Source organism: Arenimonas oryziterrae DSM 21050 = YC6267 (genome assembly GCF_000420545.1).
GTDB classification, from domain to species: domain Bacteria; phylum Pseudomonadota; class Gammaproteobacteria; order Xanthomonadales; family Xanthomonadaceae; genus Arenimonas; species Arenimonas oryziterrae.
This window is the reverse complement of the sequence record NZ_ATVD01000004.1, coordinates 115344-170481: the sequence shown is the minus strand read 5'-3', so window position 1 is coordinate 170481 and position 55138 is coordinate 115344. Positions and strand designations below refer to the sequence as shown.

Below are 55138 nucleotides of genomic sequence, written 5' to 3'. Positions count from 1 at the left end.
AGGAAGTCAGTCCGTATCCCTACATCCTCGTGCTCGGTCAGGACGACAACGAACGCCTCATGGGCGAGTCGCTGAACGCCGCCGGCGTGTCCGTGCAGTGGAATACCGAATTGCTCGCCATCGAGCAGCGCAGTGACCACGCGATGGTGACGCTGAAACAGGCCGACGGCTCGGTGCGCGGGCTCAAGGTCGCCTGGGTCGCCGGTTGCGATGGATCGCGCAGCGCCGTGCGCGAACTGAGCGGCATTGAATTTCCGGGGGCGCCGTACGAGCAGGTGTTCTTCGTTGCCGATGTCGAGATGACCGGCACGATGGTGCCCGACGAGGTCAATGTCTATCTGTGGCAGGCCGGTTTCCATCTGTTTTTCCCGATGCGCGGCCAGGACCACTGGCGCATCGTCGGCATCGTGCCGCCAGCCTTGCGCGATTCGCCGACGCTGGATTTCGCGGCGCTCACGCCGTCCCTGCTCGGCGAGGCGGGCGTGAACCTGTCGTTGAAAAACTGCACCTGGTTTTCTACCTATCGCATCCATCACCGGCATGCGGCGAATTTCCGCAGCGGCCGTTGTTTCGTGCTCGGCGATGCCGCGCACGTGCACAGCCCGGTCGGCGCGCAGGGCATGAATACCGGATTGCAGGACGCGTACAACCTGGGCTGGAAGCTGGCGCTCGTGGTGCAGGGCCGGGCCGATCCGGCCTTGCTCGACTCTTACGAAGAAGAACGGTTGCCGGTCGCGGAACAGCTGCTCAACACCACCGACCGGGGCTTTCGCCTCATCGTGTCGGCGCATCCGCTGGCTGGCCTGTTGCGCACGCAGATCATCGCGCGCGTCGCCGCGTTTGCGATGCGCCGCAAGTTCATCCAGAAGATCGCATTCCGTGCGGTCTCGCAGACCGGCATTCACTATCGCAAGGGCTCGCTGTCGTCGGCGCTCGCGCGATTCCCGGGTAAGGCCCCGCAGGCGGGCGATCGCTTTCCGTGGTTGAAACTCAAGCTGTCCGCCGGCGGGCCGGTGCAGGACCTTTTCGAAAAACTCGACGACCGGCGCTTCCAGCTGCTGGTCTTTGGTCAGCCCCTGCCGGCCGAGGCCTTGCCCGATCTGGGCGAACTCATGCAGGTGCACGTGATTCCGGCCGACGCCACCAATGCGGCGGAACTTGATCGTGCGAAGGTCCCACAGACGGCGTTCTACCTGCTGCGTCCCGACGGGCATGTGGGCCTGTGCGGCGCCATCCTGGACTCCGCGGCGGTCACCGACTATTTCCGACAGCGGGTGCGTTTGGGTCCGGCCGAGCTCCGGGCCTGAGGCCCCGTACTTCTGGCCCATGTGATTAGGTGTTATAGGTAACTATAGTACCGGCACAGGGGTCGACATTCCGTCGGCGCCCAGCAGACCCGGGAACGCGCATGTCGGCATGTGAATTGTCTTTGAAATCCGTCGGATACAAGTATCCCGGCGGCCACCAGGCCGTGTCGGACCTGAGCCTCAAGCTGGGCCCGGGCATCCTGGGACTGCTCGGACCCAATGGCGCGGGCAAGTCCACCTTGATGCGCATCCTCGCGACCCTGGCCCGGCCGACCGCCGGCCAGGTCACCTGGAACGGGGTCGATATCGCCGAACAGCCCAACGCCCTGCGTGTCGCGCTCGGCTACCTTCCGCAGGATTTCGGCGTGTATTCGGCGCTCAGCGCGCGCGAGTTCCTGGCCTTTCTCGCGGCCGTCAAAGGCTTGTCCGGCGTCGAGGCCAAAACGCGCGTGGAGACCTGCCTCGCGCAGGTCGGCCTGAGCGATGCCGCCGATCGACGCCTCGGCGATTTCTCCGGCGGCATGCGTCAACGCGTCGGCATCGCGCAGGCTCTACTCAACGATCCGACCCTGTTGATCGTCGACGAACCCACGGTCGGCCTGGATCCGGAAGAACGCATGCGTTTCCGGCACTTGCTGACCGATCTGGCTGGGCAGCGCCTGGTCATCCTGTCGACGCATATCGTGTCCGACGTGGAAGCCAGTGCCACGCAGCTCGCCGTCATGGCCGAGGGGAGGCTGCGTTTCCACGGCACGCCCGAACAACTGCTGGGAATGGCCGAGGGCCATGTCTGGGAATGGACCTTGGCTGCCGATCAACTTGCCGAAGTCCGCGCCAACTACACGCTCTGCGCCTCGTTGCGCCGTCCCGACGGCGTGCGCGTGCGTGTCATCAGTGCCGGTCGACCGCACGCCGACGCGCAGGCGGTGACGCCGGGTCTCGAGGACGCGTACACCTGGTTGCTCGGCGCCAGCGCGGCGGCGCACTGACATGCAGGCCGTCCATCGGTTTCTCGCCATTCTTCTCGCCGATCTGCGCGAACGTACGCGCAGCCTGCGTTTCTGGATCGTGCTGGCCGGCGTCATGGTCGGCAGCTGGGCGTGTTTTCCGCCGCCGAGCGCGCACTACCTGACCGTGTCGCTGGTCGATGGCCAGCGCGGCGCTTATTCCAGTGCCTGGATCGGCATGGTGCTGGGCATGGAGTTCTGCACGCTGCTGAGCCTGATCGGTTTTTATCTGGTGCGCGGCACGCTCGCGCGCGACATCGACACGCGCGTCTGGCAGCTGCTGGTTGCCACGCCGATGACGCGCGGCGCCTACCTGCTGGCGAAGTGGGCCAGCCACATGGTGATCTTCGGCATCATCATTTCCGTGGGCCTGAGCGTGGGTCTGGTCGCGCAGTGGGTGCGCGCGGAAGACACGGCGTTCAATCTGTTCGAACTGGTCAAGCCGGTGCTGGTGCTGAGTTTGCCGGGCCTGGCGATCACCTCGATGTTCGCGGTCTGGTTCGACCTCGTGCCCTGGCTGCGGCGCACGATCGGCAATGTGCTGTTCTTCATCGTCTGGGTGACCTTGACCTCGACCTCGCTGGCGCAACTCGATGCCCCGCATGCGAACGAGGTCTGGACCAGCGATCCGAACGGCATGACCGTGGTGGCGCGCGATTTCCAGCGCATCCGCGAGCAGCAGACCGGCAAGCCGCAGGAGAAGGGCTTCAGCGTCGGCAATCAGGTCATCGACCATCCGCCGATCCTGTTCGAATGGAAGGCCTGGCACGTGCGGCCCATGGATGCGTTGGGTCGCCTGCTGTGGCTGCTCGGTGCGATGGCGGGTGTGCTGCTGGCGGCACCGTTTCTCGATTGGGCGGCGGCGCGCGGCACGGCGGCGGCGGCGAAAAACGTTGCGGGAGCGGGGCTGCGTCTGGCCTGGCTCGACAAGGCGATGGCACCGTTCGCGCGTGGCCTGTTCGGCACCCTGGTGATTGCGGAACTACGTCTGGTGCTGCGTCAGCGTCGTTACGGCTGGTGGCTGCTCGCTCTGGTGGCCTGGGGCGTGCAGGCTTTCAGTGCGGAGAAGGGCATGGTCATGGCGATGATGCTGGCCTGGTTGCTGCCGCTGGACGTGTTTGCGCGTGGCGTGCTCCGCGAGCGCGATACCGGTACCGGCGGGCTGATGTTCACCGCCGCCGGCATCACCTGGCGCCTGCTGGCGACGCGGTTCGCAGTGGCGGCGATCCTGGCGGTCGGTCTGGCCTTGCCCGGCATGCTGCGTCTGCTGGCCAGTCACCCGGAAGGCGCCTTGGCGGCGGTCGCGATCGCAGCGTCGATCTCGGTCTGGGGCCTGGCGGTGGGCGCGATCTGCCGCAACCCGCGTCCGTTTGAGCTGTTGCTGCTCGGGACGGTGTACGTCGGCATCCAGGGGGCGGACATCTTCGACATGAGCCGCGATCCGGCGACCACGGCGCTATGGCACAGCCTGTTCCTGCTGCCGGCGGCGGCGCTGCTGTTCTGGGCGTGGCCGCGGCTGGCGCGGCGCTAGACAGGGGAATCTGCGGGAGCGGCCTCTGCCGCGTCTGCACTGGTGGCTGGGGCCCGGGGCCCTTCCCACAGATTCCCGACGGCGGATCAGCGGCGGTTGCCGGCCCGCTGCACGTCAGAGTGTGACTTCCTGCGGCAGATTTCGTCGTTCAGGCTCTGGAATTCGGGGCTCTGGCGGCGGCCAGAGAGCAGCAGTTCCATCTGGCGCAGGGCGATCTCGAGATCGGCGCGTTGTTTGCTCGGAAAGGCGATGACGTTGCTCATGGCAGCTGCTTCCTTTTTCGACCAAAAGGACGATGCATATTCCGTGCCATGGTGACTTGCCCGGGCCCCTGTGCCAGCATCCGCGCCCTATGCGATTGAACAAGCACATCAGCGAGTCCGGTTATTGCTCGCGACGCGAGGCCGACCGTCTCATCGCCGAAGGCCGGGTGCTGCTTAACGGCAAGCGACCGGGGATCGGCGCGCAGGTCGAGGAGGGCGACAAGGTCGTCATCGACGGGCAGGAACTGCGCAAGCGGGCGGCAGGCGCGGGGGCGCGCAAGCACGTCTACATCGCCCTCAACAAACCGGTCGGCGTGACCTGCACGACCGAGGCCGACGTCAAGGGCAACATCGTCGACTTCGTCGGCCATCAGCAGCGCATCTTCCCGATCGGCCGCCTCGACAAGGATTCCGAGGGCCTGATCCTGCTGACCAGCAACGGCGACATCGTCAACGAGATCCTGCGCTCGGAAAACAACCACGAGAAGGAATACCTCGTCGGCGTGAACAAGACGGTGACCGACGAGTTCCTGCGCGCCATGGCCGGCGGCGTGCGCATCCACGGCCAGCTGACCAAGCCCTGCAAGACCCGGCGCATCGCCAAGTTCGGTTTTTCGATCGTGCTCACCCAGGGCCTGAACCGACAGATCCGCCTGATGGCCGAGGCACTGGGCTACAAGGTCGTGCAACTGCGCCGCGTGCGCATCATCAACGTCAAGCTTGGCCACCTGAAGGTCGGCCAGTGGCGCAATCTGACCGAGCCGGAATTGCGCGGTCTGCTGCCGCAACGCAGCGAGTGGTAAGGCGCGTTCGCGGCAACTGAATAAAACCTCTAGCGGTGCCGGCGTAGGTTCGAGGCAAGCGAAGCGGGACGAGGTTCCGCCGCGAGTCCGACCGCCGGGGTTGCCATGGCCAGTCACGCGCTCGTGCTGATGTGTCCGCCGGTGCATTTCGCGGTCGACTACGTCATCAATCCGTGGATGCAAGGACAGTTGGGGCAGGCCGACCGCAGGCGCGCCGTCGCGCAATGGCAGGCCTTGCGTGTGGTGCTGGCGATGCACGCGGACATCGTCGAGATCGCGCCGGAACCGGGATTGCCCGACATGCCGTTCACTGCGAACGCCGGTCTGGTCCTGGGCCGCACCTTCGTGCCCAGCCGGTTCCGTCATGCCGAGCGGCGCGGCGAGGAGGCGGCCTTCTCGCGCTGGTTCGAGCACGAGGGCTTCGATGTGCGCGCCTTGCCCGGCGACAGCCTGTTCGAGGGCGCAGGCGATGCGCTGTTTGATCGTGCCGAGCCGCGCCTGTGGGTGGGCTACGGCCATCGCACGGATTTGGCGGCAGTGAGTGCGCTGGCGCGCGTGCTGCACGTCGAGACGATTCCGCTTGCGCTCGCCGATGCGCGTTTCTACCACCTCGATACCTGTTTCTGTCCGCTGTCGCGCGGACACCTGCTGTATTTTCCGGCGGCCTTCGATGCCGCGGCGCGCGCGGCGATCGAAGCGCGCGTGCCGGCATCGCGCCGGATCGTTGTTGAAGAAGCCGATGCTCTGGCCTTCGCCTGCAATGCGGTGAACCTGGGCAACGTAGTCGTGCTCAATCGCGCCGGTGCGACCTTGCGCATCGCGCTCGAGAATGCCGGCTATCGCGTCGTGGAGACGCCGCTGGACGAATTCCTCAAGGCGGGCGGTTCGGCCAAATGTCTGACCTTGCGGCTGGACGAAGTCTTGCCGGTGTCGGCTGGCCGGCTGGCGCTCGTGGTGTCCTAGGCGCGATCGTGGGTGGCGGACCGCGCACTCAGGTAGTCCGCGGCACCGGCGCCAGCGATCTTTCCGCTCGCGAAACACGCGGTCAGCAGGTAGCCGCCCGTGGGCGCTTCCCAGTCGATCATTTCGCCCGCGCAGAACACGCCGGGAACGTGACGCAACATCAGGGCCGGATCGAGCGCGGAAAAACGCACGCCGCCGGCGCTGCTGATCGTTTCGGCGATCGGGCGCGGGCGCTGCAGTGTCAGGGGCAGCGACTTGATCGTTGCCGCCAGCGTGGCGGGATCGGAGAACGCGGCCTTGCTCATCGTTTCGTAGAGCAGGCCGGTTTTCACGCCCTCGATGCCGGCGACGCGGCGCAGATGGTCGGTCATCGAGCGGCCGCCACGCGGGCGCGCGAGATCGTTCGTGAGTCGGTCGAGATCGCGGCCAGGCGCGAGATCCAGATGGATGACGGCCGACCCCTCGGCATTGATCTGTTCGCGCAGGCGCGCCGAACGTGCATAGATCAAGCTGCCCTCGATGCCGGTTTCGGAAATCACGCATTCGCCCTGGAGCCAGCGGCCGTCGCCCGGAATTTCCGGGCAGAGAATTTTCACCGGTTTCAGAGGATGCCCGGCGAACCGCTGGGCGAAGATCTCACTCCAGGCGATCTCGAAACCGCAGTTCGCCGCCTGCAGCGGCGCGATGTCGGCGCCGCGTTGTGCCAGCCAGGGCAACCACGCGCCGTCCGACCCCAATTGCGGCCAGCTGCCGCCGCCCAAGGCGAGCACAACGGCCTGCGCACGAATGATTTGCGGCCCGCTCGGGGTGTCGAAGCACAAGGCCCCGTCCGCATCCCAGCCGGTGCAACGGTGATGCACATGGAATCGCACGCCGCTTTCGCGCAGCCGGCGTACCCAGGCGCGCAGCAGGGGCGCGGCTTTCATGTCTGTCGGGAAAACACGGCCGGAACTGCCGACAAAGGTGTCCACACCTAGTCCGCGGGCCCAGTCGCGCAGGGCGTCGGCGTCGAACACCGAAAGCCAGCGCGCGACGTCCTCACGACGATCGCCGTAGCGATCGACGAAAGGCGAGCGCGCTTCCGAATGCGTCAGATTGAGCCCGCCCTTGCCGGCGATCAGGAATTTTCGCCCGACCGAGCCCTTGCCTTCGAACACATCGACGTCGATGCCGGCGGCACGGGCCGACTCGGCCGCCATGAGGCCGGCCGGACCGCCGCCAACAATGGCCAGGCGCAGGGAGGGAGCGAGGGACATGCGGAGTCTGAGGGGCCGACGAACGCGGTCGACGATCAGGGCAGGCGCGACTTGAGCGCGTCGAGCTCGGCGCGCAGTGCTGCCACGGCCGCTTCGAGCGCGTCGATGCGCGACGGCGTCTCGCCGCCGCTGCGTTCGGCACTGCCCGTGGATTTCACCGAGGCCAGCAGCTGCTCGGCGTCCACCGCACCGGACAGCAGGTGCATGTAGCGATCTTCGCGCTGGCCCGCGCCGCGGCCGAGGTTGAGCGCCAAGGCGGGCGTGCGTTGTGCGAGGCGTTCGAGCGTGAGCCGGACTTCGTCGAGATCGGCGAACGCGGCGATGCGTTCGCAGCGTGTATGCAATTCGGCGAGGGTCTGCGGACCGCGCAGCATCAGCACGCACAGCAGGGCCTGCTGGCGCGTGGTCACCGACCAGGCTTGCGCGAAACGGTGTTCGTAGCGCTGCGCGCGGGCGCCGTGCACCGAGCGGATCGCGCCGAGACCTTCGAGCTCGCGCAGGGCATGGCCGACTTCGCCCGGCTCAAGCTCCATCAGGGGCTCGCGACTGGTTTTCTGGTTGCAGGCCAGGACCACGGCGTTCGCGGTCAGCGGATACGCTTCCGGCGTCGTCGCTTCCTTCTCGATCAGGCAGCCGAGGATGCGCGCCTGGATCGTCGTGAGCGGCGCCGGACCCGCATCGGCAGTCGCATCGGCAGCGGGATTTTCGGAAGTCATGGCGGGATCGGCGAACAGCGGAGGCGGGACGCCATGATGCCTCATGCCTGCGGTCGCCGGTTCGACGGCGTGGCGCGATCCGGCGACCGGGCAAAAAGAGGGCGGCTTAGCCGCCCTTCTTCGCGGCCTTGTCGGCGCGCTTTTCTTTCAGGGTTTTCGCGGGTTTTTTCTTGGTTTCTTTCTTCTGCTGCAGGCCCTTGGCCATGACCGTCTCCTGGGTTGGGGTTTGCCGCTGTGGCCCCCGGAGGATATCGTGATCCGGGCGCGTCGTCCCGTGTCCATCGGCGCGATGGTTTCGCCGGACCTTCTTCGCAGGCGCCGATGTCCATGAATACGATCCCGCATGCGCCGATGCCCTTGCCGCCCGGCTTGGTGTCGTTGTTGCTGGCGGCCTACGCGACGCCGATCCGGGCGTATCACAACTTCGATCATGTGCACGAGGTGCTCGGGCACTACGCGGAATCGGCGCAGCGATCGGCCTGGCGGCAGCCGCGGGAAGTATTCCTGGCCGTGCTTTTCCATGACGCGATCTATCAGGCGGGCCGGCGGGACAACGAAGAGCGCAGCGCCGTGCTGGCCCTCGAAGCAATCGCGGAACATCTGCCAGAAGCGGGCATCGACGGGGCCCGCGTGGCCGAACTCATCCGCTTGACGGCGCGGCATGGGCGGGTCGGTCCGGACGACGTGGACGAGGACGCGCGGCGGTTCCTGGATGGCGACATGGCGATTCTCGGCGCAGCTCCAGCGGCGTTTGATGCCTACCATCGGGGCATCGCCAGCGAGTACCGGGGCAAGTTGCCGGGCTGGCTGTTTGAGTTCAACCGGCGGCGCTTCCTGAAAGGCCTGCTGGCCAAGGAGCGCATCTTTCTGAGCGATGCCTTCCACGGGCGCTTCGATGCGCCAGCCCGCGTGAACCTGCAGCGTGTGCTGCAGGCGCCGCGCTCGGTCACGCGCGCCGGTGCCGGTCGCTAGCGGTCTTCCGCGAGAACGTCTCCTCGTACCGAAGCACCCGCGCTCGTTTCCGCAGGTCGGGGAAGCGCCTTCAGCCCGAAGCACGGCCGCAGCAGCGGGACGCGCTTGGCGATTTCGCTGATCGCGAAACAGCCCAGCACCGTGCCCGACAACACGGCGATCGGCTCGAGCACCGGGCCGAGGTGGAAGGGAATCAGCCAGAAGGCGAGGCCGACGATCAGGCTCTGGTGCAGCATGTACCAGGGATAGACCGACTCGTTGGCCCAAGGCAGCCAGCGAAACGGTTTGTTCAACAAGGCATGTGACCAGCCGAGTATCGCCAGCAGCATCGTCCAGATGTAGAGATTGCGCAGCGTCCACAGGCCCGCCTGCTGCCAGAACGGCACGTCCTCGGGAAGGGTCGCGACCAACGTGAGGTAGGGGACGAACAACAGCAGTGCCGCGATCAGGCTGACGCGGCGCAGACGCAGGGCTTCGGTCCAGAAGCCGCTGTCGCGGGCGATCAGGTAACCATAGACGAACACCGTGAAATACACCGCATTGCGGTACCAGTCGTGGATGAAATCGCCGTCGTCGGGAAAGCGCTGCTGCAAGGTGAGCGTATAGAACAGCAGGGGTAGGGCCGGCAGGACCATCAGCTTCCAGCCGCGCAGGCCAGTGAACATCGCACTCATGCGGCGACCGAATGAAGACGCCAGCGGCTTGGCGAGCAGGGCCAGAACGAGGGTGTAGACCCACAGGTAGGCCAGGTACCACAGGTGGTTCCAGGTGTAGCCGTGTTCCCAGCCGTCGAAGGCTTCTTCGGGCCAGCGCTTGCCGCGGTAATACTCGCTGAGGAAATGCCAGAAGCCCGGTTCGACCAGTCCGTTCGACACGCCCTGCGCATACGGCTGGATCGGCACGATGACGAGCATGCCGAACACCAGTGGCAGGAACAGGCGCCAGGTCCGGCTGCGGACGAAGCGCCAGACCTGGTCGGGTTTGAGCAGAAAGGCGGCGGCCATGCCCGAAATGAGGAAGATCAGGTCCATGCGCCAGCGATTGACGAACAGCATCGGCCATTGCAGCCATTCGCCCTGATAGGGGCTTTTGACGTGCCAGCCCCAGTCGAAGACGTAGAGCATGGCCAGGTGATAGAGGATCAGCAGACTGAAGGCGATGGCGCGCAGGGCGTCGATGTCGTGGCGGCGGGTCATGGGGTTCTCCTGAGTGAGCCCAGACTGCCTACGGCGCGGCCGCCAGCCCAGGACCAGGGGGCAGGGCGCGGGGAACAGTGACGAACGGTGGTCTCGCGGGACGAGTTGCGGGACGCGATTCGTCCCCGGCCCTTAGAATGCAGCGATGACTATCGACTCACGCTCCCTGCTGGAGCGCTACCAGCCGTATCGCCGTTTCTTCGAGACCGGCTTCTGGATCTTCAACTACCTCCTGCAGGCCACGACCAATTCGGTCATCGTGCTGCTGGATGTCGAGCGCGTGCACCTGGACTTCGCCCCATGGGAGCCGATCGTCTGGGAGTGGTCGAGCAACCTGGTCCTGCTGGCCCTGGTGCCGGCGGTGATCGCCTTCGAACGGCGCTTCCCGCTCTACCTGAACCAGTTGCGCCGGCATCTGCCCTGGCATGTGCTCGGTTCGGTCGTCTTCAGTCTGGTGCACGTGCTGGCGATGGTCGGTCTGCGCCATCTGGCGTATGCCTGGTACGGCGAGAGCTACGACTTCGGCTCCTGGCCGCGCGAGCTGGCCTACGAATACCTCAAGGACTGGCAGACCTACGGCACCATCCTGCTGATCGTCGCCGTGTACCACCTCGTGCTGTTGCGGATGCAGGGCGAAGCACGTCTGCTCGATGCGCCCGACGAGGGGCCGGCGGTGGAGCCGGTCGAGCGGCCGGAGCGGTTCCTGGTGCGCAAGCTGGGCAAGGAATTCCTGGTTGCCGCCAACGATATCGAGCTCCTGCAAGCCTCGGGAAACTACGTGAACCTGCGCGTGCGTGGCCGCGAGTATCCGCTACGCGCGACCATGGCCGGCATCGAACCGCGCCTGGATCCGGCGCGGTTCGTGCGTGTGCACCGCAGCTACATGGTCAATCTCGATTGCGTGGCCGAGATCGAGCCGCTGGAGACGGGCGATGCCCGTCTGGTCATGCGCGATGGCACCAAGGTGCCGTGCAGTCGGCGCTACCGGTCCGCGCTCAAGCGGTGAACCGCGGTGGCTAGGCTTGATCGTGGAAGTAGGCGACGACCTCGCCGCTGAGCTTGATCGTCATCGCATTGCCGCGGCGATCGAGCGCCTTGCCGGCGGCGACGCGGATCCAGCCTTCGCTGATGCAGTACTCCTCGACATTCGTCCGCTCCTCGCCCTTGAAGCGCACGCCGACGCCGCGATCGAGAATGGCGGCGTTGTGGAAGGGGCTGCGCGGATTCATCGCAAGGCGGTCGGGCGGGGTGTCGGTCATGGTCAAGTCTCGGAAGGAATCGGAAAGAGGGTCGGCGCCCGCACCAAGCTGGGGCGGGCAGGCCGGCATTTTCGCCTGATTTCGCGCGCGGCGGATATGCTGTCGGCCCCGCCGTCCACGATTCGGTCCCCATGCCTTATTGCCCCATCGTCGCCACGCTCGGCTACGTGCTGTCGCCCGATCGCGAACGCGTCCTGCTGATCCATCGCAATGCGCGCCCGGACGATCACCATCTCGACAAGTACAACGGACTGGGCGGCAAGGTCGAACGCGACGAGGACGTCATGGCTGGGATGCGTCGGGAAATCCGCGAGGAATCCGGCCTGATCTGCGAGGACATGGTGCTGCGCGGAACGATCAGCTGGCCGGGCTTCGGCAAGAACGGCGAAGACTGGCTGGGCTTCATTTTCCGCATCGACCGCTTCGTCGGCGACGCGTTCCGGCGCAACGAAGAGGGCACGCTGGAGTGGATCGAGATCGCGCGGGTGCCCGAGCTCAATCTGTGGGAAGGCGACCGGCAGTTCCTGCCGCTGGTGTTCGACGATGATCCGCGCCCGTTCCATGGCGTGATGCCGTACGAGAACGGTCGCATGCGCAGCTGGCAGTTTTCGCGCTGAGTCCAAGCGACGATTGTGCATCATGTTGAGTATCAACAATATAATGTAATCAATTGATTAATAATATATTTATTGCGCGCTCTTTCGTGCGGTCCGCGCGCGCGTGCCTCGATTTTCGCTTTCCGTACGGTACCTCCCGACCCTAGAATCCTGCTGCGTCGTCGTTCATTGGCCCGACTGCGCTTCGGGCCGAGCGATGAACTGCTCATCTCACTCAAAGGGGCACAGGCATGGCCGCAGCAACGCTTCCGACTTCCATCCGACTTCGTCCGCAGACTCTGGCCCTGGCCATCGCCCTGGCGATGCCGGCGACCTGTGCTTTCGCCCAGGAAACGACCGAGGCCGCCAAGGAAAAAGACCCCACGACCCTGGGCACGATCGAAGTGAGCGCCGAGCGCCGCATCGAGAATATCCAGAAGGTGCCCGTGTCGATCACCGTGGTCAGCGGCGAGAAGCTGGACGTGATCAAGTCCGGTGGCGAAGACGTGCGTTTCCTGTCCGGCCGCCTGCCCAGCCTGAACATCGAATCCTCGTTCGGTCGCGCGTTCCCGCGCTTCTACATCCGCGGCCTGGGCAATACCGATTTCGATCTCAATGCCTCGCAGCCGGTGTCGCTGGTGTACGACGACGTCGTGCAGGAGAACCCGATCCTCAAGGGCTTCCCGGTGTTCGACGTCGATCAGGTCGAACTGTTGCGTGGTCCGCAGGGCACCTTGTTCGGCCGCAACTCGCCGGCCGGCGTAGTGAAGTTCGAGTCGGTGCGCCCCAGTCAGGAATTCGGTGGCTACGGCCGCATTTCCTACGGCAGCTACGGCACGACCAATATTGAGGGCGCCGTCGGTGGCGCGTTCTCGCCAACGGTGTCGGCGCGGTTCTCGGGTCTGTACCAGCGGCGGGGCAACTGGGTCGACAACACCTTCACCGGCGAGAACGACGCGCTGGAGGGCTACAAGGAATACGCCGCGCGCTTCCAGCTGCTGATCGCACCGAGCGACGGTTTCGAAGCCCTGCTCAATGTGCACAAGCGCCATCTCAACGGCACCGCCCGGCTGTTCCGCGCCAACATCATCCGGCCTGGCACCAATGATCTGGTCGCGGGTTTCGAGCGTGACCAGGTCTCCATCGATGGCCAGAATTTCCAGAACCTCGACCAGATCGGCGGCAATGCGCGCCTGACCTGGAATTTCGGCAAGGTCAGCCTGTTCTCGATCACCGGCTATGAAAGCGTGGACACGCTGAGTCGCGGCGACATCGATGGCGGCTATCGCGCGGTGTTCGCGCCCCCGTCGGGACCGGGCTTCATTCCGTTCACGGCCGAATCCGCCGACGGTCTGCCGTCGCACCGCCAGTTCACCCAGGAATTCCGCCTGCAGTCGAACGACTGGGGACGGTTCGACTGGCAGGGCGGCCTGTACTACTTCGATGAAGACTTCACTGTCGACAGTCTCAACTACGACACGCTGGCCGGCGGCAGCCTCAACGGCTTCGCGCAGCAGCGCCAGTCGACCAAGGCCTGGGCGATCTACCTGTCCGGCGACTACGACGTCAACGATGCGCTCAAGCTGCGCGGCGGCATCCGTTACACCAAGGACGAGAAGGACTTCACCGCCGACCGCCTGATCGCGCCGCCATTCTCGCCGGTGTTCATCGGTCGCCTGGCCACGCAGACCAGCGACTCGGATGTGAGCTGGGACATCAGCGCGACCTGGGCGGTCAACGACCGCACCAATTTCTATGCGCGCCTGGCCAACGGTTTCCGCGCACCGAGCATCCAGGGTCGCCTGCTGTTCGGCGACACGATCTCGACGGCCGATTCGGAGACCGTGCTGTCCCGCGAACTCGGCATCAAGACCGACTTCTGGGACAACCGTGCGCGCGTCTCGCTGGGCGTGTTCGACTACACCGTCAACAACCAGCAGCTCACCGCGGTCGGTGGCGGCGCCAACTTCAATCGCCTCATCAACGCCCGTCGCGTCGAAGGTCATGGCTACGAGCTCGATTTCGAGGCCTACCTGACGCCCGACCTGCTCGTGACCTTCGGTGCCAGCCTCAACGACACCAAGATCAAGGACCCGACGCTCGCCGTGCAGGGCTGTGGCGGCGGTTGCACCGTGGTCGATCCGGCCGGTGCCGTGCCGGGCACGTACTCGATCGACGGCAATCGTCTGCCGCAGGCGCCCAAGCACATCTACAACCTGACCGCGCGTTACGGCATTCCGATGGGCGACGGCGAGCTGTATTTCTATACCGACTGGGCGTATCGCGGCGAAGTCGAGTTTTTCCTGTACGACTCGATCGAGTTCACCGGCAAGCCGCTAGTCGAAGGCGGTCTGCGCATCGGCTACAACTGGGCGGATGGTCGCCAGGAAGTCGCGATTTACGGCCGCAACATTAACAACCGTGAAACTGTGGTCGGCGGCATCGACTTCAACAACCTGACGGGCTTTGTGAACGAGCCGCGCATCGTCGGTCTGGAGTACAAGACCTCGTTCTGAGTTTCGCGGGGCCGTCCGGCTGTCTGCCTTGGGGCAGGGCCGGCCGGTCTGGCGTCCAGACCGGCACCGTACGGGGTGGAAGGGCTGTTCAGGTAGCCGCTGAACCCCCATTTAGCTTTGGCTCGCTTTCCCCGTGGAATGCGTGTATGGTGCGCCCACTGTGTTTGCCAGGGTCACAGTGAATCGTGGCCCGGTGCGGTAGATCCAACGATCCGCTACATCGCTTAGCCCGCTTGCTCCCTGCAACTACAGTCTCGATTCCGGATGTTCCGGGTCTTGATAATTCAATGTTTCAAGGAGTTTCAAATGTCGGATCGTCAGAGTGGTACCGTGAAGTGGTTCAATGACGCCAAGGGCTTCGGCTTCATCACCCCGGAAAGCGGTGAGGACCTCTTCGTTCACTTCCGTTCTATCCAGGGCAGCGGCTTCAAGTCGCTCCAGGAAGGCCAGAAGGTCACCTTCACCGTCGTGAAGGGCCAGAAGGGTCTGCAGGCTGACGCGGTTCAGATCGTCTAAGCCAGTCGCACTCGCGAATTGAAAGCCCCGGTCGGCAACGACCGGGGCTTTTTCTTTGCGCGCTGTTCGCCGGTGCCGCCCTTGGGCTACGCTCGGATGTCAGCCGGGGAGGGCGATGATGCGCAGCGGATGGTGGAAATCGCTTTACCTGCAGGTGCTGGTCGCGATCGCGATCGGCATCGTGCTCGGCGTCGTCGACCCCAAGCTCGGCGAGCAGCTCGAACCCCTGGGCAAGGCCTTCATCGCCCTCGTGAAGATGGTCATCGGCCCGGTGATCTTCCTCACCGTCGTGGTCGGCATGGCCAAGATGGGCGACCTCAAGCACGTCGGCCGCATCGGCGTGAAGGCGCTGATCTACTTCGAGATCATGACCACGCTCGCCCTGGCCCTGGGTCTGGTTGTGGTGAATCTGGTGCGGCCCGGCGACGGCATGCATGTCAATCCGCACACGATCGACGCGACCAAGCTCGCCGACTACCAGCACAAGGCGGCCGAGAGCGGTGTCGTGCCTTTCCTGATGGACATCATTCCGCACAGCTTCGTGTCCGCGTTCACCGACGGCAATCTGCTGCAGGTGCTGCTCGTGGCGCTGTTGTTCGGCATCGCGCTCACCCAGAGCGGCCAGGTCGGGCGCAAGGTGCTCGACGGGCTCGACCAGCTCGGCACGGTGTTCTTCGGCGTCGTGCACCTGATCATGCGTTTCGCGCCGATCGGTGCCTTCGGCGCGATGGCGTTCACCGTCGGCAAGTACGGCATCGGCACCCTGGTGTCGCTGGGCTGGCTGCTGCTGGCTGTGTATGCGACCTGTGCGCTGTTCGTGTTCGTGGTGCTGGCCGCCGTCGCGCACCTGTCGGGGTTTTCGCTGTGGAAATTCCTGCGCTACATCCGCGCGGAACTGCTGCTGGTGCTGGGCACGTCCTCGTCGGAATCGGCCTTGCCGCGCATGATCGAGCGGCTCGAAGAGCTGGGCTGCGACCGCGCCGCCGTCGGCCTGATCGTTCCGACCGGCTATTCGTTCAATCTCGACGGCACCTGCATCTATCTGACCATGGCGGCGGTGTTCATCGCCCAGGCGACTGACGTTCCGCTGGGCCTGTCGGACCAGTTGCTGTTGCTGGGTGTGTTGCTGCTGACCTCCAAGGGTGCCGCGGGCGTGACCGGCTCGGGCTTTATCACCTTGGCCGCGACATTGACGGCCCTGCATGGCAAGGTGCCCGTCGAAGGCGTCGCCCTGATCCTGGGTGTGGACCGCTTCATGTCCGAGGCGCGCGCGATCACCAATGTCATCGGCAACGGCGTCGCCACGCTGGTGGTGTCGAAGTGGGAAGGCATGCGCGACGACGCGAAAATGCGCGTGGCGCTCGATGCCGGCCCGACCGCCGCCTGACGCCGCGTCACTGACCGCTTAACGGAGTCGATATGCGCCTTGCCCAAGCCGTCCTGGTCATCGTCGACATCAGCGGGTATACCGATTTCATCGTCAAGCGCGAGGTGAGCCTGCTGCATGCCGAGCAGATCATCAGCGAACTGCTCGAGGCGATGATCGATCGTGCCGAGCATCCGCTGGTGCTAAACAAGCTCGAGGGTGATGCGGCCTTCCTGTATCGCGAGATCGACGGCGAGCCACGACCGGTCGTGCACGACGTGCTCGCCCAGTTGCATGTGCTGTTCGAAGCCTTTGCTGTCTGCCTGGGTCGCATCGAGGTCGCCCGGTCGAACTGCGACTGCAGCGCCTGCGCGAACGTCGGCGGTCTGCGGCTGAAAGCGTTCGTGCATGCCGGCGAAATCGCCATCAAGCAGGTCCGGCAATTCGAGGAACTCGCCGGCGAGCCGGTAATCCTGGTGCATCGCCTGATGAAGAACCACGTCTCCGGCCGCGAATACGTGCTGCTGACCGATCAGATCGTTCGCGCCTGGCCCGACGCACGGATGGTGGGTGCGGAGCACGGAGAAATCTTCGAGGGCGTGGGCGAGCTCGTTCTGCGCGTGCTGGCGCCGACCGAATTGCCGGTACGCGCGGATCCGCCGTTTCCGGGCTGAGCCGGCGCGGCCCCTCGCGGGGCTTTCTTTCGCTCCGGTTTCGCCGGAACATGGGCCGGTCGCCTGGACCCCGGAGCCCGTCATGACCACCGCCTACGAATTCACCGCCAAGACCATCGATGGCGACGAGCAGTCGCTCGCCGACTACAAGGGCAAGGCCATGCTCGTCGTGAACACCGCCTCCAAGTGTGGTTTCACCCCGCAGTACACCGGCCTGGAAAAACTCTGGCAGAAATATCAGGACCAGGGGCTGGTCGTGCTCGGTTTCCCCTGCGATCAGTTCGGTCATCAGGAGCCGGGCGACGAGGAAGAGATCAAGACCTTCTGTTCGCTGACGTATGACGTGAGCTTTCCGCTCTACGCGAAAGTCGACGTCAATGGCGCGGGCGCGCATCCTTTGTGGAAATGGCTCAAGAAAGAGAAGCCGGGCCTGATGGGCATCGAAGGCATCAAGTGGAATTTCTCGAAATTCCTGATCGACAAGCATGGCAAGGTCATCAAGCGCTACGCGCCGACCGACACGCCCGAGAAGATCGAGAAGGATCTCGCCGCGGTGCTTTGATTCCGCGACGGATTATTTTTCGACGAAAGCCCGTTCGAACACGTAATGCCCCGGCGTGCCGATGCGCGGCGCGGCAGTGAAGCCACGTTCGTCGAGGATGCGGCGGAAATCGGCGAGCATTTGCGGCCCGCCGCAGATCATGGCGCGATCCGTTTCGGGATTCAGCGGCGGCAGACCGAGGTCGCTGGCCATGCGGCCACTATCCATCAGATCGGTGAGGCGGCCCTGGTGTGCATGTGCTTCGCGGCTGACAGCCGGGTAGTAGTGCAGCTTGCGGGCGATTTCCTCGCCGAGGAATTCGTGGTGCGGCAGTTCGTTGCGGAAGTAGTCCGCATACGCCAGATCTTTCGCGCTACGCACGCCGTGCGTGAGCACGACATGCTCGAAGCGCTCGTAGGTTTCCGGGTCCTTGATCACGCTCAGGAACGGCGCCAGGCCAGTGCCTGTCGCGAGCAGGTACAGCGTGCGGCCAGGCAACAGGTCGCTGATGAGCAGGGTGCCGGTGGGCTTGCGGCTCAGTAGGACAGTGTCACCGGGCCGGATGTGCTGCAGGCGCGAGGTCAGCGGACCGTTCGGGACCTTGATCGAGAAAAACTCCAGCTGTTCTTCCCAGTTCGCGCTCGCGATCGAGTACGCGCGCATCAGCGGCTTGCGCGACCCGTCGGCCTGCTCGACTTCGAGGCCGATCATGACGAACTGGCCGTTCTCGAAACGGAAGCCGTCGTCGCGCGTGGTGGTGAAACTGAAGTAGTCCTCGGTCCAGTGGCGGACATCGAGCACGGTTTCGGTGATGAAGGCAGCGGACATGGAGGATTTCAGGAAGACGGACGCGGACAGCATCCCGGCCGCCATTGTCTCATTCGCGAGCGGCCTCGCGAAGCCGTCGCGACGATCCGGAGCTCAGTTTTCGCACCGCGGCGGCTGGGGCTGGCGGGGAGCGGCCGATATACTGTGCGCATGAGCCAGACCGACGACGCCCCCGAGTCGCCCTATCGCCTGCACTTCGAGCAGCGCCCGAATTATCTGTATGCCGTCGTCTCCGGTCCCGAGGATTCGCTCGAGATTACGCTGGCGTATTGGCGCGAGATCGCCGTCGAATGCCTCACGCGACGCGCGACGCGGGTGCTCGTCGTCGACGAGCTCGGTGGCACGCCGATGCCGCCCGAGCAGATCGCCGAGCTGGTGAAGAACATGCAGGGCTCGGGCATGGAGTCGGTGCAGGTCGCCTTCGTCGAGCCGGTGATGGCGCATGTGCCGCTGATGGAGCATGGCGAGATTTTCGCGATGGAGAGCGGCTTCAATGCCCGCGTATTCAGCAGCGTGAACGAGGCCGAGCGCTGGCTGCGCTTCGGCGGAAACTGAGGGGTCGGACCGGGCGGCGGCCTGGTTTATAATGGCCGCTGGGCTGCGGCCCACCACGTTTTCTCTCTTACTTATCCGCCAAGGACCCCCCATGCAGATCGCCGAGCGCACCGTCGCGTCGTTCCATTACACCCTCACCAATGACGCGGGCGAGGTGGTCGATTCCTCCGCAGGTCGTTCGCCGCTGACCTACCTGCATGGCGCGGGCAACATCGTGCCGGGCCTGGAAAAGGAAATGGCCGGTCGCCAGGTCGGCGATACCTTCAATGTCGTCGTCGCGCCGGAAGACGGTTACGGCCAGCCTAATCCGATGCTGATCAATGTCGTGCCGCGCGCCGCGTTCCAGGGCGTCGACACGCTGGAAGTCGGCATGGAATTCCAGGCGCAGACGCCGCAGGGCCCGCTGTCGGTATCGATCGCCAAGATCGAGGGCGACGATGTCACCGTCGACGGCAACCATCCGCTCGCCGGCCAGACCCTGCATTTCGCCATCGAAGTGACCGAAGTGCGTGACGCCAGCCTGGAAGAGCTGACCCATGGCCATGCGCACGGCGCCGGCGGCCATCACCACTAAGCCGTCACCGGGCGGCGGCCCCTGTGGCTGCCGCCGGTATCCGATGCCTCGCGCCGGAAAATGACAGAATCGCCCCCGGGGAAGGTTCCTGGGGGGATTCCATGAGCGAGACCATGCGCGCGTGGCAAGCGACGGCCTATGGGCCGACCAAAGACGCGCTGAGCCTGGCAACGATTCCCCGTCCGGTCCCCGGGCCCGGTGAGCTGCGCTTGCGCGTGCAGGCCGCCAGCCTCAATCCCATCGACTACAAACTCGTGCACGGCGCCCTGCGTCGTGTTCAGCCGCTGTCGTTCCCGGTGAGCATCGGCTTCGATGCCAGCGGCATTGTCGATGCCGTCGGCGCCGGCGTCACGGCGTTCCGTGTCGGCGATCCGGTGTTCGTGCGCGCGAGTCGCGACACGCTCGGTGCGTTCGCCGAATACAGCGTGCAACCCGAACGATTCGTTGCTCACCGGCCGGCGAATATCGACGCGATCGGTGCGGCGTCCTTGCCCCTGGTCGCCTTGACGACCGTGCAGGGCTTGGTCGACCGCGCGCAGGTGCACGCGGGCGAACGGATCCTGATCCACGCCGGTTCCGGCGGCCTGGGCAGTTTTGCGATCCAGTATGCCAAGGCGCTCGGCATGATCGTCGAGACCACGACCAGTTCGCGCAATGCCGAGTGGGTACAGGCCTTGGGGGCCGATCGCGTGATCTGCTACGACCGCGACGACCTGCGTGCGCGCGGCGCGATCTACGACGTGGTGTTCGACACGCTCGGCGGCGCGCACACGCTGGAGGCCTTCGAGCTGCTCAAGTCCGGGGGCGCCGTCGTCAGCGTCGCCGGTCCGCCGGATCGCGAGATGGCGGCGCGCTTTGCCGGCAGCTTCGTGGTGAAGCTGGCGATGCGCTGGATGGCGCGCAAGGTCTATGCCGCGGCGAACCGCAAGCAAGCGCGCTATTTTCGCTATCTCACCGAATCGAGCGGTGCGCAGCTGGCGCATATCGCGGCCATGGTCGAACTCGGTACGGTGCATCCCGTCGTCGATCGCGTCTTCGATTTCGAACAGGGCCTTGCGGCGTTCGATTATCTCGAAGCCGGACGCGCGAAAGGCAAGGTCGTGCTCAAGATGCGAGGTTGAAACGGTCTCGGCCTAGGCCAGGGCCTCGACCCACACCGGCAAGCCGTTGAGCGCCGCATTGCCTGAGGGGCCGTCGAGCGCTTCGGGATCGCTGAGGTCGTTGTAGCTTTCGCCGGCCAGTTGCGAGGCGCGCTGCAGTCGGCTGTCGGCCGCGCGATGGCCGAAGCCGTGTGGCAGGCAGACGACGCCCGGCATCATGTCGGCATTGACTTCGATCTCGGTCACGACCTCGCCGATGCGCGAGCGCACGCGCACACGCGCACCGTCGTCGAGCCGGCGTTCGCGGGCATCGTCGGGATGGATGAACAGCTGATGCCGCGCTTTTCCCTTCACCAGGCGCGGCGCGTTGTGCATCCAGGAATTGTTGCTGCGGATATCGCGACGGCCAATCAGTTGCAGCGTGTTCGTCTGCGCTGATGTTGCTTGCTCCGCGCCGAATTCGGCGAGCGCCTGCAGAAACAGGGCAGGTGCGCACTCGATGCATCCGCTGGCGGTTTCAAGACGCGTCAGCAGCGTGGGACGCAAGGGGCCCAGATCCAGCCCATGCGGCGCATTCTCCAGATCCTCGATGCTCAGGCCGCTGTCGCCGCGGGCCAGCCCGGCCGCGATCATCGCGCGCGGCGGCGGCAGCGAACGCCAGGGCTTGCCGCTCGCAGCGGCATATGCGGTGCCGAGGCCGTCGACGATCTCCCAGTCGCCGCGTTCGTTCTCCTCGCGTTCGCGCACCGGCACGCTCAGGCGCGCGACCCGGCGCACGGCGAAGCTGTTGAAGATCAGATCGTAGTGGTGCTGGGTCAGCGGCGAGGCCGGCGGCAGGATCAGGTCCGCATGGCGCGTGGTCTCGTTGATGTACACGTCGATCGCGACATAGAACTCGAGCCCGGCGATCGCGCGCGCGAGTTCGCGGCCGTTCGGGGTCGACAGCACCGGATTGCCGGCGCAGGTCAGCAGGGCGCGCACCTGGCCTTCGCCAGGCGTCAGCATTTCTTCGGCGAGCACCGCGACCGGCAGTTCGCCGGCGAATTCAGGCAAGCCGCGCACGCGGCTGCGCCAGCGATCGCGCTGGCCGGGCGAGGTGCCGGGTCCGGTCACCGGTATCGCGGCGTCGTTGGGCAGGGCGCCGCCTTCGCGATCGAGGTTGCCGCTGATGAGGTTCACCAACTGCAGCAGCCACTGGCACAGACTGCCATGCGCCTGCGTGCTCAGACCCATGCGTCCGTACGCAACAGCACGCTGAGCGGCGAGGAAATCGCGGGCGATGCGCGCGATGTCGGCGCGTGCGATGCCGGTCCGTTGTTCGACCGCCTGCGTATCGACGGCGCGAATCGCTGCGAGTGCCTCGTCGAGACCGGCCAGCTTGTCGCCATACGCGTCGACGCGTGGCGCCGTCTGCGCCAGCATCTCCTGCAGCAAGGCGACCAGGAACCACGCGTCGCTGCCGGGCCGGATGAAATGGTGTTCGCTCGCGATCTCGGCGGTATCGGTGCGGCGCGGATCGATGACCACCAGTTTGCCGCGCGCCGTCAGCGCCTTGAGTCGTTTGGCGATGCCCGGCGCGGTCATCAGGCTGCCGTTGGACGCGACCGGATTGGCGCCGAGCATCAGGAAATAGTCCGTGCGGTCGACATCGGGAATCGGCATCAGGAACTGGTGGCCGAACATCTGCGCCGCCACCAGCTGGTGCGGCCACTGGTCCACCGACGAGGCACTGTAGGAATTGGGGCTGCGCAGGGCCTTGAGCAGGGCAGGCAGATACGCGATATGTCCGAAGTGGTGCACGTTCGGATTGCCCAGATAGGTCGCGACCGACGCCGGTCCATGGGCCTGCTGGATCTGTGCCAGGCGGCGACCGGCGAGTTCGAAAGCTTCGTCCCAGCCGATGGCCTGCCACTGATCGCCGATCCGGCGCATCGGTTGCCGCAGGCGATCGGGGTCGGTTTCCAGGTCGAGGATCGCATTGCCTTTCGGACAGATGTGACCGTGGCTGAACGGGTCGGCCTCGTCGCCGCGAATGGCGGTCAGGCGTCCTTCCTCGTACTGCAGATCGAGCCCGCAGATGGCTTCGCACAAGGGGCAGGCGCGGTAGCGGGAAGTGCGGGACATAAGACGGCCTCGGCAGCGACTGCCTTTGAGTCTAGGCCAAAGTGGCAGGGCATGTCCGCCGACGTGCGCTGTGCTAGCGTCACGATGGGGCAGGGTTGCAGGGGACCGGGGACGCATGGCGCAGTCCGTTTCATTCGCTTGGCGGGTGGCCTGGGTGTTGCTGCTCGGGCTGCTCGCGTCGCCGCTGCGTGCGCAGGAGTGCCCGGTGCCGGCGCGCGGTCAATCGCTGACCTCCAGTTTGTCCCTGCTGCCCGGCGACGATCCCACGATCACCCTTGCACAGGCGCGCGATTTCGCCCGTGCCGGAAAATTCCGTCCGCTCGGTGCGGCCACGCCGAGTTTCGGTTTCGTGTCCGGCGCGTTGTGGGTGAGTTTCGACCTGCCGGCCAGCGACAGCGAATGCAAATCCCTGCTGGTCATCGAGCAGTCCCGGCTCGATCGCGTCGACGTGCACGTGTTCGCCGGCGACGTCGAACGACAGACGCTGTCCCTGGGCGATGCCGATGTCTTCGCCGCCCGCGCCTTGCCGCATCGGTATTTGAACGCCAGCATCGACCGCCCGGCCGGGCGCGAGCTGCGCGTGTTCCTGCGCGTGCAATCAACGAGTTCGGTACAGCTGCCGATTTGGCTACATACCGAGGCGAGCCTGCTGCGGCTCACGCACCAGGAACAAGCCGGGCAAGGCCTGTATTTCGGCATCCTGCTGGCCCTGCTGCTCTACAACTTCGCGGTGATGGTATCGATCCGCGAGGCCAGCTATTTCTACTACGTCGTCTATGTCGCGTCCTTCGGCATGTTGATGCTGAGTTTCGGCGGCTACGGCTTCGAGTTCCTGTGGCCGCGCTCGCCCGGCTGGCAGAACGCGGCGCTGCCCTTGTCGATCGCGGCGGTGCTGGGCAGCTCGGTCGCGTTCGCGCGCAGCTTTCTCGATCTAGATCGCACGGCGCCGCGCGTGGCGCGTCTTGCGCGCCTGAGCATTCCGCTGGCCGGGCTCATGGGCTTGCTCGCCCTGTGGCCGGGCCTGCTGCTGCCGATGACGATGGCGCTCAATGCCGCGATGGTCGTCTTCAGTCTGCTGGTGACTGTGGGTGCAGTGCTGAGCGCGATGCGCGGATTTCGTCCCGCTTACTACTTCCTGCTTGCCTGGGGCCTGCTGATCACCGGCGGCGTCGCTCTGCCCTTGTCCTCTTTCGGATTGTTGCCGCGCACGCTGGTGACCGAATACGGCCTGCAGTTCGGGTCGGCGGCGGAAATGCTGCTGCTGTCGTTTTCGCTGGCGTATCGCATCACCTTGCTGCGCAACGAACGTATCCGCGTCGAACGCGAGGCGCGCGAAAACCTCGAACAGCGCGTGCAGGAACGCACCCAGGCGCTGTCGGAAACTGCGGAGCGTCTGAGCCTGGCCAACCAGCGGCTCGCGGAAACCAGTCTACGCGACGGCCTCACCGGGGTGTTCAATCGGCGCTATCTCGATCAGTCCTTGCCGTTGCGGTTCGCCGATTGTGTGCGGCGCGGCCAGCCGATCGCCTTGCTGATGATCGATATCGACCACTTCAAGGCGATCAACGATGACCATGGTCACGCGACGGGCGATGATTGCCTGCGCGAGGTCGCGCGGCGGCTGGCGGGGCTGGCGCGCAGCGGCGAGGAATTTGTCGCCCGTTACGGCGGCGAGGAATTCGCGATCGTGATGCCCGGCGCCGACCGCGAGCAGGCGATGGCGCTGGCCGAACGCTTGCGTCGGGAAATCGGCGACAAGCCGGTCGTCACCGAAGACACGACCTTGCGGGTGACCATCAGCCTCGGTGTGACCTGCGAAGAACGACCGGGCGAGGAATCGCCGCTGCATCTGGTGCGGCGCGCCGATCGCGCCCTGTACGAAGCCAAACGCCTGGGGCGGGACCAGGTCTGCGTCGCCTGAGTCCGCGTCCTCTGAATCCGCGTCCTCTGAATCCGCGTCCTCTGGATCAGCGTCCCCAGGGAATAGGTCGGCCGGCCTTCATGAAGTCGATGTAGTCCGGCTGCGCCATGCCGGGGTCGACCCAGTAGTTGGGCGAGGCGGCGAACTGGGTTTTTGCGTAGCGGATCGCTTCCGCCTCCGTCGCCAAGGTGGCGGCGGCAAAGGACGCCGGCTTTCCGAACAGGGCCGGAAACGAATAGATGTCCGTGTGATCGGCCGTGCCCACGTCCTCGGCTTCGAACACCCACAACTGGATGCCGTTGAACACCGGACGCAACTCGATCCAGCGCACGCCGGTCTCGCCCGACGAGCTGACCCCGCCGATGAACTGTTGCAGGGATTTGCCGCGACGGAGCAGGGATTCGAGCGTATCGACAGGGTGGTGGCGCATGGATCACCTCGGGGGCGGTGAACGGAATGTACCGTATCGCGCGCCCGCCGGCAGCGGGTTCAGGGGCCAGCGAGGGCCGATTGCAGGCGTTTTTTCGCAGCCGCGAGCGGACCGGCATACGCGCGCGATCGCCCGATGCGGCGTTTGTGCAGGGCCGGGCCTTCGCGCAGGGACGACTCGTAGCGCAGGCCGAGGAAGGCGCAGACCACGCGCAGGACCATCTCCGGTTTTTCCACCAGACTTTCGTAGTGCACGTCGAGAATGCGCCCGGAAATCAGCGGGTGCAGATGCTGCATCCAGGCCTGGTAGCCGACGTGGAAACTGGCGATGGCCTCGGCATCCTGTTGCGGCAGCAGGACTTCGTTGCCTGGCTGCGTGAGGATCGACAGACAGGTGTCGAGCGGATCGCGCACGACATGCAGGAAGCGCGCCTCCGGCAGGGCGCGGGCAATGAGCGCAGCCATGAGGAAATCCATCGGCTGGCTTTCGCAGACGAAAGCCTTGCCCTGGCTTTCCTTGGCGAGGATGTCTCGGCAACGCTCGCCCAGGGCGGCGAAGTCGGTGCCGAGGCTCGCTTCGACCATGGCGGCATCGAAAGGCCGCATGCCGCTGATCGCCAGCTGACGTCGCAGCTGCCGCGCGAAGCCCACACGCGTGCCGCTGGCGCGGACCTGCGAATGCCGGCCCAGCTGGCGACCCAGCAGGGCGATGCCCGCGCGCGGCATGCCGATGACGAAAATCGGGGTCTGTCCCTGTGAGGCCAGCGCCGCCGGGGCGAGAAAGGCCGCATCGCAATGCCGGATCAAGGCGCCGAACAGGGCATCGGTGTCGGTGCCATGCTGTCCCTGGCCGGCGGCGGCGCGGCGGCGCTGCAGGATCGGTGTTAACGCCGCCCAGGCCTCGTCATTCTTGCCGAGGTCGTCGAGTTCCTTGAACAAGGCCAGCGAGACCAACTCGTCCGTGCCGTTGGCGGCGGCCGTGGCCTGTTCCAGCCGGCGCAGACGATCCAGGTGGTTGTGTTCGGGCGTGACCCGATGCAGGCCCGCGAGCGCCCAGTGCGCCTTGCTGTGCAGGGGATTGAGGGTCAGGCAGACCTCGAGATCGCGTTCCGCCTCTTCCGGCTGGCCGTCGCCGCGGAAGGCAATCGCACGGTTGTAGTGCAGCGAGGCCTGGTCGGGCTGGCGGGCGATGGCCTGATCGAACAGGTTCAGCGCCCGCGGTAGATCGCCCAGCTGCGTGAACACCACGGCGAGCGAGTCGATGACCACGGCATCCTGCGCCGGCGTCGCCAGCGCGCGTTCCGCCGTCTGCCGGCTCAGATCGAGATCGCCGGCCAGCAGATGGCAGCGGGCGAGGTGGGCGAGCACTTCGGGACGGTTGGGGTCGTCGACGAGGATCTGTTCGGCCATCGCCACGGCTTCTTCGAAGCGGCCGCGGCGGGCGGCGATCATCGACAGGCGGAAGCGCGCGGGCCCGTGTTTGGGGTCGCGCGCCAGGATGCTCTCGAAGCAGGCCTGCGCCGCCTCGAGATTCTCGTTGCGGGCGTGCCAGATGCCGCGCTGCCACAGCCTTTGCAAGCGATTTTCCATCCTGCAAGTCTAGCCGTTCGCCGTCGGGCAAATCAGGCCCGGCTTCGCAAATTCGGCGATCGCCGCCGTTTGGGCGCCGCCGCCCTGTAAAATGGCGGCATGGCAATCCTTTCGTTCCAGAACGTCGACTTCAGCGTCGGCGGCCCGCGCCTGCTCGAGCAGGTCACCCTCACCATCGACCCCAACGAGCGCGTCTGCATCGTCGGCCGCAACGGTGCCGGCAAGTCCACACTCATGCGCCTGATGTCCGGCGACGCCCGTCCCGACGACGGCGAGATCCGCACCTTCGGCAGCCGCATCGCCGGGCTGGCACAGGAAGTCCCCAAGACCCTCACCGGCACGGTGTTCGACGTCGTGGCCATGGGCCTGGGCGAACTCGGCCAGCACCTGGCGCACTACCACCACCTCCTGCACGACGGCGCCGAGATCGACATGGACGCGCTCGGCGACGTCCAGGCCAAGATCGAAGCCGGCAACGGCTGGCAGATCGAACAGCGCGTCGAGCAGGTCATCAGCAAGCTCGACTTGCCCGAGGACGCGGAATTTTCGGCCCTGTCCGGCGGCATGAAGCGCCGTGTCCTGCTCGCGCAGGCCCTGGTCGCGGCACCCGATCTGTTGCTGCTCGACGAGCCGACCAACCATCTGGACATCGAATCGATCGCCTGGCTGGAAGAATTCCTGAAGAACTATTCCGGCAGCGTCGTGTTCGTGACCCACGATCGCGAATTCCTGCGCAATCTCGCCACCCGCATCATCGAGGTCGACCGCGGCCAGGTCACCAGCTGGCCTGGCGACTACGAAAACTATCTGCGCCGGCGCGAAGAGCGCTTGCATGCGGAGGCGCAGGCGAACCTGCTGTTCGACAAGAAGCTCGCGCAGGAAGAAGTCTGGATCCGGCAGGGCATCAAGGCGCGGCGCACGCGCAACGAAGGCCGCGTGACCGCGCTAAAGGCGATGCGCCGCGAGCGCGCCGAGCGGCGCGACCAGTCGGGCAATGTCCGTCTTGCTGCGGCGGGTGCGGCCAACTCGGGCAAGAAGGTGTTCGAGGCCAAGGACGTGGATTTCGCGTTCGGTGAGCGCGTGCTCGTGCGCGATTTCAGCACGGTCATCCAACGCGGCGACAAGATCGGCCTGATCGGACCGAACGGCTCGGGCAAGACGACCCTGCTCAAACTGCTGCTGGGCGATCTCAAGCCGCAGCGTGGCGAAGTGCGCATCGGCACCAATCTGGAGATCGCGTTCTTCGACCAGTTGCGCAGTGCGCTGCGCGAGGACTGGAATGCCCTGGACAACGTGTCCGAGGGTCGCGAGTTCATCGAGATCAACGGCGGGCGCAAACACGTGATGGCCTACCTGCAGGATTTCCTGTTCAGCCCCGACCGCGCGCTGGCGCCGATCACGCGATTGTCGGGTGGCGAACGCAACCGCCTGCTGCTCGCGAAACTGTTCGCCAAGCCCTCGAACCTGCTGGTCATGGACGAACCAACCAACGATCTGGACGTCGAAACGCTGGAACTGCTCGAAGAGCTGCTGATCGACTATCCGGGTACCCTGATCCTGGTCTCGCACGATCGCGCCTTTCTCGACAATGTCGTCACCAGTTCGCTGGTCATGGAAGGCAATGGCCGGGTCGGCGACTACGTCGGTGGCTACAGCGACTGGCAGCGTCAGCGTCCGAACCAGCCCAAGCCCGGCAACAATGCGCCGCGGCTGACGCCGGAAGTGGCGAAAACCACGGCCGCTCCCGTCGCTGCGACGGCACCGGCGCCGGCCAAGCGCAAATTGGGCTTCAAGGAACAGCGCGAGCTGGAACAGCTGCCGGTGCTGATCGAATCGCTCGAAGCGCGCGTCGCGGAAATGACGGCGGAACTGCATTCGGCCGAGTTCTACAAACAGGGCAGTGCGGCGGTGACCGCTAAAAACCAGGCCTTCGCCGCTCTGCAGGCCGAACTCGAAACCGCGTATGCGCGCTGGAACGAGTTGGAGTGAACTCCCTCTCCCAGGGGGAGAGGGCCGGGGTGAGGGGAAATCAGTTGCTGCGCCAGTCCGAACGCCCCTCATCCGCCCTTCGGGCGCCTTCTCCCCGTCTGCGGGGAGAAGGCTGCGGTTGCGATAAAATATTTCCTTACGCCTAGCTCCGGATCCGCCATGGCCAGCATCAAGCAAGAAGACTTCATCCAGTCCGTCGCCGACGCGTTGCAGTACATCTCGTACTACCACCCGGTCGACTACATCAAGAATCTCGCGGCCGCCTACGAGCGCGAGGCCTCGCCCGCCGCCAAGGATGCGATCGCGCAGATCCTGATCAATTCGCGCCTGTGCGCCGAGGGCCATCGCCCGATCTGCCAGGACACCGGCATCGTCACGGTGTTCCTCGAGGTCGGCATGAACGTGCGCTGGGACGACGCGACGATGGGCGTGGAGGACATGGCCAACGAAGGCGTGCGCCGCGCGTACAACCACCCCGATAACAAATTACGCGCCAGTGTGCTGGCCGATCCGGCCGGAAAACGCAGCAATACCAAAGACAACACGCCGGCGGTCGTCAACGTCAAGATCGTGCCGGGGGATACCGTCGACGTGATCGTCGCCGCAAAAGGCGGCGGTTCGGAAGCGAAGTCCAAGTTTGCGATGCTCAATCCTTCCGACTCGATCGTCGACTGGGTGCTCAAGACCGTGCCGACGATGGGCGCCGGTTGGTGTCCGCCGGGCATGCTCGGCATCGGCATCGGCGGTACCGCCGAGAAAGCGATGCTGCTGGCGAAAGAAGCGCTCATGGAGCCGATCGACATCACCGACCTGCAGGCGCGTGGTGCCAGCAATCGCGCGGAAGAATTGCGCTTGGAGCTGTACGATAAAGTCAATGCGCTCGGCATCGGCGCGCAGGGCCTCGGCGGCCTGACCACGGTGCTCGACATCAAGGTCAAGGACTATCCGACGCACGCGGCAAACCTGCCGGTCGCGATGATTCCCAATTGCGCCGCGACGCGTCATGCGCACTTCACGCTCGATGGCAGCGGCCCGGTCATGCTCGATCCGCCCTCGCTGGCGGATTGGCCACAGCTGACCTACGACGCGAGCAAGGGCCGTCGCGTCGATCTCGACACGGTGACGCCGGAAGACGTCGCCAGCTGGAAGCCGGGCGAAGTCATCCTGCTCAACGGCAAGCTGCTGACCGGTCGCGATGCCGCGCACAAGCGCATCGTCGACATGCTCAACAAGGGCGAGAAGCTGCCGGTCGACTTCCGCGGCCGTTTCATCTATTACGTCGGCCCGGTCGATCCGGTGCGCGACGAGGTGGTCGGCCCGGCGGGTCCGACGACGGCCACGCGCATGGACAAGTTCACGCGCCAGGTCATCGAGACCACCGGTCTGCTTGGCATGGTTGGCAAGGCCGAACGCGGCCCGACCGCGATCGATGCGATCCGCGACAACAAGTCGGTTTATCTCATGGCCGTCGGCGGCGCGGCGTACCTGGTGTCGAAGGCGATCAAGGCCTCCAAGGTCGTCGCGTTCGAAGACCTCGGCATGGAAGCGATCTACGAATTCACCGTGCAGGACATGCCGGTGACGGTGGCGGTCGACAGCCAGGGCACGTCGGTGCACCAGACCGGCCCGAAGGAATGGCAGGCGCGTATCGCCGGCATTCCGGTCGTCGTGGAATAGCGTCGACCGTGGTCTCCCTCTCCCGCTTGCGGGAGAGGGTGCCCGCGAAGGAATAGAGTAGGGTAGTCACATCCATCCGTACGGAGCCTGCCATGGTCATTTGTCCTATCGCCGTCGCCGTCGGTTGCCGGAAATGCCCGGTGTTTTCGGTCTGTCCGGTCAAGAACATCATCGGCGATGCAGCCGAGGCCAAGCCGGCCACCGCCAAGCCCGGTCCGCGGGTCAAGGCCGCGCTGGTCCGCACCGAAGGCAAACGCCGCCCGTCCAAACGCAAGCAGACCAAGACCGGCGGTAAGCGCCGACACTGATCGTCGGCCCTGGTATCGCAGGCGGGGTGTCGCATCCCGCCAAAAAAGCGGTTATGTTTTGGCCGACTGTGTTTGCGATGGTCACGGTGAATCGTGGCCAGATGCGGTTGATCCAAACGATCCGCTCCATCTAGCACCTCGCTTCCCTGGCAACCTCAGTCGCGCCCACGGCCCTCGCCGTGGAGCGTTCCCATTGATCGTTCCAAGGAAAAGCGCCATGTCGGATCGTCAGGTCGGTACCGTGAAATGGTTCAACGATGCCAAGGGTTTCGGTTTCATCAGCCGCGACAACGGGGAGGACGTGTTCGTGCACTTCCGCTCCATCCAGGGCAACGGCTTCAAATCGCTCAAGGAAGGCCAGAAGGTCAGCTTCGTGCTGGTCAAGGGCCAAAAGGGCATGCAGGCGGACGAAGTCCAGCCGATGTGATCGGCTCTGCCGCGACACCGGCCCCGGGCGGCAACGCCCGGGGCTTTTTCTTGGCCGGCGCCTTATGCTGTGCGCTCTTCCAGGAGGCCCGATGACCACTCTCTATTTCTCCCCGAGCACTGCCAGTCTGGTCGTGCACTGGTTGCTGATCGAACTGGGCCTGCCGCACGAATTGCGCCGGTTGGATTTCGACAAGCGCGAGCACAAGAGCGCCGAATACCTCCAGCTCAACCCGGCCGGTGTCGTGCCGACCCTGGTCATCGACGGGCAGCCGATCACCGAGGCGGCGGCGATCGTCCTGCATCTGGCCGATGCGCATCCCGGCGCCGGACTCGCGCCCGCGCCCGGCACGCTGGCGCGCGCCAGGTACTACCAGTGGATGTTCTTCATGGCCAACACCCTGCAGCCGGCCTATCGCGCCTGGTTCTATCCGACCGAACCGGCCGGCGCGGAAAACGTTGATGCCGCCAAGGAAGAAGCCCGCCAGCGCATCGAATGGGCCTGGAGCCAGGTCGACGCGCATCTGGCGGCGAACGGCCCCTACCTGCTCGGCGCGAAGATCTCCGCCGCCGATTTCATGATGACGATGCTCATGCGCTGGTCGCGCAACATGCCCAAGCCCGCGCATACCTGGCCGGCCCTGGGCGCACACGCGGCGACGATGAAATCCCGACCCGCTTTCAAGGAACTGTATGCTCGCGAAGGCCTGAGCGACTGGACCTGACCGCATGAGCCTGATGACCACGCAACTCCTGTTGGCCGGCGCCACCGGTCTCGTCGGCGGAGCGGTGCTGCGCGAACGCCTGGCCGACAGCGCCTGGCCCGGACGCGTGCTGGCGCCGGTGCGGCGCAGCTTGGCCGTGTCCGATCCGCGCGTGGTCCCGGTCATCGATGCGCTCACGTCGCCGGGAGCCGATGGCGAGTTGTATGCGCAGGTCAGCGATCGTCTCGGTGGCGCCGCCCTCGATGTCTACATCAGCTGCCTGGGCACGACGATCAAGACGGCCGGCTCGCGCGAAGCCTTCATCGCGGTCGACCGCGAACTCGTGTTGCGCTTGGCCAAGCTCAGCTACGACCTGGGCGCACGCCGCGCGATTCTCGTGTCGTCGGTCGGGGCGAGCCGGCAATCGGCGAATTTCTACCTGCGCGTGAAAGGTGAAGTCGAGGACGTGGTCGGCGAGCTTGGTTTCGAGCGTCTCGACATCCTGCAGCCCGGGCTGCTGCTCGGCGCACGCAGCGAACGCCGCCCGGGCGAGGCCGTGATGCAGGCGATCGCGCCGCTGACCAATGCCCTGATGATCGGCAAGAAACTACGACGCTACCGCGCGATCGAGGCCCTGGATGTCGCCCGCGCCATCGTCGCTCTCAGCGAACGCAGCGAGCCGGGGCAATTCGTCCATGAGCACGATGCGATTCTGGCGTTGAGTGCGGCAGAGTCGGGGTCATGAGCAAGGACATGAAAGCGCTGATCATAGGGTTGGCCAGTGGGATATTCGTCTTTTTTGCGTTGGGAATCGCTGCGTCGCAGTATTCCGACTATCGGGCAGCGGCACAATCGTCTGGGTGGATGGGCGATTTGCAGAAGACGCAGAAAACCATTGAAGGAAACATCATCAGTCGTCAAACCACGAACTCTTCTGGTCAAGGGGTCGCTGCTCCGGACTTCGGAAAAAATGCGCCAGCTCACTTTGAAATTCGCAATGACGGCGTGATCATCGCCCACGGCGGCTCCGCCGGGCAGATCTTGGTTCTGATACCAGAGCTGCAGAACGGCGCCGTGGTGTGGAGTTGCTTTGGCGGGTCCAGCAAAGACGTTCCGATGCGTTGTCGGCCGCGAGAGAAGCGCTAGCTACTGCGCGTCATTTCAGCAACGGCGCCAACGCCGTCCAAACATGATCCCGCAGCTTCGGCTGCGCGGCCGCGACGGGATGCATATTGTCGGCCTGGAAGTTGCGACGGTCGCTCGCGACGGGTGCGAGCAGGAAGGGCAGTAGGGCCGTCTTGTACTGCTTGGACAGCGCCGAATAGTTGGCTTCGAATTCGCGCGTGTAGTCGGGACCGAAATTCGGCGGCAGGCGCATGCCGACCAGCAGGACCTTTGCCTTCGATTGCAGCGCGGCGCGGATCATTGCATCGAGATTCGTGCGCGTCTGCTGCAACGACAGGCCGCGCAGGCCGTCGTTCGCACCCAATTCGATGACGACCACCGCCGGCTTCACGCGCTTGAGTTCGGCGGCGATGCGCGAGGCACCGCCGGCCGTGGTTTCGCCGCTGATGCTCGCGTTGACCACGCGCCAGTCCGGGTGCGTGGTCTTCATGCGCGCGGCGGTCAGCGGCACCCAGCCCTGGGTCGCGCTCAGGCCGTAGCCGGCGGACAGGGAATCCCCGAGCACGAGCACCGTCCGCGGCGCCGGGGCGGTGGCATAGGCCGGGGTCATGATCGCCGCCAGCATCAGCAGACCCATGACCATTGGCATGACGACGCCCCGTTGAACCCGGGCCTGCCACAATCCATGTACTGACTTCATCCCGATGACTCCTGAGCTCATGACCCTTTCCATGGCGGCGCAATCCACGCATTCAAGCACCGGCTCGCTGGTGGCGGAAACCCTCGGCAAGCGCGTGAGCCTGCCCGACCACGAGCTGACCATTCTCGACGATGTCAGTTTTACCATCGGCGCAGGTGAAGCCGTCGCCATCGTCGGTGCGTCCGGTTCAGGCAAGAGCACCTTGCTGTCCCTGCTGGCCGGCCTCGATGTGCCGACTGCGGGCGCGGTGAGTCTGGATGGCCAGGTGTTGTCGACGCTCGACGAGGATGGCCGCGCGAAGATTCGCGGCGAGAAGGTCGGTTTCGTGTTCCAGAGTTTCCAGTTGCTGCCGGCGCTGACCGCGCTCGAAAACGTGATGCTGCCGCTGGAACTGCGAGGCGATCGCGACGCCGAGACTCCCGCGCGCGCCATTCTCGAGCGCGTCGGCCTCGGCGAGCGTCTGGAGCACTACCCGCGACAGCTCTCCGGCGGCGAACAACAGCGCGTCGCCCTGGCGCGCGCCTTCGTGGCCCAGCCGGCCCTGCTGTTCGCCGACGAGCCGACGGGCAATCTCGATACCGCCACCGGCACCGCGATCGTCGATCTGCTGTTCGAACTCAATGCCCACCACGGCACGACCCTGGTCCTGGTCACGCATGACGAACGGTTGGCCGCGCGTTGCGGACGCATCCTGCGCCTGGTCGCGGGGCGTCTGGTCGCATGAGGGCCGCTCTGAAGATTCCCGGACTGGCCTGGCGTCAGCTGCGCCGCGATCTCGCGGCCGGCGAGATCCGCATCCTGCTCGCCGCGCTGATGCTGGCGGTGATGGCGGTGACGGCGGTGGGCTTTCTCACCGATCGCGCCGAGCGCGCGTTGTCGCTTGAAGCCAATCGTTTGCTCGGTGGCGATGCCGTGCTGCGCGCCGACGAGCCACTCGCTCCGAAATGGCGGGCGCTTGCCGAAGCGCCCGGTCTGAAACACACCGAAACGCGCGCCTTTCCGAGCATGGTGCGGGTCGGTGAAGCCCTGAAGCTCGGCGACGTGCGCGCGCTCGGCGAGGGTTATCCGTTGCGTGGCAGCTTCCGCGTGCAGGTCGACGCGGGCGCGGCGGAAACCGTCGCGAGCGCCGTGCCGCGACCCGGTACGGTGTGGATGTCCCGTACGGGCGCGCAGGCCTTGTCGGCGAACATCGGCGACGAGGTACATGTCGGCAATTCCGCCCTGCGCCTGGCTGCATTCGTCGTGCAGGAGCCCGATGCGGCCCTGGACTATTTCGCGACCGGCCCGAAGGTGTTTCTCAATCTCGCCGACTTGCCGGCGACCGGACTGGAGCAGGAAGGCAGCCGCATCACCTATCGCCTGGTGATCGCGGGCGACGCGTCCGCCGTGGAGCGATTCCTCGCCCAGGCCAAACCGGCGCTGGATCGCGGACAGCGTCTGGAAACCGCGGCCGACGCGCGCCCGGAAATCCGCAGTGCGCTCGATCGGGCGGGGCGTTTCCTCGGCTTGGCGGCATTGGTGTCGGTGGTGCTCGCGGCGGTGGCTGTCGCGATGGCGGCGCGTCGTCACAGTGCGCGCCATCTGCAGGGCAGCGCGGTGATGCGCTGCCTGGGCGCGAGCCAGGGCACGCTCGTCGGCATCCACATTGGCGAATTGCTGATGCTGGGCTTGATCGGCAGCGCAGGAGGCGTTTTGTTCGCGCTCGGATTGCAGGCGGTGATCGGACAGTGGTTGGCGGGTGCGTTGGGCGTGGCCATTCCGGCGGCGGGCTGGCGACCGGCTTTGGAAGGTTTCGGTGTTGGCCTGACGGTGCTGCTCGCCTTCGGGGTGCCGCCGGTGTTGGCCCTGCGTCGTGTGCCGGCACTGCGCGTGCTGCGCCGCGATCTGGACATCGCCGAACCCAGCGCGTGGATCGCCGGTGCCGTTGGTCTGGCCGGTCTGGGTTTGTTGCTGTGGTGGAAAGCTGGTTCGCCGACGCTGGGTACGGCGATGCTCGTGGGCATCGTCGGCACGCTCGCCGTGCTCTCGGCGTTGGCGTTCGCGCTGATTGCTGTCGTGAAGCGTCTGCGTTCGCGCATGACCGGTCCCTGGCGCTATGGGTTGGCCAATGTCAGCCGCCGCACCGGTGCCAGCGTCGCGCAGATCTCGTCGCTGGGCCTGGGCCTCATGGTGCTGCTGTTGCTGACGTTCGTGCGCACGGATCTGCTGTCGCGCTGGCAGCAATCCTTGCCGGCTGATGCGCCGAATCGTTTCCTGATCAATGTGCAGCCCGAACAGGTCGAGGGCGTGACCCGGCAGTTGGCGAGTGCGGGTATCAAGACACCGACGCTGTATCCAATGATCCGCGGTCGTCTGGTGCAGGTGAATGGCCGCGCGATCAGCGGCAAGGATTTCGAGGGCGTCGACGACGACGGCCAGGCGCAGCGCCGCGCGGAGCGCGAATTCAACCTCAGCTTCAGTGCCAAGCTGCGCCCCGACAATGAAGTCACGGCCGGACGCTTCTGGCCCGCGGACTATCGCGGCGCCCCGCAGTTGTCGGTCGAAGAGGGCTATGCGAAAACCCTGGGCTGGAAGATCGGCGACCGCATCACGTTCGACATCGCCGGCCAGTCCTACCAGGCGACGCTGACCAGCTTCCGCAAGGTCGATTGGGAATCCTTCCAGCCAAATTTCTTCGTCATCGGTTCGCCCGGGTCGCTGGACGACTATCCGGCCAGCTATATCGGCGCGGTGCATGTGGATGACGCGCAGGCCGGGTTCACCGGTGACCTGGTCAATGCGTTTCCGAACCTGACGGTGATCGACATCGATGCCGTGCTCGACCAGGTGCGCAGTACCGTGCGTCAGGTGACGATGGTGGTGGAATCGGTGTTTTATTTCTCGCTGGCGGCGGGCTTGCTGGTGTTGTTCGCCTCGGTGAGCGCCTCGCAGGACGAACGTCTGCTCGAGGGCGCGGTCATGCGCGTGCTCGGCGGCAGTCGCCGGCAGTTGTTGCTTGCGCAGGCCTCGGAATTCGCCGTGATCGGCCTGCTGGCCGGCCTGACCGCGGCGACAGCGGCGACGGTTCTCGCCGGTGTGATCGCCAAGCAGGTATTCAATCTGCCCTGGGCAGCCGACTGGCCGCTGGTTCTCACCGGAACCTTGATCGGTACGAGCGCGGCGATCATCGCCGGCATGCTGGCGACGCGACGCGTGTTGAGTGCGCCGCCGTCGGTGACCTTGCGGGAACTCTGAATCGTCGCGGCGTCCACCGACGCCGCGACCTCAGTTCCAGAACCAGGCGATCGCGAAAACCGCGAGCATCAACACGGCCAGTCCGATCTTGATGACGGTGCCGACCGCGAGGCCCATCCAGGTCGCCAGACCGATGCGCGAGGCTTTGCGCCAGTCGCTGCCTTGGGTTTTTTCGCCGGCGATGGCGCCGACGAACGGACCCAGCACCAAGCCGGGCAGCCCGAAGAAAAAGCCCGCGAGCGTGCCGATGGCCGCGCCCCACATCGCATGTTTGGACGCGCCTGCGCGCTTGGCGCCGTAGAGCGAAGTCAGGATGTCCGCCGCGAGCGCCAGCAGCATGATCACCGCCAGCAGGACCAGGGCGCCGGCGCCGATCTGGCGGAAATCACCGGCCCACGCGGCGAGCAGCATGCCCACGAACATCAGCGGCAGGCCGGGCAGGGCCGGCAGCACGGTGCCCGCGAGACCGACGACGATCAGCAGCGCTGAGAGGAGGTAGAGCACCAGTTGGTTGTCCATCGTGTTCGCGCGATCTCGCTGTTGAATTCGCAAGCAGCATTGGGTGTCGTACCGTTTCTTGCAAGTGCGCAAAGAAAACGGCCCGCCGAAGCGGGCCGTTCCTTGGTGCGGGTGCCGACGAGGTTCAGTTCTGCGAGGGGGTGTTCTCGCTGAGGTACTCGTGGCTGTCGGCGTTGCGGATGGCGTCGTTCGGATTGCTGATCGCCAGGCTCTTCGCGCCGGACTGGCCGTAGACCACGTCGTCGGTGTTGGCGACGATGTCGAAATGGCTGGTCTCGTGGATGATCGTGCCGGCGCGCGAGTCGGTGCCGGTGTTCGGAGCGGTCCAGAACGCGCCGCACAGGTAGATGCGGTACGGCTGGTTCGGATACACGTAGGCGTAGGTGTTCTTGGTGGTGCAGCTGCAGTTGAAGGTGATCGTCTTGGTGTCGAGCGTGCTGTCGATGTTGACGAAGTGCGACTTGACCGTGCCGTAGCGGCTGCTGGTGTAGGCGCCGAACCAGGTCGTGTAGCGCGCGCCGACCGTGCCGAGGTTGAGATAGCCCTTGGCGTTCTCGGAGTAGTTGCGCGCCGAGTTCAAGGCCGTGGCGAGCTGGGTCTGGCGGGTGGCCGAGCAGGACTCGTAGCAGGTGCCGCCGGTGCAGGTGGCCGTCGCGCCGGGCTTGGCCTGGACCGAAGCGCTATCGCCCTTCTTGATCTGGCCGAGCACGTTGGCGCCGTCGACCCACAGACGCAGCGGGGCGGTTTCGATGCTCGACAGGCCACCGTTGGCACGCGCGATCGCGCGGCCGCGGCCGGTCTTCGCGCCCTGCAGGTAGGACTTGAAGCGGATGTCGTATTCGCCGGTCGCCGACAGGTCATAGGCCGTCGACAGGTCCGCACGGACCACGCGGGTCTCGCCCGGCTGCAAGGTGACCAGGTCGCCCTCGGTCGGGGCCGCACGCTTGATCATCGGGCCGACGTATTCGACGCGCTCGCCCTTGTGGAACACCTCGAACAGATCGGAGTTGATCTGGCCGGTCGGCAGCTGCCAATACGGAATGCGCAGGGTTTCGCGGCTGGTATTGGTGATCTTGAACTCGACCGTGCCCATGAAGGCCTCGGTGCTGCTGGCGTCGGCGTACATGCTGACGGCGACCGGATTTTCCAGGCTCGGTTCCTGCTCCTGGCGGACGGCAAACGCCGAGCCGGCGACGGCGACCAGTCCGGCGGCCAGCCAGACATTGCGGAAGGTGTTCGACATGCGGTTCCCCTCGAATGTGAAGAAAAAAGCCCGGAAGAAGTCCGGACCGGCCGACCATAGCGAACTGTGAGCCAGTTCGCATGTTGCGTTGCGGGATGGCGGATTTGCCGCTGAGGCCCGACCGGTCCAGCGGCTATATTGGCCGCCTGCTGCCCCTGCCTTGGCGCCTTGCGACGGAGTGAAGATGGACCTTCCCACCCGGGCCGAGGACGGCCATACCTGGACTACCCGGCTGTGGCCGGCAGCGGACGCCCAGGCCGGACTGTTCTGGATTCCCGCGCTCGGGGTCCCCGCGGGTAAGTACGAGCGCTGGGCGCAAAGCCTGGCGGCGCGTGGCGTCACCGTCGCGGTCCACGAATGGCGGGGTAACGACACCAGTTCCCTGCGCCCGGCGCGGGACAGCGACTGGGGCTATCGGGAACTCGTCGCGACGGACATGCCGGCAAGCTTGGCGGTCGCGCAGTCGGCGGCGCCGGGACTGCCCTGGATGCTCGGTGGCCACAGTCTGGGCGGCCAACTGGCCGTGATGGCGGCGGCGTTGGATCCCGAAGCGTTCGCCGGCTTGCTGCTGATCGCGACCGGGGTTCCTGACCAGCGATCGTTTCGTGGCGGCCAACGGGCGCTGATCGCGATCTTCGCGCGTGTGGTGCCGCTGATCACGTCCGTGTTCGGCCTGTTTCCCGGCGACCGGCTCAACTGGGCGGGCCGGGAGGCAGCGACGGTCATGCGGCAGTGGGCGGGCACGGTGCGCACCGGAAACTACGACAACGTGGGACTGCCCGGCGATATCGAACAGGCGATGAAACAGCTCCGTTTGCCGGCACTCGGTCTGCGTTTCACCGATGACTGGCTGGTGCCCGAAGCCTCACTGGATGCCTTGTTCGGCAAGCTGGGCGAGGGCAGGCACGTTCGCGAGTCGTTCGACGCGGCCCGCTTGGGCGATCGCGCCGACCATTTCCGCTGGATGAAAACGCCCGAGCCGGTGAATGCGACCGTGGCGGCGTGGATCCGGGCTCAGTTCTTGTAGTCGCGGTGACAGGCGTCGCAGGCTTTGTCGATCTTGGCGAGGGCGGCTTCTGCGGCGGCGCAGCTCGCCGGCGGTGTCATCAGCGCGCCATCGGCCGCTGCGCGCAAGTCGCCGGCGTAACGACTGAATTGCTGGTCGCCCTGCATCGCCTCGAAGGCCGGCTCGATGTCGTTGGCGACGAATCGCAGCGTCTGCAATCGCGGCACGGTGTCGGTGGGAGCGCAGCGGTTCTGCTTGACGCTCTGATCCAGCGATTTGACCTGCGCCTTCAGGACGGCCATGACGCCGTTCGGATAGGAGGTGCCGCGATTGAGGGTGTTGATCAGGATGGCGGCGCCCACGGCACCGAGGACAAAGGCGATCAGGGCAAGAATCAGGGAACGCATTCGCTGGGGCTCCGCAGGGACCGCAGCGAAGATATCACGGCTTCATCGTCATCGACGTCACCGCAGAAACGAACATGCCGCGACGGGAGGGCCCGTCGCGGCATGCCGGTTTATCGCACGATGAGCGAAGGGCTCAGCGCAGCAGCACCACACGGTTGCCGGTCACGCGCACGGCAGAGCCGACGCGCAGGTTTTCCGAATACGTGTTCTGGTTGATGACCACGCGGCGGCCATCGTCCATGCGCACGGTGATGTTGAACGTCTGCTCGTTGCGCTTGTTCTCGATGGCATTGCCCGCAACTGCGCCTGCGACTACGCCGGCGACCGTGGCGGCCTTCTTGCCGTCGCCGCTGCCGACCTGGTTGCCGACCACGCCGCCGACGATGCCGCCGAGCACGGCGCCGGTGCGGGTGTTCTCGCGAGCTCCGTAAACGGTTTCGATGTTTTCGACACGACCGCAGTCGTAGCAGCGGACCGGCTGCGGCGCCGCAGCGACCGGCGCGCGGCCATAACCGGGCGAGGACTGGGTGGCGCAAGCGGAGAGAGCGACGCATACAACGGCGAGGGCGAACAGGCGAATCTTCATGGCGGTGCCTCCTGAGGAAAATGTTGGGCTGACCGTACGCAGCGCGTGCTGAATCAATACCGACCGGCCGCCGCGGTACTCACAAGGGCTATACAATCCGCTCATGGATTCTTCACTTCAAGAGCGTTTCGCGGGCGTCGACCGCCTTTATGGGCTGGGCAGTGTTGCCCGGCTGTCGCAAAAACACGTCTGCGTGGTCGGTCTGGGCGGCGTTGGTTCCTGGGCGGTGGAAGCGCTGGCGCGCAGCGGCATCGGCGCATTGACGCTTATCGATGCCGACGATGTCTGCGTCTCCAACACCAATCGCCAGTTGCATGCGCTGGAAGGTCAGTACGGCCGCGGCAAGGCTGAAGTGCTCGCGGAGCGTTGTCGCGCGATCAATCCCGCCCTTCGCGTGGAGGTGATTGCGAGCTTTCTGACTCCGGCGAATCTGAGCGAGTTGCTCGACCGGGATTACGATCTCGTGCTCGACGCCTGCGACAGTTTCCGCAGCAAGGTCGAATTGATCGCGTGGTGCCGTCGCCGCAAGCTGCCCCTGGTCGCGTCCGGTTCGGCGGGCGGTCGCACCGATGCCAGCCAGATCCGTGTGCGCGATCTTTCGCGCACCGAACACGATGCGTTGTTGGCGCTGGTGCGGAAGAAGTTGCGCGCCGAATTCAATTTTCCCAAGAACAAGGACCGCTACTTCGGTGTTCCGGCAATCTATTCGCTGGAGAACGTCAGATATCCGCAGTCGGACGGCTCGGTGTGCGGGACGCGACCGGCGCTCGGTCCCGATGCGGCGCTCAAGCTCGACTGCGGCGCCGGTCTGGGCGCGGCCACGCACGTCACCGGCACCTTTGCCTTTGTCGCGGTCGGCAAGGCGATCGAATTGCTGCTGAAGAAGAAGGAATAGAGGATCGGCCGAGTTCGCCACGCGGATCGATGCGGCCAGACGCGAGTGAACGCGCGATTCAGCTAGGTGATCCTGCATGCACTTTCGTTCAGCTGGGCTGTGCTGGAATGCAGCCGCCCGACCCTCAGGTCGTTTTTTTCAGGAGACATTCCATGACTCGTCACAAGTTGCTTGTCGCTGCCATCGTACCGGCCCTCGTCGTGATGTCCCTTTCCGCCTGCAATCGCGCACCGGCCGAAGGCGCCGTCGCGACGGCACCGGAAGCGATCCAGCAGTCCGCCTCCAACCCCGGCGTCGAGACCGCGCAGCCCGGCGAGCAGATGGCCGTCGAGCCCGCCGCGCCCGCTGGCCCGGTCGTCGAATATGCCGACGTCGATCGCGTCAAGCCGGTCACCGTCAAGGAATCGATCTTTGGCACCGTGACCTCGGTGGACGAACTCACCCGCGACTCGACCAAGCCGCGCGAAGTCTGCGAAGACGTCGTGATCCAGGAACGCGCGCCGGAACGTGATGGCAACGTCGGCGGCACGGTCGCCGGTGCGGTCATCGGTGGCGCGCTCGGCAACCAGGTCGGCAAGGGCGATGGCCGCAAGGCCGCGACCGTGGCCGGCGCCATTGCTGGCGGCGTGATCGGTCGCAACATCGATCGTCGCAGCGAGAACGGCAAGATCGTCAGTCGCACCGAGCAGCAGTGCCACACTGAAGAAGAGACCGTCAGCACCGTGACGGGCTATCAGGTGCGCTACCGCAAATCGAACGGCAGCACCGGCAGCCAGCGCATGGAAGACCGCCCCAGCATCGGCAGCCGCATCAACCTGGGATCGACCAGCAAGACGGTCGGTTACGACGTGACCTACACGTATGCCGGCAAGCAGTCGACGGTGCGCATGGACAGCAAGCCCGGCGACCAGCTTCAGGTCATCGACGGTCAGGTCGTGACCGGTACGGCGCCGGTCAGCCAGCGCTGAGTCACCGATCAGGCTAACAAGAAAGGCCGGCAATGCCGGCCTTTTTTGTGCACGCAATTCGCCGAGGAGACGCTCAGCCGGAACGCATTCCGATCCCGAACAGGCGCTCGGCATTGAGCCGGGTCGCGTCGGCGACCTGTTCCACGGGCAGACCGCGCAAGCTGGCGACGCGTTCCGCGACGAGCTGCAGCCGCGCCGGTTCGTTGCGCTGGCCGCGATGGGCGGCGTCAGGCTGGTCGGGCGAATCGGTTTCGAGCAACAGCAATTCCAGCGGCATCGTCGCCACGATCCGGTGCAGACGCTGCGCGCGGTCGTAGGTTACCGGGCCGCCAATGCCGAGGTGGAAGCCGAGTTTGAACAGCTGCAGCGCCTGCTCCTCGCTGCCCGAATAGCTATGCACGACGCCGCGCAGTCCGCCGACTCGGCGCAGCGAGGCGATGACTTCGTCGACCGCGCGCCGTGCATGCAGGACCAGGGGCAGGTCGAAGTCGCGCGCGATTTCCAGCTGGCGGCGGAAGTAGAGCCGCTGTGCCTCCGTGTCTGGATTTTCAATGAAGAAATCGAGCCCGCATTCGCCCACGGCTTTCGGCTGCTCGCGCTCGATCCAGTCGGGCAGGGCCTCGAGATGCTCGGGGCGATGGTGCTCGAGGTACATCGGATGCAGGCCGTAGGCGGCGTGCAGGCCGGGTGACAATGCACAAACCTCGCGCAGCTTCGGCCAGCTCGCGTGGTCCACGGCCGGCACCAGTTGCTGGGCGACCCCTTCGTGCAGCGCCCGCCGCAACGCCAATTCGCGGTCCGCGTCGAACTCGGGCGCGTCGAAATGACTATGACTGTCGAACAGAGCGAGCGACATCAGTCGGGCTTGCGGACCTCGCCCTCGATGATCTTGCTGTCGGGGGTTTGGACTGCGGGGTCCTTGCGATTTTTCCAGTTGGCCAGCAACAAAGTGCCAAGCCCGAGCAGGATCTCGTCGAGCAGGTAGGGCGGGAAGAAATCGTCGAACGGAATGATGAGGTCGGCGACGAACAGGAAGGCGACGATCTTGAACAGCGTCGGATAGCGAAGGCGGCTGGCGAAGCTCACGATCGGGCCCAGAAACGGACTGGCCATGGCGTTGTTTTCCGATGAACGTGAGCTGCACGTTACCACGCTGAACCGGGCGGGTTAAGGCGGCTTTACGCGGACATTCATCTTCGCGGGGCAATGCTCCGGACGCAGCGGAACGCGCACTCGTCAGTAACGAAAGAGGAGAAGACCATGAACAAGTCCATTGCCGTAGCGATTGGATCCATCCTAGCGGCCGGTGCCGCCGTAGGCGCCTATCGGACGGGCATCATCGGCAAACCTTACGCCGATGTTGTGTCGGCAACGCCGATCACGGTCAAGGAACCGGTGTATGGCGAAGTCGTCGACGTCTCGCCGATCACGCGGACGGCCGAGACCTCGCAGGAAGTGTGTTCCGACAAACAAGTGCAGAGCCGGGCGCCCGAGCGCTTCGGCGACAAGGACGGCATGGTGGCCGGCGCCGTCATCGGCGGCCTGGTCGGTAATCAGGTCGGCAAGGGCAATGGCCGCACACTGGCCACGATCGCCGGCGCCGTTGGCGGCGGCTATGCCGGCCGCGAAATCGACCGCCGCCATGTCGGTGGACGGGTGACCTCGTCCACGCAGACGGTGTGCCACACCGAGACCCGCCCCAGCACGCGCACGATTGGCTACGACGTGACCTACAGCGTGGACGGCCAACTGGCCAACAAGCAGGTCGCCAGCAAGCCCAAGGGCCCGCTGCTGGTCGGCGAGCGCGACAAGGTCATCGGTTACGACGTGACCTGGCGATACGGCGAGCAGACCGGCGTGATCCGCATGGACCATGCCCCCGGCGACCGCCTGCCGATGCAGGACGGCGCGATCATCGTGGCGACCCAGCCCGTGGGCGCTCCGAAGAGCTGATCCGACCCGAAAGTCGAGGCATACGGGGCCGCATGCGGCCCCGTTTCGTTTTCCAGGTCACGCTTTGGCGGGGGACTCGGGCTAAAATGGCGGTCTTTCCGACCCAGCCCGGCACCTTTCCCATGGCCCTGAACCCGACCGACCTGTTCGACATCCGTTCCATGCTGTCCGAAGAGGAGCGGATGATCCAAGACTCCGTCGCCCGTTTCGTCGACGAAAAAGTCATTCCGATCATCGGCGACTGCTTCGACCAGGGCCGGTTTCCGAAGGAACTCATTCCTGAAATCGCGGCCATGGGCCTGCTGGGCTCCTCGCTGCCGGAAAAATATGGTTGCGCGGGCCTCAATGCGGTCAGCTACGGCCTGATCTGCCAGGAGCTCGAGCGCGGCGATTCCGGCATCCGCAGCTTTGTTTCGGTGCAGAGCTCGCTGTGCATGTACCCGATCTACGCCTACGGCACCGAAGAGCAGCGCTTGAAGTACCTGCCCGGCATGGCCAAGGGCGAAATCATCGGCTGCTTCGGTTTGACCGAGCCGCAGGGTGGTTCCGATCCGGCCAACATGAAGACGAATGCCAAGAAGGACGGCGACGACTGGGTCATCAACGGCGCCAAGATGTGGATCACCAACGGCAACGTGGCCAACATCGCGATCGTCTGGGCGCAGACCGACGAGGGCATCCAGGGCTTCATCGTCCCGACCGACACGCCCGGGTTCACCGCCCAGGAAGTCCACAAGAAGATGAGCCTGCGCGCCTCGGTGACGTCGGCGTTGTTCTTCGACAATGTGCGCGTATCCGATGCGCAGCGCCTGCCGAACGTGAAAGGCCTCAAGGGCCCGCTCGGCTGCCTCACCCAGGCCCGTTACGGCATCACTTGGGGCCCGATCGGCGCGGCGATCTCGAGCTACACGACGGCACTGGAGTATTCCAAGACCCGCATCCTGTTCAACAAGCCCATCGCGTCGACGCAGGCGGTGCAGCTCAAGCTCGCCGACATGGCGCGCCGCATCACGCTGGCGCAGCTGCTATCGCTGCAGCTGGGCCGTCTCAAGGATGCCGGCACGATGCAGCCCGCGCAGGTGTCGATGGCGAAGTGGAACAACTGCCGCATCGCCCTGGATATCTCGCGCGAAGCCCGCGACATCCTCGGTGGCGCCGGCATCACCACCGAATATCCGCCGATCCGCCATGCACTGAACCTGGAATCGGTGATCACCTATGAAGGCACCGAAACCGTGCACCAGCTGGTGATCGGCCGCGAAGTGACTGGCATCAACGCGTTCTGACCGTCATGCCCCACGCCCGGGAAAACATGCCGCGCATCGCGCTCGGTCCGGCCATCGAGACCGAGCGCCTGGTGTTGCGCGTGCCCCAGCGCGAGGATTTCGATGCCTATGCCGACATGATCGGCGACGAGGAAACCGCCCGTTTCATCGGCGGCCATGCGCCGCGTGCCGCCGCTTGGCGGCGCTTCCTGGCGATGCCCGGCGCCTGGGCCTTGCAGGGCTATGCGATGTTTTCGGTGATCGAGAAAGCCAGCGGCCGCTGCATCGGCCAGCTGGGTCCATGGCAACCGGAAGGCTGGCCGGGTACGGAAGTGGGTTGGGCCTTCCATCGTTCGGCCTGGGGCAAGGGCTACGCCACGGAAGCCGGATTCGCGGCCATCGACTGGGCATTTACGGAGCTTGGCTGGAGCGAAGTCATTCATTCCATCCATCCCGACAACCGCGCTTCGCAGGCGCTGGCGCAACGCCTTGGCTCGAACAATCGCGGACCGGGAAAACTTCCCGCGCCGTTCGCCGACGAGCCGATCGAGATCTGGGCGCAGACCCGCGAACAATGGCAGGCGCGCCGCCGCGCCGCGTCCGACTGAATCGGCATGATCACCGTCTACGGAATGAAGGCGTCGGGCAACTGCTACAAACTGCAGTTGCTGCTCGCGCACCTGAATCAGCCGTATCGCTGGATAGATGTCGACAGCACCGCCGGCGAAACCCGTACGCCGGAATTCCTTGCCAAGAATCCCAACGGCAAGGTGCCTCTTCTGGAACTGGAAGACGGCCGGGTCCTGTCCGAATCGGACGCGATCCTTTGCTATCTCGCCGAGGGATCGCGCTTTCTACCGGCGGATCGCTGGCTGCGCGCGCAGACCTTGCAATGGCTGTTCTTCGAGCAATACAGCCATGAGCCTTACATCGCCGTTGCGCGCTATGTCGCCAAGTGGCTGCCGGCCGACCACCCGCGCCAGGCCGACTTGCCCCGGCTCCGCGAGCGCGGCTACCAGGCGCTGGACGTCATGGAAAAACACCTGGCAACGCAGGACTTTTTCGTCGGCGGCGCCTACGGCCTCGCCGACATCGCGCTTTACGCCTATACCCACGACGCTGCCGTCGGTGGCTTCGAATTCGGACGCTATCCGGCGATCAGCGCCTGGTTGCGCCGGGTCGAGGCGCAGCCGGGTTTCGTCGCGCAAACCTATTGACCGCTGCTGCAACCGACCAGAAGAAAGAGACCCATGGCCGCTGTAACCCCGCTGATTCCCGCCCGCCAGAAAGACGTCAACCGCGCCAAGGTCTGTGACGACAATTTCGTCGAATTCGTCAGCCAGTGGACCGGCACGCCGTCGACCCGGCCCGCGCCCGACGCGCCGATCCTGCCGGGAAGCCTGTGTTCCGCGCGCGACTTCATCGAGCTGTTCGAATCGCAGCTGATTTCGCGCCATCTCGACCTCATGGCGCGCGTGCTGCGCGTGCAGCAGAAGGTGTTCTACACGATCGGCTCCTCGGGTCACGAGGGCAATGCGATGGTCGCGCGCCTGACCCGCCACACCGACCCAGCCTTCCTGCACTATCGCAGCGGCGGCTTCATGGCTGAACGATTCCGCAAATTGCCGGGTATGGATCCGATCATGGATTCGGCCCTGAGTTTTGCCGCCAGCAAGGACGATCCGATTTCCGGCGGCCGGCACAAGGTCTGGGGCTCCAAGCCCTTGTGGGTGCTGCCGCAGACCTCGACGATCGCCTCGCACCTGCCCAAGGCGCTGGGCACGGCGGTCGCCATCGAACAGGCGCGCCGCATCGGCCACACGCTGCCGATTCCGGACGATTCGATCACGATCTGTTCGTTCGGCGACGCTTCGGCCAATCACGCAACGGCGCAGACTGCCTTCAATACCGCCGCCTGGACCGCGTACCAGAAGCTGCCCGCGCCGGTGCTATACGTGTGCGAGGACAACGGCATCGGCATCTCGGTGAAAACGCCGAACGGCTGGATCGCCAATTCGTTCCGCACCCGCGATGGCCTGGACTATTTCTATGCCGACGGACTCGATCTTGCTGCTGGTTACGAGCAGGTCGCGCGCGCCGTGCACCATTGCCGCACCACGCGTCGCCCGACCTTCCTGCATCTGCGCACGACGCGCATCATGGGTCACGCCGGTACCGACTTCGAGATCGAGTGGCGCAGCTTCGAGGAGCTCATGGCGGTCGAAGCGGGCGATCCGCTGCTGCGTTCGGCGGCGATCGCGCTGCAGTCGGGCGTATTGAACCGCGATGAGTTGCTCGCGCTGTACGAAGCCACCCGCAAGAAGTGTTTCGCTGCGGCCGAGGAAGCCGATCGGCGTCCGAAGCTCGACTCGCTCGCCGAGGTGATCGCGCCGCTGGCTCCCTACACGCCGGACAAGGTGGCGGCGGAAGCCGCACGTTCGGATTATCAGGACAAGCGTCTTGCCGTCTTCGGCAATGAAGAAAAGCTGCCGGAAAAATTGCCGCCGCGCCACCTGGCGATCCAGATCAACAACGCCTTGCACGACCTGTTCGCCAAGTATCCGGAAACGCTGCTGTTCGGCGAGGACGTGGCGCAGAAGGGCGGCGTCTACACGGTCACCAAGGGGCTGCAGAAGGCGTTCAAGGGCGCGCGCGTGTTCAACACGCTGCTCGACGAGACGATGATCCTGGGTCTGGCGCAGGGTTTCGCCAATATGGGCATGCTGCCGATGCCCGAGATCCAGTATCTGGCGTATTTCCACAACGCCTGCGACCAGATCCGCGGCGAAGCCTGCTCGCTGCAGTTCTTCTCCAACGGCCAGTACCGCAACCCGATGGTCATGCGAATTGCATCGCTGGGCTACCAGCGCGGGTTCGGCGGACACTTCCACAACGATAACTCGATCACCGCGCTGCGCGACATTCCCGGCCTCGTGGTCGGTTGCCCGAGCCGCGGCGACGATGCCGCGACGATGCTGCGCACGATGATGGCGTTGGCCAAGGTCGATGGACGCGTCTGCGCCTACCTCGAGCCGATCGCGCTGTACATGACCAAGGATCTGTACGAGACCGGAGATGGTCAGTGGCTGACCACCTATCCGGCCCCCGACCAGGCGATGGTCCTGGGCGAGGAACGTGTGTATTTCCCCGAAGCGCGCGACCTGGTCATTTTCAGCTTCGGCAACGGCGTGCCGATGAGCCTGCGGGCGGCCCGCGACATTGAGAAGGCGCACGGCTGGAAGGTGCGGGTGGTCGATCTGCGCTGGTTGCAGCCGCTCAACGAGGCGGCGATCGCCCGTCATGCCGCTGACTGCGCGCGCATCCTCGTCGTGGACGAGGGGCGACGCAGTGCAGGTGTCGGCGAGGGCATCATCACGGCGGTGGTCGAGGCCGGGCAGGGTTCCAAGCCCCTGCGTCGGGTCGTCGGCGTCGATACCTACACGCCGCTGGCCGGCGCCGCGTTCCTGGTCATCCCGGCCGATGCCGATATCGTCGCGATGGCCGGAGAACTGGCCCGGGAGCGTTGATTCCGGACGTCGTCAACGCATCTCCGGCTTGTCCTATACTCAGTCCATGAGCACGTCCCGGCCCCAAACCATTCTCTTCGCCGACGTCAGCGGCAGCACCCGTCTGTTCGAGACCAAGGGTGACGTCGAAGCGCGCCGGCTCATCGCCGCGGTGCTCGATGCCCTGAGCCTGATCTGCCAGCAACACGGCGGACGGGTGATCAAGACGATCGGCGACGAGATCATGTGTACGCTGCCCGGCGCGATCAACGGTCTGCTCGCGGCCTGCGATATGCAGCGCAAGATGGCCCGCGACATCGATTTCGTTCGCGACAACCTGGCCGTGCGCATCGGTCTGCACCATGGCGACGCGCTTGAGGAAAAAGACGGCGACGTCTACGGCGATGCCGTGAATACCGCCGCGCGCATGGCCTCGCTGGCCAAGCGCGAGCAGATCGTGACCACCGCTGCGACCGTCCAGGGCATCGGCGGCAAGAGCCCGGAAACCCGCAGCCTGGGCCGCGCCCGCGTCAGCGGCAAGTTGCTGCCGATCGAGATCGTCGATGTCGTCTGGCAGGAAGATACCTCGGGCATGACCATGGTCCAGAGCGCGATCCGCCTGGGCGATGCCGCCGGCCACAGCGCCGGCGCCAAACTGCGTCTGCGCCATCGCGGCAAGCTCATTGAGCTCGACGAGAATTCGGAGCCATACATGATGGGCCGCGAGGCGACCAATCACCTGGTGGTGGAGGCGGACTGGGTCAGCCGCACGCATGCGCAGGTGGAGTTCAAGCGTGGCCATTTCATGATCACCGATCGCTCGACCAATGCCACCTACGTGCGCATCGGCGAAGACGATGAATTACGCGTGCACCGCGACGAGCTGCATCTGCGCAAGACCGGCACCATCAGCCTGGGCCAGGCCGTGGTGCTCAACGTCCAAGACGTCATTTACTACGAAGCCGACTGAGCAAGGGTCGGCGCATGAAAAAGGCCGGCAATGCCGGCCTTTTCTTTTTGCCAGGTTGGGCGGCAATCAACCGCCGCGCGAGGCCTCGATGCTGAAGCCCGCCGCCGGTTTCGCCGGCGTGGTCCCTGGTGCTGGGACGGTTTGCGGAGGCGGCAGGGTTTTGCCCGGCACGGCCTGGTAACCGAATACGCCACGCAGCAGACGCTCGTTGCCGGTGTACTCGGCGGCCGTCGTTGGCACGAACTGCGCGGTGCCCAGCTCGTTGATCACTTCGAACGCGGTGGTGTCGCGATGCAGGCGCAGCATCGCGTCGGTCACCTTCTTGCGCACATCGGCCGGCACGGTCGGCGCGACCGAGAGGGCGCGACCCATGAAGTCGCGCGAACTGGCGACCGGCACGAGGTTGTTGTAGTCCTTGGCGATGTAGCCCGGCACCATGGCGGCATCGGTTTCGCCGGCGAACACCATTTCCACGCCGTCCTTCCAGCTCGCGGCCACCGACTGGATCTCGGGCTGCGCGATCGGGTTCTTGTACAGCTCGCCGAGGAGCAGGTAACCCATGCTCGGCGCCGACATGCTGACGATGCGACGACCGACCAGATAGTTGGCGCCCTTGCTGGCGACTTCAGCGTCGGCGAGCAGGACGAAGCGGGTGGATTCAAGCACGCGCACCAGCGGCGTGAAGCGCTGGCGGTTCATGCGGTAGTCGGTGAAATGCGCTTCTTCGAAGGCGAAGTCGGTCGCGGCACCGCTGCGCATGTCGCGCCAGTACACGTGGTAGTTCGGCGCGGTCTTCAGCCGGAAGCGCTGGCCGGTGGCCTTCGCCAGGTAGTCCAGCAAGGGCTTGTAGACTTCCTGCGCTTGCGCAGGCGGATAGTTCGGCTCGACGGTCAAGGTGTATTCGGCAGCTTTGACCGGCTGCACGAAAGCCAGGGCGACGAGCACACCCAGCAGAGCGATCGACAGGTTCTTCATGGCGCTATTCTCCCCCTACGCGAACGTATTGATAACAGGACGGAGCGAGTTTCGCCAATCCGCCGTGCGTTCGTAGTGATTGCGGTCACACCGGGCGTTCTAGGCCCGGAAGCAGTTCGAGGCGGTTCATCGGGGCGTTCTCCGGTCCGAACAGGGTGGTTTCCTCGCCGAGTGTGACCACGGCCAGCCCCTGGCTGCGATCGGCCGTCGTGCAAACGACGGTGCCCAGGCTCCGGTTTTCGCCGTCCAGCACGGTCGTGCCGCCGGCCAGACCGGTGCCGCCCACCCGGATCAGCCCGCGCTTGGCCTGGCCCAGATAGTGGGTGCGCGCGACGATTTCCTGCCCCGGATAACAGCCTTTTTTGAGGCTGAAGGCCTTGAGGCGGTCGAGCGAAAGCATTTGCGGCGTCCAGGCTTCCGATTGGGAGGCCGGCAGGCGGGGCAGACCGTGCGCGAGGTCGTCGGCCAGCCAGCGGGCATCAATGGCCTCGTCCGCGGGGCCGAGGGGGGCCAGCGCGCCGTCGGTTTCCGGCAACAGGAACAGGCAGCGTCCCTTTTGGCCGTCGCCGCTCCAATCCATCGCCCAGCCGGACTCTTCGGTGCCCGCGAGGCTGTCCCGAGCCGGCGCGGCCGGGTCGAACGAGACATCGTAGCCAGCAGCGCAGCGCCAGCCGTCGCGCACGGTCAGCGTCACCTTGGCGCGAAAGACGAAACGCTGGAGCGCGTTGCGCAGTTCGTCCGCCGGATGGTCGGGCAGGACGATCAGGAAGGTCTCCGCCGACATTCTCGCCAGTGCGAACAGCGAAATCACGCGGCCTTTGGGCGTCAACCAGCCGTTCCATTGCCAACGTCCCGGGGTCAGCGCGCTCACGTCGTTCATCAGCTGCGCCTGCAGAAATCCTTCTGCGCCAGGGCCCTGGACATCGAGAAGTGTGAAGCCTGACAGGGCCGACACGGTCGGTCCGGGGCGATTTACCTTGAATGGCATGGGGGCGGGATTTAACATGTGAGGATGGTTTCCACGCCACAGATGATAGGTCAAAGCACGGTGCCCACCGAGCTTCCCCCGGCACAGCAGGCACCGACCGAACCGGTCGAACCGTCGCCGCCCGAGGAATTCGGCGGGCGCGGGGGGCTCGATCCGACGCGCTATGGCGACTGGGAAAAAAACGGTCGCTGCATAGACTTCTGACGCGGCGCCGACAGCCGGTCCGCTAACCTCCCTCCCAACCTTTCGAGACACGCCCATGGCGCGCGAACGCCCGTTATCTCCGTTCATGATCGGCCAGGTCTACAAGCCGCAGATCACCAGCGTGCTGTCGATCCTGCACCGCGCCACGGGCGTGGCGCTGGCGGTCGGTGCCCTCGTGCTGGCGGCCTGGCTGCTCGCCGTGGCCGGCAGTGCCGAGGCGTTCGAGTGCTTCCGCGGGTTCTTCGCCGCCTGGTACGGGCAGGTCGCCCTGTTCGCGTTCACCGGCTGCCTGGCCTACCACCTGTTCAACGGCCTGCGTCATCTGGTCTGGGACATGGGCAAAGGGTATGAGATCGCGACCGTCTACAAGAGCGGCTACGCCGTCGTGGCCCTGACGCTGCTGACCACGGCCGGCATCTGGTGGTGCGCCATGAATACCGGAGGTGCGGCATGAGCGCCCATCTTCGCGACCCGCTGGCGACTGCACGCGGCCTGGGCTCGGCCAAGGACGGCGTGAATCACTGGTGGCTGCAGCGCCTGACCGCCATCGCGCTGGCCCTGCTGACGCCCTGGTTTATCTGGTTCGCGGTGGCCCAGGTCGGTGCTGACCAGTACCAGGTCCGCAATGCCATCGCGGCGCCGGTGACTGCCGCGCTCCTGCTGTCCTACGTGATCGCGCTGATGTGGCATGCGCGCCTGGGGCTGCAGGTCGTCGTCGAGGACTACATCCACGGCTGGCTCGAGGTCGCGCTGCAAATCGCGATCAAGCTGGTCTTCGCGTTCGCCACGGTGGCTGCCGCCATCGCGATCGGCCGCATCGTTTTCTCTGCCTGAGCCCGCCATGACGACCGCTTACAAGATCACCGAACACAAGTACGACATGATCGTCGTCGGCGCCGGCGGCGCCGGTCTGCGCGCGACCTTCGGCCTCGCCGCCAAGGGTCTGCAGACCGCTTGCCTCACCAAGGTATTCCCGACGCGTTCGCACACCGTCGCGGCCCAGGGCGGCATCTCCGCGGCGCTCGGCAACATGGGCGAAGACGACTGGCGCTACCACTTCTTCGATACCGTGAAGGGATCGGACTGGCTGGGCGACCAGGACGCGATCGAATACATGTGCCGCGAGGCAATCCCGGCGATCATCGAGCTCGAGCACCAGGGCGTGCCGTTCTCGCGCACCGAGGAAGGCAAGATCTACCAGCGTCCGTTCGGCGGCATGACCACCAAGTACGGCGAAGGCCCGCCCGCGCAGCGCACCTGCGCGGCCGCCGACCGTACCGGTCACGCCATCCTGCATACGCTGTACCAGCAATCGCTGAAGCACGATGCGAAATTCTTCATCGAATACTTCGCGCTCGACCTGATCATGGACGACGAAGGCGCCTGCCGCGGCGTGCTCGCGCTCGACATGTCCGACGGCTCCCTGCATCTGTTCCGCGCGCAGGGCGTCGTGCTCGCGACCGGTGGCTATGGCCGTGCGTATTTCTCCGCGACCTCGGCCCATACCTGCACCGGCGACGGTGGCGGCATGGCGCTGCGCGCCGGCCTGCCGCTGCAGGATATGGAGTTCGTGCAGTTCCATCCGACCGGCATCTACGGCGCCGGCTGCCTGATCACCGAGGGCGTGCGCGGCGAAGGCGGCATCCTGCGCAATTCCGCTGGTGAGCGTTTCATGGAACGCTACGCCCCAAGCGTGAAAGATCTTGCGCCGCGCGACATGGTCAGCCGCTCGATGACCATCGAAATCCGGGAAGGCCGCGGCGTCGGTCCGAAGAAAGATCACATTCATCTCGACCTGACCCATCTCGACCCTGCGGTGATTCACGAAAAGCTGCCGGGTATTTCCGAAACGGCGAAGATCTTCGCCGGCGTCGACGTCACCAAACAGCCGATTCCGGTGCTGCCGACCGTGCACTACAACATGGGCGGCCTGCAGACGAACTATCACGGCGAAGTCGTGACCCTGAAGGACGGCAATCCCAACCACGTGGTGCCGGGTCTGTATTCCATCGGTGAAGCGGCCTGCGTTTCCGTGCACGGTGCCAATCGACTGGGATCGAATTCGCTGCTCGACCTGGTGGTCTTCGGCCGTGCCGTCGCCAACCGCTGCGCCGAGACGATCAAGCCCGGCCAGTCGCACAAGAGCCTGCCGGCTTCGGCCTGCGACAAGTCGCTCGCCAACCTCGACAAGCTGCGCTTCGCCAAGGGCGGCACACCGACGGCGGAAATCCGCGACAACATGCAGCGCATCATGCAGAACGATGCGGCGGTGTTCCGCACCGGCGAAACCCTGCAGCAGGGCGTGACCAAGATCCGTCAGGCCTACGACAGCTTTGCCGACGTCCGCGTGTCGGATACGTCCCTGGTCTGGAACTCCGATCTGATCGAGACCCTGGAACTGCAGAACCTGCTGGGCCAGGCGGTCGCGACGATGGTGTCGGCGGAGAACCGCAAGGAATCGCGCGGCGCCCACGCCCGCGAGGACTTCAGCAAGCGCGACGACGCCGAGTGGATGAAGCACACCTTGTGCTGGGTCGACGAGCAGGGCAAGACGACGATCGACTATCGTCCGGTGCACCTGAACGTGCTCAGCTCGGATGTCAGCGTCATCCCGCCCAAAGAACGCAAGTACTGATCGCCTGCCCGCCTGTCGAAGGCGCGATGCGAGTCGCGCCCCCGCCGTAACGAATCGAGAAACAAACGATGGCCGAGTTCACCCTCCCCAAGAATTCCAAGGTCGGCAAGGGCAAGCACTACCCGGCGCCCGCCGGCGCGACGCGCACGCGCGCGTTCAAGATTTATCGCTGGAATCCGGATGACAACGCCAATCCGCGCGTCGACACCTACGATGTCGACCTCGACACCTGCGGTCCGATGGTTCTCGATG

The 55138-nt window shown here is 65.4% G+C and carries 58 protein-coding genes (2 of these 58 only partly in view); 40 read left to right on the top strand and 18 right to left on the bottom strand.

The window, feature by feature from the left end:
* The 3 genes from G467_RS0111725 to G467_RS0111715 form a co-directional block, all read left to right on the top strand.
* Window positions 1-1307, top strand: the 3' portion of a protein-coding gene (locus G467_RS0111725) for an FAD-dependent monooxygenase (protein WP_022969930.1). Its footprint begins 274 nt before the window's first position; the window shows 1307 of its 1581 coding nt (coding positions 275-1581); its start codon lies off the left edge, out of view; its stop codon occupies window positions 1305-1307.
* A gap of 122 nt (window positions 1308-1429) precedes the next feature.
* Window positions 1430-2296, top strand: coding sequence for an ABC transporter ATP-binding protein (locus tag G467_RS0111720; RefSeq protein WP_022969929.1), 867 nt, complete (start codon window positions 1430-1432; stop codon window positions 2294-2296).
* Window position 2297: 1 nt separating this feature from the next.
* Complete coding sequence (locus G467_RS0111715) at window positions 2298-3845, top strand: ABC transporter permease subunit (RefSeq protein WP_022969928.1); 1548 nt, start codon at window positions 2298-2300, stop codon at window positions 3843-3845.
* A gap of 86 nt (window positions 3846-3931) precedes the next feature.
* Here G467_RS0111715 and G467_RS18065 read toward each other — a convergent pair whose 3' ends face one another.
* Window positions 3932-4108 (bottom strand): hypothetical protein, encoded by a 177-nt coding sequence (locus tag G467_RS18065; RefSeq protein WP_022969927.1) that lies wholly within the window; start codon window positions 4106-4108, stop codon window positions 3932-3934.
* 89 nt (window positions 4109-4197) lie between these two features.
* Here G467_RS18065 and rluF point away from each other — a divergent pair, with 89 nt between their 5' ends.
* Both rluF and G467_RS16575 read left to right on the top strand, forming a co-directional pair.
* The gene (gene rluF, locus G467_RS0111705) at window positions 4198-4911 is read left to right on the top strand and encodes a 23S rRNA pseudouridine(2604) synthase RluF (RefSeq protein WP_022969926.1); all 714 of its coding nucleotides are present in this window, start codon (window positions 4198-4200) and stop codon (window positions 4909-4911) included.
* A gap of 105 nt (window positions 4912-5016) precedes the next feature.
* Window positions 5017-5874 carry a dimethylarginine dimethylaminohydrolase family protein gene (locus G467_RS16575; RefSeq protein WP_022969925.1) on the top strand — a complete coding sequence of 286 codons (858 nt, stop codon included), beginning with the start codon at window positions 5017-5019 and terminating at the stop codon, window positions 5872-5874.
* Here G467_RS16575 and G467_RS0111695 read toward each other — a convergent pair.
* Both G467_RS0111695 and G467_RS0111690 read right to left on the bottom strand, forming a co-directional pair.
* A complete protein-coding gene (locus tag G467_RS0111695) occupies window positions 5871-7130 on the bottom strand; it encodes a TIGR03862 family flavoprotein (RefSeq protein WP_022969924.1) in 1260 nt (419 codons plus the stop codon). The two genes, G467_RS16575 and G467_RS0111695, sit on opposite strands and share 4 nt — an antisense overlap.
* Before the next feature lie 35 nt (window positions 7131-7165).
* Window positions 7166-7846, bottom strand: a complete 681-nt coding sequence (locus G467_RS0111690; RefSeq protein WP_022969923.1) for a YceH family protein — start codon at window positions 7844-7846, stop codon at window positions 7166-7168.
* A gap of 327 nt (window positions 7847-8173) precedes the next feature.
* Between G467_RS0111690 and G467_RS16570 the strand changes: the two genes are divergently transcribed.
* Window positions 8174-8818, top strand: a complete 645-nt coding sequence (locus G467_RS16570; protein WP_051130467.1) for an HD domain-containing protein — start codon at window positions 8174-8176, stop codon at window positions 8816-8818.
* Here the strand turns inward: G467_RS16570 and G467_RS16565 are convergent.
* Window positions 8815-10014, bottom strand: coding sequence for an acyltransferase family protein (locus G467_RS16565; protein WP_022969920.1), 1200 nt, complete (start codon window positions 10012-10014; stop codon window positions 8815-8817). The two genes, G467_RS16570 and G467_RS16565, sit on opposite strands and share 4 nt — an antisense overlap.
* Before the next feature lie 145 nt (window positions 10015-10159).
* On the opposite strand from G467_RS16565, the gene G467_RS0111670 reads away from it, so the two are divergent.
* Window positions 10160-11020: a LytTR family DNA-binding domain-containing protein gene (locus G467_RS0111670; RefSeq protein ID WP_022969919.1), complete on the top strand. Its 861-nt coding sequence runs from the start codon at window positions 10160-10162 to the stop codon at window positions 11018-11020.
* Window positions 11021-11030: 10 nt separating this feature from the next.
* Here the strand turns inward: G467_RS0111670 and G467_RS0111665 are convergent, their stop codons facing one another.
* Window positions 11031-11273, bottom strand: a complete 243-nt coding sequence (locus G467_RS0111665; RefSeq protein WP_022969918.1) for a DUF3297 family protein — start codon at window positions 11271-11273, stop codon at window positions 11031-11033.
* A gap of 131 nt (window positions 11274-11404) precedes the next feature.
* On the opposite strand from G467_RS0111665, the gene G467_RS0111660 reads away from it, so the two are divergent.
* The 6 genes from G467_RS0111660 (at window position 11405) to G467_RS0111635 (ending at window position 17503) form a co-directional block, all read left to right on the top strand.
* The gene (locus tag G467_RS0111660) at window positions 11405-11890 is read left to right on the top strand and encodes an NUDIX hydrolase (RefSeq protein ID WP_022969917.1); all 486 of its coding nucleotides are present in this window, start codon (window positions 11405-11407) and stop codon (window positions 11888-11890) included.
* Between the two features lie 230 nt (window positions 11891-12120).
* A complete protein-coding gene (locus tag G467_RS0111655) occupies window positions 12121-14385 on the top strand; it encodes a TonB-dependent receptor (RefSeq protein WP_022969916.1) in 2265 nt (754 codons plus the stop codon).
* A 306-nt stretch (window positions 14386-14691) separates the two neighbouring features.
* Window positions 14692-14901, top strand: coding sequence for a cold-shock protein (locus G467_RS0111650; protein ID WP_026802623.1), 210 nt, complete (start codon window positions 14692-14694; stop codon window positions 14899-14901).
* A gap of 118 nt (window positions 14902-15019) precedes the next feature.
* Window positions 15020-16288, top strand: coding sequence for a C4-dicarboxylate transporter DctA (dctA, locus tag G467_RS0111645; protein ID WP_026802622.1), 1269 nt, complete (start codon window positions 15020-15022; stop codon window positions 16286-16288).
* Window positions 16289-16320: 32 nt separating this feature from the next.
* Window positions 16321-16941 carry a DUF2652 domain-containing protein gene (locus tag G467_RS16560; RefSeq protein WP_022969914.1) on the top strand — a complete coding sequence of 207 codons (621 nt, stop codon included), beginning with the start codon at window positions 16321-16323 and terminating at the stop codon, window positions 16939-16941.
* 82 nt (window positions 16942-17023) lie between these two features.
* Window positions 17024-17503: a glutathione peroxidase gene (locus tag G467_RS0111635; RefSeq protein ID WP_022969913.1), complete on the top strand. Its 480-nt coding sequence runs from the start codon at window positions 17024-17026 to the stop codon at window positions 17501-17503.
* A 12-nt stretch (window positions 17504-17515) separates the two neighbouring features.
* Here the strand turns inward: G467_RS0111635 and G467_RS0111630 are convergent, their stop codons facing one another.
* Window positions 17516-18310: a ferredoxin--NADP reductase gene (locus tag G467_RS0111630; protein ID WP_026802621.1), complete on the bottom strand. Its 795-nt coding sequence runs from the start codon at window positions 18308-18310 to the stop codon at window positions 17516-17518.
* A gap of 150 nt (window positions 18311-18460) precedes the next feature.
* On the opposite strand from G467_RS0111630, the gene G467_RS0111625 reads away from it, so the two are divergent.
* The 3 genes from G467_RS0111625 to G467_RS0111615 all read left to right on the top strand — a co-directional run bounded on the left by G467_RS0111625 (window position 18461) and on the right by G467_RS0111615 (window position 20560).
* Window positions 18461-18865 carry a hypothetical protein gene (locus G467_RS0111625; protein WP_022969911.1) on the top strand — a complete coding sequence of 135 codons (405 nt, stop codon included), beginning with the start codon at window positions 18461-18463 and terminating at the stop codon, window positions 18863-18865.
* Window positions 18866-18956: 91 nt separating this feature from the next.
* Window positions 18957-19439, top strand: coding sequence for an FKBP-type peptidyl-prolyl cis-trans isomerase (locus G467_RS0111620; protein ID WP_022969910.1), 483 nt, complete (start codon window positions 18957-18959; stop codon window positions 19437-19439).
* 101 nt (window positions 19440-19540) lie between these two features.
* Window positions 19541-20560, top strand: coding sequence for an NADP-dependent oxidoreductase (locus G467_RS0111615; RefSeq protein WP_022969909.1), 1020 nt, complete (start codon window positions 19541-19543; stop codon window positions 20558-20560).
* A gap of 12 nt (window positions 20561-20572) precedes the next feature.
* Here G467_RS0111615 and G467_RS0111610 read toward each other — a convergent pair whose 3' ends face one another.
* A complete protein-coding gene (locus G467_RS0111610) occupies window positions 20573-22663 on the bottom strand; it encodes a molybdopterin-dependent oxidoreductase (protein WP_022969908.1) in 2091 nt (696 codons plus the stop codon).
* Window positions 22664-22778: 115 nt separating this feature from the next.
* Between G467_RS0111610 and G467_RS0111605 the strand changes: the two genes are divergently transcribed.
* Complete coding sequence (locus tag G467_RS0111605; protein ID WP_022969907.1) at window positions 22779-24584, top strand: sensor domain-containing diguanylate cyclase; 1806 nt, start codon at window positions 22779-22781, stop codon at window positions 24582-24584.
* Window positions 24585-24630: 46 nt separating this feature from the next.
* Here G467_RS0111605 and G467_RS0111600 read toward each other — a convergent pair whose 3' ends face one another.
* Window positions 24631-25014 (bottom strand): hypothetical protein, encoded by a 384-nt coding sequence (locus G467_RS0111600; protein ID WP_022969906.1) that lies wholly within the window; start codon window positions 25012-25014, stop codon window positions 24631-24633.
* 59 nt (window positions 25015-25073) lie between these two features.
* The gene (locus G467_RS0111595; protein WP_162140759.1) at window positions 25074-26591 is read right to left on the bottom strand and encodes a tetratricopeptide repeat-containing sulfotransferase family protein; all 1518 of its coding nucleotides are present in this window, start codon (window positions 26589-26591) and stop codon (window positions 25074-25076) included.
* Window positions 26592-26702: 111 nt separating this feature from the next.
* Here G467_RS0111595 and G467_RS0111590 point away from each other — a divergent pair, with 111 nt between their 5' ends.
* The 7 genes from G467_RS0111590 (at window position 26703) to G467_RS0111560 (ending at window position 32853) form a co-directional block, all read left to right on the top strand.
* On the top strand, window positions 26703-28592 hold the full coding sequence (locus G467_RS0111590; RefSeq protein ID WP_022969904.1) for an ATP-binding cassette domain-containing protein: 1890 nt from the start codon (window positions 26703-26705) through the stop codon (window positions 28590-28592).
* 159 nt (window positions 28593-28751) lie between these two features.
* The gene (locus tag G467_RS0111585) at window positions 28752-30269 is read left to right on the top strand and encodes a fumarate hydratase (protein WP_022969903.1); all 1518 of its coding nucleotides are present in this window, start codon (window positions 28752-28754) and stop codon (window positions 30267-30269) included.
* Between the two features lie 92 nt (window positions 30270-30361).
* Window positions 30362-30577: a hypothetical protein gene (locus G467_RS17860; RefSeq protein WP_081644664.1), complete on the top strand. Its 216-nt coding sequence runs from the start codon at window positions 30362-30364 to the stop codon at window positions 30575-30577.
* A gap of 217 nt (window positions 30578-30794) precedes the next feature.
* Entirely contained in the window at window positions 30795-31004 is a 210-nt protein-coding gene (locus tag G467_RS0111575; RefSeq protein ID WP_026802618.1) for a cold-shock protein, read from the top strand.
* Between the two features lie 91 nt (window positions 31005-31095).
* Window positions 31096-31728, top strand: a complete 633-nt coding sequence (locus tag G467_RS0111570) for a glutathione S-transferase family protein (protein ID WP_022969901.1) — start codon at window positions 31096-31098, stop codon at window positions 31726-31728.
* A gap of 4 nt (window positions 31729-31732) precedes the next feature.
* Complete coding sequence (locus G467_RS0111565; protein WP_022969900.1) at window positions 31733-32452, top strand: Rossmann-fold NAD(P)-binding domain-containing protein; 720 nt, start codon at window positions 31733-31735, stop codon at window positions 32450-32452.
* Window positions 32449-32853, top strand: coding sequence for a hypothetical protein (locus tag G467_RS0111560; RefSeq protein ID WP_022969899.1), 405 nt, complete (start codon window positions 32449-32451; stop codon window positions 32851-32853). Before G467_RS0111565 ends, G467_RS0111560 begins: the two co-directional genes overlap by 4 nt.
* A gap of 10 nt (window positions 32854-32863) precedes the next feature.
* Here G467_RS0111560 and G467_RS0111555 read toward each other — a convergent pair whose 3' ends face one another.
* Window positions 32864-33532: an arylesterase gene (locus G467_RS0111555; RefSeq protein ID WP_022969898.1), complete on the bottom strand. Its 669-nt coding sequence runs from the start codon at window positions 33530-33532 to the stop codon at window positions 32864-32866.
* Window positions 33533-33551: 19 nt separating this feature from the next.
* On the opposite strand from G467_RS0111555, the gene G467_RS0111550 reads away from it, so the two are divergent.
* Both G467_RS0111550 and G467_RS0111545 read left to right on the top strand, forming a co-directional pair.
* The gene (locus G467_RS0111550) at window positions 33552-34256 is read left to right on the top strand and encodes an ABC transporter ATP-binding protein (RefSeq protein ID WP_162140758.1); all 705 of its coding nucleotides are present in this window, start codon (window positions 33552-33554) and stop codon (window positions 34254-34256) included.
* Complete coding sequence (locus tag G467_RS0111545) at window positions 34253-36766, top strand: ABC transporter permease (RefSeq protein WP_022969896.1); 2514 nt, start codon at window positions 34253-34255, stop codon at window positions 36764-36766. Before G467_RS0111550 ends, G467_RS0111545 begins: the two co-directional genes overlap by 4 nt.
* Before the next feature lie 30 nt (window positions 36767-36796).
* Here the strand turns inward: G467_RS0111545 and G467_RS0111540 are convergent, their stop codons facing one another.
* Complete coding sequence (locus G467_RS0111540; RefSeq protein WP_022969895.1) at window positions 36797-37285, bottom strand: DUF456 domain-containing protein; 489 nt, start codon at window positions 37283-37285, stop codon at window positions 36797-36799.
* Between the two features lie 124 nt (window positions 37286-37409).
* Window positions 37410-38528 carry a M35 family metalloendopeptidase gene (locus tag G467_RS0111535; RefSeq protein WP_022969894.1) on the bottom strand — a complete coding sequence of 373 codons (1119 nt, stop codon included), beginning with the start codon at window positions 38526-38528 and terminating at the stop codon, window positions 37410-37412.
* Window positions 38529-38712: 184 nt separating this feature from the next.
* On the opposite strand from G467_RS0111535, the gene G467_RS16555 reads away from it, so the two are divergent.
* The gene (locus tag G467_RS16555) at window positions 38713-39555 is read left to right on the top strand and encodes an alpha/beta hydrolase family protein (protein WP_022969893.1); all 843 of its coding nucleotides are present in this window, start codon (window positions 38713-38715) and stop codon (window positions 39553-39555) included.
* On the opposite strand, the gene G467_RS0111525 is transcribed toward G467_RS16555, so the two are convergent.
* Window positions 39543-39941 (bottom strand): hypothetical protein, encoded by a 399-nt coding sequence (locus tag G467_RS0111525; protein WP_022969892.1) that lies wholly within the window; start codon window positions 39939-39941, stop codon window positions 39543-39545. The genes G467_RS16555 and G467_RS0111525 overlap by 13 nt on opposite strands.
* Window positions 39942-40074: 133 nt before the next feature.
* On the bottom strand, window positions 40075-40527 hold the full coding sequence (locus G467_RS0111520; protein ID WP_022969891.1) for a glycine zipper 2TM domain-containing protein: 453 nt from the start codon (window positions 40525-40527) through the stop codon (window positions 40075-40077).
* Between the two features lie 103 nt (window positions 40528-40630).
* Between G467_RS0111520 and tcdA the strand changes: the two genes are divergently transcribed.
* Together tcdA and G467_RS16550 are read left to right on the top strand one after the other, a co-directional pair.
* Complete coding sequence (gene tcdA / locus G467_RS0111515; protein WP_022969890.1) at window positions 40631-41422, top strand: tRNA cyclic N6-threonylcarbamoyladenosine(37) synthase TcdA; 792 nt, start codon at window positions 40631-40633, stop codon at window positions 41420-41422.
* A gap of 152 nt (window positions 41423-41574) precedes the next feature.
* On the top strand, window positions 41575-42390 hold the full coding sequence (locus G467_RS16550; RefSeq protein ID WP_022969889.1) for a glycine zipper 2TM domain-containing protein: 816 nt from the start codon (window positions 41575-41577) through the stop codon (window positions 42388-42390).
* A gap of 73 nt (window positions 42391-42463) precedes the next feature.
* Here G467_RS16550 and G467_RS0111505 read toward each other — a convergent pair whose 3' ends face one another.
* Both G467_RS0111505 and G467_RS0111500 read right to left on the bottom strand, forming a co-directional pair.
* Entirely contained in the window at window positions 42464-43246 is a 783-nt protein-coding gene (locus G467_RS0111505; RefSeq protein WP_022969888.1) for a TatD family hydrolase, read from the bottom strand.
* Window positions 43246-43503, bottom strand: a complete 258-nt coding sequence (locus tag G467_RS0111500; protein WP_022969887.1) for a DUF6116 family protein — start codon at window positions 43501-43503, stop codon at window positions 43246-43248. The genes G467_RS0111505 and G467_RS0111500 overlap by 1 nt, the downstream gene beginning before the upstream one ends.
* A gap of 147 nt (window positions 43504-43650) precedes the next feature.
* Between G467_RS0111500 and G467_RS16545 the strand changes: the two genes are divergently transcribed.
* From G467_RS16545 to G467_RS0111470, 6 genes are all read left to right on the top strand, one after another.
* Window positions 43651-44343, top strand: a complete 693-nt coding sequence (locus tag G467_RS16545) for a glycine zipper 2TM domain-containing protein (protein WP_022969886.1) — start codon at window positions 43651-43653, stop codon at window positions 44341-44343.
* Window positions 44344-44465: 122 nt separating this feature from the next.
* Window positions 44466-45629, top strand: a complete 1164-nt coding sequence (locus G467_RS0111490) for an acyl-CoA dehydrogenase family protein (protein ID WP_026802615.1) — start codon at window positions 44466-44468, stop codon at window positions 45627-45629.
* 5 nt (window positions 45630-45634) lie between these two features.
* Window positions 45635-46216, top strand: coding sequence for a GNAT family N-acetyltransferase (locus tag G467_RS18060; RefSeq protein WP_245559070.1), 582 nt, complete (start codon window positions 45635-45637; stop codon window positions 46214-46216).
* Between the two features lie 6 nt (window positions 46217-46222).
* A complete protein-coding gene (locus G467_RS18055) occupies window positions 46223-46825 on the top strand; it encodes a glutathione S-transferase family protein (RefSeq protein WP_022969883.1) in 603 nt (200 codons plus the stop codon).
* Window positions 46826-46858: 33 nt separating this feature from the next.
* Entirely contained in the window at window positions 46859-49135 is a 2277-nt protein-coding gene (locus G467_RS0111475) for a thiamine pyrophosphate-dependent enzyme (RefSeq protein WP_022969882.1), read from the top strand.
* A 46-nt stretch (window positions 49136-49181) separates the two neighbouring features.
* Entirely contained in the window at window positions 49182-50084 is a 903-nt protein-coding gene (locus tag G467_RS0111470; RefSeq protein WP_022969881.1) for an adenylate/guanylate cyclase domain-containing protein, read from the top strand.
* Between the two features lie 66 nt (window positions 50085-50150).
* Here G467_RS0111470 and G467_RS0111465 read toward each other — a convergent pair whose 3' ends face one another.
* Together G467_RS0111465 and ygfZ are read right to left on the bottom strand one after the other, a co-directional pair.
* Entirely contained in the window at window positions 50151-51059 is a 909-nt protein-coding gene (locus tag G467_RS0111465; protein ID WP_022969880.1) for a phosphate/phosphite/phosphonate ABC transporter substrate-binding protein, read from the bottom strand.
* A gap of 85 nt (window positions 51060-51144) precedes the next feature.
* On the bottom strand, window positions 51145-52065 hold the full coding sequence (ygfZ, locus tag G467_RS16540) for a CAF17-like 4Fe-4S cluster assembly/insertion protein YgfZ (RefSeq protein WP_081644660.1): 921 nt from the start codon (window positions 52063-52065) through the stop codon (window positions 51145-51147).
* Window positions 52066-52071: 6 nt separating this feature from the next.
* Here ygfZ and G467_RS17850 point away from each other — a divergent pair, with 6 nt between their 5' ends.
* From G467_RS17850 to G467_RS0111435, 5 genes are all read left to right on the top strand, one after another.
* Entirely contained in the window at window positions 52072-52251 is a 180-nt protein-coding gene (locus G467_RS17850) for a DUF1674 domain-containing protein (RefSeq protein WP_022969878.1), read from the top strand.
* A gap of 55 nt (window positions 52252-52306) precedes the next feature.
* On the top strand, window positions 52307-52705 hold the full coding sequence (gene sdhC / locus G467_RS0111450; protein WP_022969877.1) for a succinate dehydrogenase, cytochrome b556 subunit: 399 nt from the start codon (window positions 52307-52309) through the stop codon (window positions 52703-52705).
* A complete protein-coding gene (gene sdhD, locus G467_RS0111445) occupies window positions 52702-53085 on the top strand; it encodes a succinate dehydrogenase, hydrophobic membrane anchor protein (protein ID WP_022969876.1) in 384 nt (127 codons plus the stop codon). Before sdhC ends, sdhD begins: the two co-directional genes overlap by 4 nt.
* A 7-nt stretch (window positions 53086-53092) precedes the next feature.
* Window positions 53093-54886 (top strand): succinate dehydrogenase flavoprotein subunit, encoded by a 1794-nt coding sequence (gene sdhA, locus G467_RS0111440; RefSeq protein ID WP_022969875.1) that lies wholly within the window; start codon window positions 53093-53095, stop codon window positions 54884-54886.
* A gap of 68 nt (window positions 54887-54954) precedes the next feature.
* Window positions 54955-55138, top strand: the start of a protein-coding gene (locus G467_RS0111435) for a succinate dehydrogenase iron-sulfur subunit (RefSeq protein ID WP_022969874.1). Its footprint extends 605 nt past the window's final position; 184 of the gene's 789 nt are visible here — the first part of the coding sequence; the start codon lies at window positions 54955-54957; the stop codon falls past the right edge of the window.

Coding starts and splice junctions, on each gene's coding strand:
- G467_RS0111715 (WP_022969928.1), top strand. CDS start 2,298: ATGCAGGCCGTCCATCGGTTTCTCGCCATTCTTCTCGCCGATCTGCGC.
- G467_RS18065 (WP_022969927.1), bottom strand. CDS start 4,108: ATGAGCAACGTCATCGCCTTTCCGAGCAAACAACGCGCCGATCTCGAG.
- rluF (WP_022969926.1), top strand. CDS start 4,198: ATGCGATTGAACAAGCACATCAGCGAGTCCGGTTATTGCTCGCGACGC.
- G467_RS16575 (WP_022969925.1), top strand. CDS start 5,017: ATGGCCAGTCACGCGCTCGTGCTGATGTGTCCGCCGGTGCATTTCGCG.
- G467_RS0111695 (WP_022969924.1), bottom strand. CDS start 7,130: ATGTCCCTCGCTCCCTCCCTGCGCCTGGCCATTGTTGGCGGCGGTCCG.
- G467_RS0111690 (WP_022969923.1), bottom strand. CDS start 7,846: ATGACTTCCGAAAATCCCGCTGCCGATGCGACTGCCGATGCGGGTCCG.
- G467_RS16570 (WP_051130467.1), top strand. CDS start 8,174: ATGAATACGATCCCGCATGCGCCGATGCCCTTGCCGCCCGGCTTGGTG.
- G467_RS16565 (WP_022969920.1), bottom strand. CDS start 10,014: ATGACCCGCCGCCACGACATCGACGCCCTGCGCGCCATCGCCTTCAGT.
- G467_RS0111670 (WP_022969919.1), top strand. CDS start 10,160: ATGACTATCGACTCACGCTCCCTGCTGGAGCGCTACCAGCCGTATCGC.
- G467_RS0111665 (WP_022969918.1), bottom strand. CDS start 11,273: ATGACCGACACCCCGCCCGACCGCCTTGCGATGAATCCGCGCAGCCCC.
- G467_RS0111660 (WP_022969917.1), top strand. CDS start 11,405: ATGCCTTATTGCCCCATCGTCGCCACGCTCGGCTACGTGCTGTCGCCC.
- G467_RS0111655 (WP_022969916.1), top strand. CDS start 12,121: ATGGCCGCAGCAACGCTTCCGACTTCCATCCGACTTCGTCCGCAGACT.
- G467_RS0111650 (WP_026802623.1), top strand. CDS start 14,692: ATGTCGGATCGTCAGAGTGGTACCGTGAAGTGGTTCAATGACGCCAAG.
- dctA (WP_026802622.1), top strand. CDS start 15,020: ATGCGCAGCGGATGGTGGAAATCGCTTTACCTGCAGGTGCTGGTCGCG.
- G467_RS16560 (WP_022969914.1), top strand. CDS start 16,321: ATGCGCCTTGCCCAAGCCGTCCTGGTCATCGTCGACATCAGCGGGTAT.
- G467_RS0111635 (WP_022969913.1), top strand. CDS start 17,024: ATGACCACCGCCTACGAATTCACCGCCAAGACCATCGATGGCGACGAG.
- G467_RS0111630 (WP_026802621.1), bottom strand. CDS start 18,310: ATGTCCGCTGCCTTCATCACCGAAACCGTGCTCGATGTCCGCCACTGG.
- G467_RS0111625 (WP_022969911.1), top strand. CDS start 18,461: ATGAGCCAGACCGACGACGCCCCCGAGTCGCCCTATCGCCTGCACTTC.
- G467_RS0111620 (WP_022969910.1), top strand. CDS start 18,957: ATGCAGATCGCCGAGCGCACCGTCGCGTCGTTCCATTACACCCTCACC.
- G467_RS0111615 (WP_022969909.1), top strand. CDS start 19,541: ATGAGCGAGACCATGCGCGCGTGGCAAGCGACGGCCTATGGGCCGACC.
- G467_RS0111610 (WP_022969908.1), bottom strand. CDS start 22,663: ATGTCCCGCACTTCCCGCTACCGCGCCTGCCCCTTGTGCGAAGCCATC.
- G467_RS0111605 (WP_022969907.1), top strand. CDS start 22,779: ATGGCGCAGTCCGTTTCATTCGCTTGGCGGGTGGCCTGGGTGTTGCTG.
- G467_RS0111600 (WP_022969906.1), bottom strand. CDS start 25,014: ATGCGCCACCACCCTGTCGATACGCTCGAATCCCTGCTCCGTCGCGGC.
- G467_RS0111590 (WP_022969904.1), top strand. CDS start 26,703: ATGGCAATCCTTTCGTTCCAGAACGTCGACTTCAGCGTCGGCGGCCCG.
- G467_RS0111585 (WP_022969903.1), top strand. CDS start 28,752: ATGGCCAGCATCAAGCAAGAAGACTTCATCCAGTCCGTCGCCGACGCG.
- G467_RS17860 (WP_081644664.1), top strand. CDS start 30,362: ATGGTCATTTGTCCTATCGCCGTCGCCGTCGGTTGCCGGAAATGCCCG.
- G467_RS0111575 (WP_026802618.1), top strand. CDS start 30,795: ATGTCGGATCGTCAGGTCGGTACCGTGAAATGGTTCAACGATGCCAAG.
- G467_RS0111570 (WP_022969901.1), top strand. CDS start 31,096: ATGACCACTCTCTATTTCTCCCCGAGCACTGCCAGTCTGGTCGTGCAC.
- G467_RS0111565 (WP_022969900.1), top strand. CDS start 31,733: ATGAGCCTGATGACCACGCAACTCCTGTTGGCCGGCGCCACCGGTCTC.
- G467_RS0111560 (WP_022969899.1), top strand. CDS start 32,449: ATGAGCAAGGACATGAAAGCGCTGATCATAGGGTTGGCCAGTGGGATA.
- G467_RS0111555 (WP_022969898.1), bottom strand. CDS start 33,532: ATGAAGTCAGTACATGGATTGTGGCAGGCCCGGGTTCAACGGGGCGTC.
- G467_RS0111550 (WP_162140758.1), top strand. CDS start 33,552: ATGACCCTTTCCATGGCGGCGCAATCCACGCATTCAAGCACCGGCTCG.
- G467_RS0111545 (WP_022969896.1), top strand. CDS start 34,253: ATGAGGGCCGCTCTGAAGATTCCCGGACTGGCCTGGCGTCAGCTGCGC.
- G467_RS0111540 (WP_022969895.1), bottom strand. CDS start 37,285: ATGGACAACCAACTGGTGCTCTACCTCCTCTCAGCGCTGCTGATCGTC.
- G467_RS0111535 (WP_022969894.1), bottom strand. CDS start 38,528: ATGTCGAACACCTTCCGCAATGTCTGGCTGGCCGCCGGACTGGTCGCC.
- G467_RS16555 (WP_022969893.1), top strand. CDS start 38,713: ATGGACCTTCCCACCCGGGCCGAGGACGGCCATACCTGGACTACCCGG.
- G467_RS0111525 (WP_022969892.1), bottom strand. CDS start 39,941: ATGCGTTCCCTGATTCTTGCCCTGATCGCCTTTGTCCTCGGTGCCGTG.
- G467_RS0111520 (WP_022969891.1), bottom strand. CDS start 40,527: ATGAAGATTCGCCTGTTCGCCCTCGCCGTTGTATGCGTCGCTCTCTCC.
- tcdA (WP_022969890.1), top strand. CDS start 40,631: ATGGATTCTTCACTTCAAGAGCGTTTCGCGGGCGTCGACCGCCTTTAT.
- G467_RS16550 (WP_022969889.1), top strand. CDS start 41,575: ATGACTCGTCACAAGTTGCTTGTCGCTGCCATCGTACCGGCCCTCGTC.
- G467_RS0111505 (WP_022969888.1), bottom strand. CDS start 43,246: ATGTCGCTCGCTCTGTTCGACAGTCATAGTCATTTCGACGCGCCCGAG.
- G467_RS0111500 (WP_022969887.1), bottom strand. CDS start 43,503: ATGGCCAGTCCGTTTCTGGGCCCGATCGTGAGCTTCGCCAGCCGCCTT.
- G467_RS16545 (WP_022969886.1), top strand. CDS start 43,651: ATGAACAAGTCCATTGCCGTAGCGATTGGATCCATCCTAGCGGCCGGT.
- G467_RS0111490 (WP_026802615.1), top strand. CDS start 44,466: ATGGCCCTGAACCCGACCGACCTGTTCGACATCCGTTCCATGCTGTCC.
- G467_RS18060 (WP_245559070.1), top strand. CDS start 45,635: ATGCCCCACGCCCGGGAAAACATGCCGCGCATCGCGCTCGGTCCGGCC.
- G467_RS18055 (WP_022969883.1), top strand. CDS start 46,223: ATGATCACCGTCTACGGAATGAAGGCGTCGGGCAACTGCTACAAACTG.
- G467_RS0111475 (WP_022969882.1), top strand. CDS start 46,859: ATGGCCGCTGTAACCCCGCTGATTCCCGCCCGCCAGAAAGACGTCAAC.
- G467_RS0111470 (WP_022969881.1), top strand. CDS start 49,182: ATGAGCACGTCCCGGCCCCAAACCATTCTCTTCGCCGACGTCAGCGGC.
- G467_RS0111465 (WP_022969880.1), bottom strand. CDS start 51,059: ATGAAGAACCTGTCGATCGCTCTGCTGGGTGTGCTCGTCGCCCTGGCT.
- ygfZ (WP_081644660.1), bottom strand. CDS start 52,065: ATGTTAAATCCCGCCCCCATGCCATTCAAGGTAAATCGCCCCGGACCG.
- G467_RS17850 (WP_022969878.1), top strand. CDS start 52,072: ATGGTTTCCACGCCACAGATGATAGGTCAAAGCACGGTGCCCACCGAG.
- sdhC (WP_022969877.1), top strand. CDS start 52,307: ATGGCGCGCGAACGCCCGTTATCTCCGTTCATGATCGGCCAGGTCTAC.
- sdhD (WP_022969876.1), top strand. CDS start 52,702: ATGAGCGCCCATCTTCGCGACCCGCTGGCGACTGCACGCGGCCTGGGC.
- sdhA (WP_022969875.1), top strand. CDS start 53,093: ATGACGACCGCTTACAAGATCACCGAACACAAGTACGACATGATCGTC.